Consider the following 54932-nt stretch of genomic DNA (forward strand, 5'->3'; position numbering starts at 1 on the left):
CGCCTCGCCGGCCTGGCCAAGCAGCCACAGAATGGCGCGACCGGAAATGTCGAGCAGGAAGACCAGGGGCGCCGAAACGGTGGCAAGGATGGTCATCGCCGGCGCGGCGCGGACCGCGACCCGCTCCGGGTCCTTCAGCGCGATCTGCTTTGGCACGAGCTCGCCGACGATCAGCGACGCATAGGTGATGATGGCGACGACGATGCCAACCCCAACGGGGTCGGCAATATTCTCGCGGACGCCGGTCGAGGCAAGATACTGCGCCAACCGCTCGCCGAGCGTGGCGCCGGAAAAGGCGCCGGACAGCACGCCGACCAAGGTGATGCCGATCTGCACCGACGACAGGAACTTGCCGGGGTTGGAACCGAGCGCCAGCGCACGGCCGGCGCCCCTGACGTTGCGGTCGATCATCGCCTTGAGGCGGGCCGGCCGCGACGAGACGATGGCGAGCTCCGACATTGCCAGAAGGCCGTTCACCAGTATGAGGACGGCCACGACGGCGATTTCAACATAAAGCATGGGCGGTCAATAGCATTGCTGCAGCGCATTCGAAAATAGTCCGCCGCTGTTTTTGGAGCATGACATTTTTTCAAGCATGACGCCCGTTTCAGGCGGCATCCCAGGGCGGTGCCGAAAAATGGTCGACGAGCGCGTCGACGACGACCCTCACCTTCGGCGTCAGCGCGCGCGTCCGCCGACGGCCGGATGTCGATCATCGGCCTGCTCGGCGCGACGGAAATCAGCTTCCCGGTCGTGCCGTTCATGCGCAACCGCATCACCATGCAAGGCATTTCCATCGGCCACCGCCGCTCCTTCGAACGCATGAACCAGGCGATCGAGGCGCTCGGCATCAAGCCGGTCGTCGACAAGGTCTATGGCTTCGACGAGGTGCCGCAGGCGTTCGCACACCTGGAGAAAGGGCCGTTCGGCAAGATCGTCATCGCCATGACTTGAGTCTTGCAGCCACGGTCAGGGCAGCGTCCTCAACACGCCGATTACCGCCATGCCGTCGGTGAAATAGGGATCGCCGCCGCCATTCCTGCCGTCTTTCGTGGCGCCGATCCCCGGTATCTCGCTGGTCGAGACCAGCATGCCGGCAGCACTGAGGTCGCGGATCAGGAAGTCGCGCTCGGCGTCGATGTCCGGGCCGATGTGATGGGTGATGGCGCCGGTGTCGTGGCTGAGGCCGACGCCGCGATCGAAGCTGGCGGCGCCCAGCCAGAGCGGCCGGCCGTCGTCGCCGACGGTGTTCGTCTGCCAGAAGCGGACGTGGTGGCGCCGGTCGGCGCTGTCGCCGACGGGCTTTTCGAAGGCAAGGTCCTGGGCGCGGCCTTCGAACAGCAGGCGGCTCATCGGCGCGTCGGGATAGGGACGGGAGAACAGTACACTTTCGCCGATGTCGATCGCGGTCCGCAGCGTGACGGCATCGGCCGTGTCCCAGCCGGCGACGGCAAAGGCGTGGACCACTTCCTTCTCGGTGCCGACAAGGCCGACATTGATCGGGTCGCCCGGAATCCCCTGCGGCGTGTGCGTCACCATCTCGAAGCGCTGCGTGCGGAATCCGCGCTCGCGCCAGGTCCAGAATTCCGGCGCGGCGAGATAGGCGAATGCCAGATAGAAGGCGCAGAAAGCCGCCAGCCAGATCGCCGCGCGCCGTCTAAGGCTTCGCTCACTCACGAGAGACCGCTCCCGAACCTGTTCGCGGGCACTCTATGCCGCGTTCGGCGGATTGGGCAGTAGGCTGTGCGGCCGGTCAACGGCAGGCGCGGTAGCCGTTCCTGCGGTTCTTGACGTCGAAGTGGAAGTGGTTGCGGTGGTCGTAATTGTAGCCCGGGCCGAGCACCGTGTTGAAATACTGGCAGCCGTCGGCGCGCACATTGTTGAGGAAGCCGCGGGTGCGGAAGGCGAACAGGCCCGGCTTGCGCACGTCGATGTCGTCGCCGTTGTTGAGCTCGATGCTCATGACGTCGAGCGCGTTGCCCTTGCCGTGTTCCGACAGGACGCCCTCGCCGGCGATGTTGCGGCAGGAATAGCTCGACCCCTGGTGGATGGCCTTGACGCCGGAGAAATAGCGCCAGCGGGCGGCCGGCACGAGCTCGTTCCTGGTCCAGGCGGCAAAGGTGGCGGCCATGTTGCAGGTCAGCGTGGCGGCTGGCTTCATCTCGACGCTGCCGATGGCCGAGACCTTCACGGGGAAGTCGATGCCGCACTGGCCTTCGTGGATCGGCTGGACGTCCTGGTAAACGACGCCCATGCGTTTCAATTCATTGCGGCAGTCGATCTCGCTCGCCGGCATCTGCTCGGGCGATGACATCGGCTCATCCATGCGCGGATAGGCGGCTTGGGTCAAATACGGATCGGACGGGACGAGCCTCTGCATGCCGGAATATTGCGCCGCCTCGGGCACGGCGGCGGTCTGGCTGCCGACATCGACTGCCGGCTGCAGCGAGAAGACGTCGCCGGTCGTGCAGGCCGAGACCGCCGTGATCGCGAGCCCTGCTGTCAGTCTGACGGCTGCGGAGCGCGCACGAGTGTTCAGTCGCGCCAAGGCGAGGCTGGCGCCATATATTCGGGCCATCGAAAGGCATCCTGTCCCCGGATGGCACAAGTCTAGTCGGCAAGAGTAAAGGAAAGATCAGCGCCGGTATTCACGCCTGAGGCCGAATTGCGGCATCTGTCCGGCCACTATTGGCAGAAGGTCCCGCCATGCCGCCTCGGTTCGAGGTCGAGATGGAAGTGCAGCGCATGGTCGGCGTCGCTGCCCGGACCAAGCACGGTCTTGAACGGCCCGCAGGCCGCCTTGCGGATTATATTCAGGAACTTTCCATCCTTCTCGGGCGGGGCCGGTCCGACTTCGATCTTCTTGCCGTCCGACAAGGTAAAGGAAGCGATGTCGAGCGCATTGCCGAAGGCGTGTTCCGACAGCTTGCCGCCGCCGTGGCGCGGGCGGCAGACAAAGGCGGATGCCTGCGTGATCGATTTGAGATCGGCGCCGAATTCGGCCCTCACGGCCGGCCGGACGACATCGGCGGCAAAACGCGCTGCAGCCTCGGCCATCCGGCAGTTGAGCTCGGTTCCGGAATCGATGCCGATCGATTTCCCAAGCGTTTTCAGGACGATGGGGTAGGGGATCGAGCAGCCGATCACGGCATCGTGCTCGGCCTTGTGTTCCTCGAATTCGACGCCGAGCGCCTTCAGTCGGTCGCGGCAGGCAACTTCCTCAGCCGGCATCTTGTCGGCGGGCAGTTCAGCGGAACGCGGATCGGGGAGCACTTTCTCCTGGTTCGCCTGTGCGGGCTTTTCCGGCGGCTTTGGCGCGGTGGCGGGCGGTTCCGGCTCCAATTCGGGCGGCTTTTCCGGTGGCGTGGGGGCGACAGCGGGCGGCTTTCCCGCCGGTTCCGCCACGTCGGGTCTCAATGTCGGAATCGGCACCTGGGCCGGCGCCTCAGGTTCGATTTCGATATCGGTTGATGGCTCCGGGGTCGAAGGCTCTGGACGCCCCTGCCTTTCCTGACGAGGCTTTTCTTGATCGAAGCGTGCGGATGCGCCAGCGTCCTTTTGACCGGCAGCCTTTTGTTCTTCCTTCGTCGCGGCGTCGGTCCTTTGAGCTTCCGCGGGCCGTGGCTCCGGTATCGGAACTTCGGCGGGCAAGGTCGGCTGGTCCTGCGTTTGCTGTTGCGTCAGCTGCGGCGCGATATGCCGCTTGCCCCGCGATCTCACGCGGTGCTTGCTGCTCGGTCTCAGGGGCTGATCGGCCCGCTGCGTCAACGGCTGCTCCATGCGCGGTGTCAGCGGTTGCCTGTGGCGATGCCTGGCATCGGCCGGCGTGACCAGCAAGATGGCCGCCGCCAAGGGCAGCGCCAGTCTGCAAAATCCGGAAAAGCTCAGCGTTGCCATCGGCCGGAAACGGGCCCGGCACTGCAAGGTTGCCTTGGAGGCGGCGGCGTTGCGATCAAAATCCGTTACCGGCCCGTTACGCGCCGATCGCCTCGAGGCCTTCCTCCAGCCAGTCGGCGAGCTGCGGCAGTCCGAGCAGGTACTTTGCGGTGCGCTTGTTGGCGCGCTCGCGCGCAGCCGCTACCGCCTCGATCCATTCGGAAGCCTCGTAGTCGCCGCGGCCCACCCAGGCCAGCGCGACGAGCTCGGCCGCTTCATCGACGTTGAGGTCGTTGATCAGCTCGCGGAATTCCTCCTCGGTCAAGTCTTCCGAGGCTTCCTCGACAAGGCCGTCATGGTGGTGGCTGGCGTGCCTGTCGCCGTCGAATTCGACCTCGTGCTCGGCGCCGTCGTCGTAATCCTCGTTGACGGCGGCGCTCAGCGCCTTGGCCTTCAGAATGAACAGGCGCACCGTATCCGGGTCGATGGAAAGATCCCATTCCTTCTCGAGGCGCTGCTGCACTGGCCTTTCTCCTCGTGGTGCGCTCGACTGATGATAGCTGATTTGCGGCCCGCGTCACATCCGTTCGCAAACAGCTGAACCGCTTGGACTTTTAAAATAGTTCGGCCGCCACCGGCTTTTCGGGATGAAACCGCATCAAGGCGGCGTTATTCTGCCATTGTCACGCTCAAGGAGGCACCGATGCGCAGACGATTGCTTGTACAGGTCTTGGCTGTTGCCGTTAGCCTGCCGCTGTTCGCGGCGCCTGCATTCACGGCCGGCGAAGGTGGTGGTAGCGGTCAAACCACTACCCAGTGCAAGAAGGGCGAGGTCTGGGATAAGAAGAAAAGCAAATGCGTAAAGCCGCAATACGGCATGCTGGATGACGACAGCATCTACGAGGCCGGCCACGATCTGGCGATGGCCGGGCGCTATGACGAGGCGATCTCGGTGCTGACTTTAGCCGCCAACAAGCAGGATCCGCGCATCCTCAACTATCTGGGCTATTCGCACCGCCATTCCGGCCGCGTCACGGTCGGCCTCGGCTATTACGAGGAAGCGCTGCGCATCGACCCAAACTACACGCTTGTGCGCGAATATCTCGGCGAGGCGCACCTACAGATCGGCGATCTTGCCGGCGCCCAGCAACAGCTGATGGAGATCGAGAAGCGGACCGGCAAAGGCTCGCGCGAGTATGGCATGCTGTCCGAGCAGATCGATCATTTCCTGAGAAGCTGATCCTCTCCAAAGCTTTCGAACCGGCTGCGCGCAATCGCAGCCGGTTTTTTGCTGCCCGGTCGCCGCATCTACAGCCGGACGGCCTCGCGAAAGCGGTGATGAATTAGTCAAACTTCATTTTTGGACGTGAAAATCGCGCGAAGATCGCTATATTCGGGGAAATTGTGGTGAAACGGTTCCGTTAGCCCGAGGCTGCCGGACCGTTTTCTTTTTGTACCCAACGACAAGGCTATCCCCGAAAAGCGGGGGTGGCGGCAGGAAAGGTCAGGCAAATGATCAAGGTCCCGATGACAGGCGAGGGGTTCGCGTCATTGAAGGAAGAACTGCGCTGGCGCCAGCAGGAAGAGCGTCCGCGTATCATCGAGGCGATCTCCGAAGCGCGCTCGCATGGCGACCTTTCCGAAAATGCCGAGTACCACGCGGCGAAAGAGTCGCAGAGCCACAATGAGGGCCGTATCAACGAACTCGAGGACCTGATCGCGCGGGCCGAGGTCATCGACGTCACGAAGCTCAGCGGCGACAAGGTGAAGTTCGGCGCCACCGTCGTGCTGGTCGACGAGGATACCGAGGAAAAGAAGACCTATCAGATCGTCGGCGACCAGGAAGCGGACGTGAAGTCCGGCCGCATCTCGATCTCCTCGCCGATCGCGCGCGCCCTGATCGGCAAGGAAGTCGGCGACGCCATCGAGGTCAACGCTCCGGGCGGCGCCCGCGGCTACGAGATCGTCCAGGTGCAGTTCATTTAAGGCCTAGTCTAGGTTGGCGCTTCCGATCTTAGCGCTAGCAGCCGCTCCGCCTCCGCCATTACCTCGGCCGGCGTCACCTTGCCGCCGGCCGGCGCCAGCAGCGTCGACGAGAACGGCCCGCGCGGGCCGGTCAGGCCCGGTTCCGTCGCCAGGAAGATGGCGACGGTCGGCAGGCCGAAGGCGCTGGCGAGATGGCTGAGGCCGGTGTCGGCGCCGATCACCAGCGTCGACCGGCCAAGGATCGCGGCGATCTCTGCGAGCGGCGATCTGGGGATCAGCACCGTTTTCGGCACTGCGCCGGCGATCGCCTCGGCGGCACGCTTTTCCGCTTCGTTCGACCAGGTTGCTACTGGCGTGAACCGCCTGGCAACCAGTAGGCGCGCTGTCTCGATCCAGTCTCCGACCGGCCATTTCTTGTCTTCCCGGCTGGTGCCGTGCAGCAGGAAGGCGAGCCTGCCTTTGGGAACGGCAAGGTTGCCTGCTGGCGCTACAATCCCGGAACCTAGGCGCGAAAGGTCCGGCTGATAACCCAAGGCCAGGCCGAACAGCCGGCGTGTGCGCTCGATGGCGTGCAGGTCGCGCGGCACTGCGTATTTGCGCTGATAAAACAGCGTCGCCGAGGGCTCGCGGGCGCTGGAACGGTCGAAACCGGCGATCGGCGCGCCGGCCTGCCTGGCGACCACGGCCGATTTCAACAGCCCCTGGGCGTCGATGACCAGATCATAGTGGCCGCCTCGCAAGGCGTGGCGCAGGCCTGCCATCTCGCGCCACGTGCCGCCATCGAACGGTTGCTTGCGCCAGCGGCGGATCGCCACCTTGTGGATGGACTTTATCGCCGGATGCAAGGCGACAATGCCGGCAAACGCCTCTTCCACGCACCAGTCGAAGCTTATGTCCGGGCGATTGCGGAGCGCATCCTCGACTGCCGGGAAGGTATGGATGACATCACCCATCGACGATGTCTTGACGATCAGCACCTTCATGCGGCTGCTGGAACCTCGAGCAGCCGGTCTGCCGCGGCCGCGACCCGCGCGACGTCGAGCGTCTTCAGGCAGTTGAGATGGCCGAGCGGGCATACCTTCTTATGGCAGGGCGAGCAGGAGAGATGCAGCCAGATCAGCTCCGAGCGATCGGTCAGCGGCGGCGTGTTTTCGGGCGAGGTCGAGCCGTAGACGGCGACGATCGGCGTGCCGACGGCGGCCGCGACATGCATCAGACCGCTGTCGTTCGAGACGGCAAGCTTCGCCGCGGCGATCAGGTCGATGGCATCCTCGAGCTTCGTCCTGCCGGCAAGGTCGACGGCGCCCGGCGCGAGCCTTGCGATCTCGCCGGTGACTTCGGCGTCGTTCTTCGAGCCGAGCAGGGCGACGCCCAGGCCCTTTGCCATCATTTGGCGGGCAAGCTCGGCATAGTGTTCGCTCGGCCAGCGTTTTGCCGGGCCGAACTCGGCGCCCGGCATCAGGGCGACGAACCGCTTCGCGTCGAGCCCGAACCGTGCCAGCAAATCGGCCTGGTTGGCCGTATCGACGGTAAGCTTCGGCGCGCGGAACGTGCCGCCGCGCGCCAGGCCGAAATAAGCGCGCGCCGTGCGTCGCTTCACAGCGTCGGGCAGCGGAACGATGTCGGTCAGCAAGCCGTAGCGCATTTCCCGCAGATTGCCGACGCGGCGCGGAATGCGGGCAAAGAACGGGATCAGCGCCGATTTCCAGCTTCCCGGCAGCACATAGGCCATGTCGTAGCGGCCGCGCAGCAGGCGGCCGAAGCGCCTGCGGCTGCGGAATTCGAGCGCTCCGGGCATCAGCGGGAAATCGATCTGGCAGTGTATTTCGGGCATGCGCTTGACCAGGGGCGCTGCCCATCCCGGCGCCAGCACGTCGATGGCGGCGTTCGGATGCTTTTCCTTCAGCGCCGCGAACAGGCACTGCGCCATGACCATGTCGCCCACCCAGCGTGGGCCGATCACGAGGATCGTTGGGCTTTCAGCCATTGGACATAGTCTCTGACGCCGGTTTCGACAGTGCGGAATTGCCCATTGTAGCCGGCTGCACGCAAGCGGGACATATCGGCTTGCGTAAAACTCTGATAGCTGCCCTTGAGGTGGTCGGGGAAGGGGATGAACTCGATCTCGCCCTTGCCGAGTGTGTCGATCACCGTTTCGGCAATGGCGCGGAACGGCTGGGCGCGGCCGGTGCCGCAGTTGAAGATGCCGCTCGAGCCGCGCTTCCACAGCCACAGATTGACGTCGGCGACATCGCCGACATGGATGAAGTCGCGGCTCTGCTCGCCTGGACCGAACCCGCCATAGGCGCCGAACAGCTTCAGGTTCTGGCCTTGCTCGACCTGGTTGAACAGATGGAAGGCGACCGAGGCCATGGCACCCTTATGCGCCTCGCGCGGCCCGTAGACGTTGAAGTAGCGCAGGCCGGCGACCTGCGAATGGTCGGTATCGAAGACGTTGCGGCGCACATAGTCGTCGAACAGCTTCTTCGAATAGGCGTAGACGTTGAGCGGCCGCTCGAATTCCGGCTCCTCGCGGAACTCGCTGCCGCCGCCATAGACCGAGGCCGAGGAGGCATAGAGGAAAGGCACGCGCAGCGCCAGGCAGGCGTGCAGCAGGCGCTTCGAATAGGCATAGTTCACGTCCATCATGAACTTGCCGTCCCATTCGGTGGTGGTCGAGCAGGCGCCCTGGTGGAAGACGGCCTCGACGCGGCCGAGCCCGCCGTCCTCGAGCCGGGCCAGGAATTCGTCCTTGTCGAGATAGTCGGCGATCCGAAGGTCGGCCAGGTTGGCGATCTTGTGGCCGTCGGTGAGATCGTCGACGACCAAGATGTCGTCATGGCCCTCGGCATTGAGCGAGGCGACGATGTTGGAGCCGATCATGCCGGCGCCGCCCGTGACGATGATCATGAAGGCCTCTGTTTGCGTTGCCGATTCCGGCCCTTATAGGGGAGGCAGACAGGAGTGTCGATAAAGCTCGCCGTCACGGACCCGTCGGCTACGACGAATGTAGGGATGGATCGGCGGAACGACTTGCGAGATAAGCTCTGCCGCGCGCCGAACGGTACTTCTTCTGTCGAGGCAAGCCATGGTGCCTTTGAGCGGCGTGGCAAGCGCCGTCGGTCATGCGTCTTTTGCCCTTGGTAGCCATGACATCCGATCTAAAGCCCGGCCTTCGCCATCTTCAAGCACTGCGGGTCGACGGGTCCCTGACGGTCCCGGCCATGACACCGGCCTTTGCAGGTTTCAGCAACATGCCACCGGTCTTCGCCACCGCATTCATGGTCGGCTTCATCGAATGGGTATGCATCGAGGCGCTGCGTCCGTTCCTTGGCAGCCACGAGAGAACCGTCGGCACCCATGTCGACGTCAGCCATGTCGCCGCCACGCCCGTCGGCATGACAGTCACCGCCGATGTCGAGCTTGTCGCCGTGGAGGGGCGAAAGCTGCGCTTCAAGGTGTCGTGCAGCGACGAGAACGGACTGATTGGGGAAGGTTTCCACGAGCGCGCGATCATCGACCATGAAAAGTTCATGGCGCGCGTTCTGGCCAAATCAGGGCAAACCGGCTCCTCGCCACAGTGAGGCCGCAAAGCTTCCGCTTCAGTCGGCTCTCGCTATGCGGCGTATCGTAAGGGACCAGGATGCCGTCGACCGAACTGCTTATCGCCTTCTTCGTCACCACGGCGATCTTCGCCTATATCCCCGGACCGGCCATGCTCTATGCCGCGGCGCAGACCATGGCGCGCGGGCGTTGGTCGGGACTTACGGCGGCGCTCGGCATTCATCTCGGCGGCTATGTGCATGTCTTCGCAGCCGCGACCGGACTGTCCGTATTGTTCCACGCCGTGCCGCCGCTTTACATGGCGGTCAAACTCATTGGAGCGCTCTACCTGATCTGGCTCGGCGTCTCGATGTTCCGAAAGCGGGCGGACGGCGATACGGCTTTGCCCAGCATAGAGCGGAAGTCGGCCCGTCGGGCCTTTCTCGAGAGCATCACCGTGGAGGTGCTCAATCCCAAGACGGCGATCTTCTTCATGGCGTTCCTGCCGCAATTCATTGATGCCTCGGCGGCGTTCCCGATCTGGCTGCAGTTCGTCATCCTTGGAACCATCGTCAATCTGATGTTCTCCTCAGCCGACATAGCGTGCGTCTTCTTGGCCGGAGCGCTGATTGCGCGACTGCGCCGCTCGGGCCGCGCGCAACGCTTGATGCAGCGCGCGGGCGGGGCAGTGCTCGTTGGGCTCGGCGTCCATGTCGCCCTGCAGAAGGCCTGATTCTCCTGTCGACCATGGCGCGACCCGCTGGAGGCCTGCCGTTGCGCTGGCCGCAATTGCGGTATATCGGCATCGCGACGAACGATGGGCGCCGGACTTCCGGCGCCGCAACCGTGATCAAACCAGCCATTTCGGGCGCGCGCCACTAAGATGATCAAGCACCATCTGCCTTCCCCGGAACCCTTGCATCGCACCATCGCCCGCTTCGGCGAGGTCACCGTGCTGGTGGTCGGCGACTTCATCCTCGACCGCTTCGTCAGCGGCGTCATCGAGCGGATCTCGCCGGAAGCGCCCATCCCGGTGCTGCACGGCCGGGGCGAGATGCTGGCCATGGGCGGGGCCGGCAATGTCGTATCCAACATCGTCTCGCTAGGCGGCGCCGCTATTCCCGTGTCCGTGATCGGCGCCGACAAGGCCGGCGACAACCTCATGCGCATGCTCGGCGATCTCGGCGTCGATACCGACGGCATGGCGCAGCGGCAAGGCCGCATGACCTCGTCCAAGAGCCGCTTCAGCGCGCTCAACCAGCAGGTGCTGCGGTTCGACGAGGAGGAGATCAAGCCGCTGGCTCGCAGCGAGCGGGCTGCGCTCGTCGAGCACTTCCAGGCAGCGCTCGCGCGCGCCGACATCGTCATCCTCTCCGACTACGGCAAGGGCATCCTGCTCGACGGCGTGGCGGCCGAACTGATCGCGATCTGCCGCGATGCCGGGAAGCCGGTGCTGGTCGACCCGAAGGCCCGCGACTATGCGCGCTATGCCGGGGCGACGGCGGTGACGCCAAACCGCCAGGAGCTCGGCGAGGCGGTCGGGCGCGCAGTGTTCGGCGACGACGAGATCGTGGCCGCGGCACGCCACCTGATCGCGGCGCATGAGTTCGAGTTCATCGTTGCCACGCGCAGCGAAAAGGGCATGAGCGTGGTCACCGCGGAGGATGCCCGTCATATTTCCACGCAAGCGCGCGAGGTGTTCGACGTCTCTGGCGCCGGCGACACGGTCATCGCCACCTTCGCGCTTTCGCTCGGCGCCGGCGCCGACCGCGTGCAGGCCGCTACAATCGCCAACGCCGCCGGCGGCGTCGTGGTGGGAAAACGCGGCACGGCGCGGCTGAGCGTCGAGGAACTCTCCGGCGCGCTGTTCCGCTCGCATGGACCGGTCGCCCACCAGGACGCCGTTCTCGACGCCAACGCGGCAGCCAGGATGGTTGCGGCGTGGAAGGAGGAGGGGCTGTCGGTGGGGTTCACCAACGGCTGCTTCGATATCCTGCATGCCGGCCATGTCAGCCTTCTGCATGCCGCGCGCAGCCAGTGCGACCGGCTGGTGCTCGGCCTCAACAGCGATGCCTCGGTGCGCCGGCTTAAAGGGCCGGGACGTCCGGTCAACGACCAGCATGACCGTGCCTGTGTGCTCGCCGCCCTTGCCTCGGTCGACGCCGTCGTCGTCTTCGAGGAGGACACGCCGCTCAAGCTGATCGAGGCGCTCAAGCCCGACATCCTGGTCAAGGGCGCGGACTACACGATCGAGACCGTGGTCGGCGCCGACGTGGTGCAGAAGGCGGGCGGGCGTGTGGTGCTGATCGACCTCGTCGCCGGCAAGAGCACGACCAACACCATCGGCAAGCTGCGCGCCGGCGGCACGAATTGAGGATTTCATGTCCGAACTGAACGACTATCTGGTCCGCTCCGCGGCGGCGATCACGGCGATGGTCGAGCGCGACCTCACCGGCGCGATGGAACGCGCGGTGAGCACTGTTGTGACGGCGCTGTCGCAGGGCAAGGCGCTGCTGATCTGCGGCAACGGCGGCTCGGCCAGCGATGCCATCCACATCGCCGGCGAACTGGTCGGCCGCTTCCTCAAGGAGCGCAAGGCCTACAACGTGATTGCGCTGCCGGCCAATGCGGCGGTGCTGACCGCCTGGGGCAACGACTACGGCTTCGACACGGTCTTCTCGCGCCAGGTCGAGGCGCATGGATCGGAAGGCGCTGTGCTGCTCGCCATCTCCACCAGCGGCAATTCGCCGAGCATCCTTGCCGCCGCCGAGCAGGCGCGGGCGATGGACATGACGGTGATCAGCCTCACCGGCGATACCGGCGGCAAGCTTGCGCCGCTCACCGACATCCTGCTCAACGTGCCGTCGACCTCGACGCCGATCATCCAGCAGGGGCATCTGTGCCTCTACCATTATCTGTGCGAGGCGGTCGAAGCGCGTCTCAGCAATGGCTGACGGCGCTGCCTATCCACTTGTCGAGCCCGGTCTGTGGGTCGAGCGGATCGGGACCACTAGCTTCCCGACCGGTCTGCCGGCGCTCTTTCTCGACCGCGACGGCACCATCAATGTCGATACCGACTATCCCAGCGATCCGTCCGATATTGTGCTCAGGCCGCAGATGCTGCCGGTCATCAAGGCAGCCAATCTGGCCGGGCTGCCGGTCGTCGTGGTGACCAACCAGTCCGGCATCGCGCGCGGCTATTTCGGCTGGGATGCGTTTGTCCGGGTAAACCGGCGCGTGCTCGATCTTCTGGCCGAACAGGACGCCTTCGTCGACATGGTGCTGGCCTGCGGCTACCACGAGGCGGGCAACGGCCCGCTGGGCATTGTCGACCATCCGACGCGCAAGCCTAATCCCGGCATGCTGCTAAGGGCCGGCGGTGAGCTTGGTCTGGACTTGAAGCGATCGCTGATCGTCGGCGACAAGCCTGCCGATATGCAAGCGGGGCGGCGAGCCGGCTTGACGAGGGGCTGGCTGGTCGACGGTGAGGCCAGCGAGGAACCAGGATTCGACGTTCTGCCACTGCGGGACAGCGGCGACCTGGATGGATTGCTGTGGGCTATCGACGCGCTCAGGTAGAGACTGAGTTAGCTGACCACTTCCGGACCCGCTCCGCCCACCGACCATACTTTGCGCTTTTTGCGGAAAAACTGCGGAGATGAGACATCGTTCAGGCAAGAAATTTCAGACCTATTCCCTCAATAAATGCGGGGAAAGGCAATCTCCATGTTCACCCAATCTTACTCAGAATACCCTACGATTTTGCCGCCAGACTTCGCAGTTTCGCTCATATTCGTCGTCAACATAATTGCAATTGCCGCAGCGTTTTTCACTTCAATAAAAATGTCTCATTTCAAATGGTTGCCGCATGTCGTCACATTCGTCTCGCTCGCTTGTTCACCTGTTTTGGCAGGCATTTTAGCGTTGCCGTACGTGCCCCCTGATGAGAGCCCTGGCCCTGGCGACGGTTTTGTTCTTTTGTCGGTTGTCGGAGAAGTAGCAGCGTGTCTATTTGGATATGTCTTGGTCGGCGTCGTGCTTGCATTTCGATCAGGTAGAAGACGCTGACTCGGCCGGGCTGCCACGCAAGCGGATCAAGCGTTAAAAGCCACCAGCCCCTCGTCCTTGACGCGGCGGATGGTCAGCGCAGTGCGCACCGTATCGACATTCGGCGCCGAAGCGAGTTCCTCGATGACGAAGGTCTGGAAGGTGCCGAGGTCGCTCGCCACGCAATGCAGCAGGAAATCGGACTCGCCCGAGACCATCCAGGCGTCGCGCACGATCGGCCAGCCGCGCGTGCGCTCGGCGAAGGTCTTCAGCTCGGCGTCGGCCTGATGATGCAGGCCGATCAGGCAGAAGGCGACGACGTCCATGCCGAGCGCCGGCGCGTTGAGCAGCGCGCGGTAGCCGCGGATGATGCCGGCCTCTTCCAGCCGCCTGACGCGGCGCAGGCAAGGCGGCGCCGAGATGCCAACCCGGCTCGACAGTTCGACATTGGTCATGCGCCCGTCATTCTGGAGTTCGCGCAGGATCTTCCAGTCGATGGCGTCGAGGTCGGCTTTGAGCGGCATGGCGGTCTCGGCTTTGCGCAAGAATCTTTCGCAATTTTGTAATTTGGTTTCGTGTGGGAGGCCATCCCTTTGCGATGATTTTCTGCTTCCGGGCAGCGATATGGCCGGCTATGCGTGCGACGAAGCTTTCCGGGGACTAAAGCCAACTTGCCTTGCTGGCTTGGCGGGCAGCACTTACATTACCGGCGACAAACCACGGCCTCGAGCCGCAGGGGACTTTTTCATGAACACCAAACACGCGCCCGTTCTCATCATCGGCTCCGGACCGGCCGGCTATACGGCGGCGATCTATGCCGCCCGCGCCATGCTGAAGCCGATGCTTGTCGCCGGCCTGCAGCAGGGCGGTCAGCTAATGATCACCACCGACGTCGAAAACTATCCAGGCTTTGCCGATCCGATCCAGGGTCCCTGGCTGATGGAGCAGATGCTCAAGCAGGCCGAGCATGTCGGCACCGACATCGTCAACGACATCATCACCGAGGTCGACCTCAATGTGCGGCCGTTCCGCGCCACCGGCGATTCCGGCACCGTCTACACGGCAGACGCGCTGATCATTGCTACCGGCGCGCAAGCCAAGTGGCTGGGCATCCCATCGGAGCAGACCTTCATGGGCTTCGGCGTCTCGGCCTGCGCCACTTGCGACGGCTTCTTCTATCGCGGCAAGGACGTCGCGGTGGTCGGCGGCGGCAATTCGGCGGTCGAAGAGGCCCTCTATCTCGCCAACCTTGCCAAGAGCGTCACCGTCATTCACCGGCGCGGCGATTTTCGCGCCGAGCGCATCCTGCGCGAGCGACTGTTCCAGAAGGACAATGTCCGCGTCATCTGGGACACGGTCGTCGACGAGATCACCGGGCAGCCTGGCAAGGCGCCGCTGCCGCCTTCGGTCGAGGGTCTGAAGCTGCGCAATGTGGCGACCGGAGAAGTGTCGCGGCTGAAGGTCGATGGCGTCTTCGTGGCCATCGGCCACGCGCCGGCGGTCGAGCTCTTCGTTGGCAAGCTCAAGCAGAAGCCGAACGGCTATCTGTGGACGGCGCCCGATTCGACCCGCACCGACGTTCCCGGCGTGTTTGCCGCCGGCGACGTCACCGATGACGTCTACCGGCAGGCGGTGACGGCAGCCGGACTCGGTTGCATGGCCGCGCTCGAGGCGGAGAAATATCTGGCGGGGATCGAGGTCCATCGCGAAGCGGCGGAATAATCGATCGGCTGAAAAAGCCGTTTAAAAGCCTGATTTTTCATTCAGACGCCAAAGGCAACACGAGGGGAATCATGGCGCTGGACTGGGACAAGCTACGCGTGTTTCACGCTGCGGCGGAGGCTGGGTCGTTCACCCATGCCGCCGAGACATTGCATCTGTCGCAATCGGCGATTTCGCGGCAGGTCAGCGCGCTGGAACACGATGTCGGCGTGGCGCTGTTTCATCGCCACGCGCGCGGCCTCGTGCTGACCGAGCAGGGCGAGATGCTGTTCCGCACGGCGCATGACGTGCTGATGAAGTTGGAGACGATCAAGTCGCGGCTGACCGAGACCAAGGATCGCCCCTCCGGCGTGCTAAGGGTGACGACCACGGTGGGCCTGGGCGCCGGTTGGCTGACCGAGCGCGTGCAGGAATTCATCGAGCTCTATCCCGAGATCAGCCTTCAGCTCATCCTCGCCAACGAGGAGCTCGACCTGACCATGCGCCAGGCCGACTGCGCCATTCGCCTCAGGCAACCGCAGCAGCCGGATCTCATCCAGCGCCGGCTGTTCACCGTGCACTTCCATCTCTACGCGTCGCCTTCCTATGTGGCGAAGTTCGGCAAGCCGGCCTCGATCGCCGAGCTCAGGAACCACCGGATCGTCACCTTCGGCGTGCCGGTGCCCTCGCATCTGTCGGAGCTGAACTGGCTGGAGACGGTCGGCGATTTCGAGGGCGGGCAACGGGTGCCGACGCTGCAGATCAACGACATCCTGTCGATCAAGCGCGCGGTCCAGGGCGGCGCCGGCATCGCCATGCTGCCCGACTACGTGATCAACAAGGAGTCGAACCTGGTCCAGCTGCTGCCCGAGACCGAGGTGCCGTCCTTCGACACCTATTTCGCCTATCCCGACGCGATGAAGAACCAGGCGAAACTGCACGTCTTCCGTGACTTCATCATCGCCAAGGCCCGTAGCTGGTCCTACTAGATATTCAAGTGATGCCGACCTGCGGTACTCACGTACTGAGGTACGCTCCGCTCCGGCCTTCGCCGGCCGAAGCCCTCATAAGTGTCTCCGCCTATGAAGGCTACGGCCGGCGTAGGCCGGTTCCCCGAACCTACCGTTCTCGACTCGGCCTGACCTGAATCTCGGCGGACCCTGGGTGCGGGTCATCCACGCCAAGGCGTGATGCGCGGCAGCCAGCCGGGAACGGCGCGGCGGTAGGTTTCGTATTCAGCGCCATAGCGGCGGGCGAGCGTCGGCTCTTCGTAGGCTTTGACGAAGGAGATCATCGCCGCCGCGGCGATCAGGCCGTAGACCAGCACCGCCCAGCTCGAAAAGATGAGCACCTGGCCGAGGATGATCGACAGCACCGCCACATACATGGGGTTGCGCACATGGCGATAGATGCCGCCGACAACGAGCTTCTCGGTCGGCGCGACGGGGGCCGGCGTGCCCAGGCCCTCAAGCGCGAAGCGCGCGAAGGAATGAAGCAGGACCGCCGAGGCGCCGACGACGAGGATCCAGCCGGCCGGCACAAAACCCGGCACGGCGGATTGCGGCAGGCGATAGCGGTCGGTCAGCAACCAGGGGAGCAACCCGGCGACGACGCCGGGGGCGGCGACAAAGAACACAGCGCTGCCGGCAATTGCCGAAAAAATTCGCATCAGGCTCTCTTGCCGCAAAAATAAACGCGACCTGGCCGAGTTCGCATCATTTTGAATTTAGCGTATTTCGGGAGCGGAATCTGACCCGGTTTGCACGTCAGCGATCGATTTCGGTCTGGAACGGCCCAGGATTCGTCGATTTTTTCTGGTCCTATCGGTCTTCCGAAAGGGTTAGACCACAGCCTGCGTCTTTTTGCATGCGTGTGTTGCAAAATAGATGCTTGTTTCTTGGGCATGATGAGCACATATATAGTTCATCTCCAGGGCGCGTTCTCCTCCCATTAGCGCCCTCGAGTGTTCCCCTCTGGAGGTTAGCCCTAATCGGCACTTCCAATCAAACTCAGCCGGATCTTTATTGATCCGGCTTTTTTGTTGCGCCGAGGTCACGCCGAGACCGGAAATGCGTGCGCGAGAGCCACGTAACAGTGACATGTAACATCAGGTAACATGTCGCGGACGCACTCTATCGATTAAGCAGATCATAGGACGCGGTTGGTCCGTTCGGGAGATGGGGGCATCACTCGGACAGGCCGGGCTCAGGCAGCTACCGCGTCCGAACCATTTCCCGATGCGGCGGACCTGCCGTACCTCCCAGGAGACGGTCCGCAATACAGAAACGGCGTCCGGATCATCCGGACGCCGTTTTCGCGTCTTTTTAGTTCGTTTTCACCGTTTCAGGGAAACGGCGAAACGCCCTATCTCCTTGTTTTTACGCAATTCCGCACGGAAAACCGCTCGCACTTTTCCTGGAATTGCTCTAAAGCGCGTCGCACCGAAATGTATTCAGGCGATGCGCATTAGATCCGTGTCTTGATACATGTCGTTCTCCCAAAAACGCTGCGCACTTTTGGGCGACATGCATTAGCAAGATCGGTCAGGCAGCCTTGCCGTTGGCGTTCATCGCCTCGTCGGCCAGACGGCCGGTCAGCTCGGCCATATGGTCGAAGGCGGCCTTGTAGCTGGCGACGCCTGCCGTCGCAGAGCGCAGCTCGATGATCAGGTCGCCGATCTCGGCCTGGGGCATGGTCGCCTCGACCACGTCCCAGCCCGGCCAGCCGGGCCGTGCGTCATAGCCGAGGATCTGGCCGCGCCGCTGCGGGATCAAAGCGATGATCTTCGATGTCGCATCCGAAGGCGTGACGATCTCGACCTTCATGATCGGCTCCAGCAGCACTGGCGAGCAGGCCGCCATGCCCTCCTTCATCGCCAGCTTCGCCGCCATCTGGAAGGCCATGTCGGAAGAGTCGACCGCATGGTAGGAGCCGTCCGACAGGTTGACGGCGACATCGACGACAGGGAAGCCGAGCGGACCGTTCTTCAGATAGTCGCGAATGCCCGTCTCCACCGACTGGATGTAGGTCTTGGGCACGACGCCACCGGTGATGGTGTCGGTGAACTGGAAGCCCGAGCCGCGCGGCAGCGGCTTGATCTCGATCACCACGTCGCCGAACTGGCCGTGGCCGCCGGACTGTTTCTTGTGGCGGCCGCGCTGCTGCGCGGATTTGCGGATCGTTTCGCGATAGGGCACCGCCGGCGAATGGCCTTCGATCGGGATCTGGTTCTTGCCCTCCAGGCGCTCGCGCACCACGCGCAGGTGCATTTCGCCATGCCCCGACAGCACAGTCTCCGCGGAGTCCTGGTTGTGGTGCAGGCTGAGCGAGGGGTCTTCCTCGGCAAGCCTCTGGATCGCCGCCGACATCTTGACCTCGTCCTTGCGCTCCTTGGGGCGCAGCGCGAAGGCGAATACCGGCTGCGGCGCCTCCAGCGCAAGCAGCGGGCTGATGCCGCCCTTCGCCGAACTCAGCGTCTGGCCGGTCCTGACATTGTCGAGCTTGCCGAGCGCGACGGTGTCGCCGGCCTTGGCCGACGCCAGCTTCAACTGGTCCTTGCCAAGCATCTTGTAGATGCCGGAGACCTTCGCCGTGTCGCCATTGGAGAGGAAGAGCTCGGCCGCATCGGCCAACTGCCCGGAAAGCACGCGCGACACCGACAGCTTGCCGCCATGCGCGGTGTGGATGGTCTTCATCACCTGCACAACAGTCTGGCTGCCATCCGGCGCGCCCAGGCGCTTGCGGGTCGCCTCGACGTCCGGCGCGTCATGGCGGATCGTCTTAAGCAGCCGCAGCACGCCATTGCCCTTCTCGGCGGTGCCGATCAGCACCGGCGTCACTGTGCCGGCGCGGAGGTCGGCGGCAAGGTCGTCGAAGATAGCGTCCTTCGGCGGCTCGATCTCCTCGAGCAGCTGTTCCATCAGCTGGTCATCATGGTCGGCGAGCGTCTCCAGCATCGAGAAGCGGGCCTCGAGCTCGCGCGCCTTGTCGTCGTCCGGAATCTCGGCGACCTGGCTTTCGGCATATTCGCGGTAGACATAGGCGCGCTCCAGCGCGAGATCGATCGAGCCGATGACGACGCCATCCTTGCGCAGCGGGATCTGGCGCAGCAGCAGCGGCGCCGAGCTTGCCGGCTGCAGCATCTTGAGCGTCTCGCGCACGCCGGCGATCGCCTTGTCCACCTTGTTGAGGAACAGGATGCGCGGCACGCCGAGATCGTCGAGCCTGCGCATGATGAGCTGGAGCGCAGGTATCTTCTTTTCGTCCGCTTCGGCGACGACGACTGCGACATCGCAGGCTGCAAGCACCGGCTCGGCCTCGAAGGCAAATTCGATGGAACCGGGGCAGTCGACGAAGGTGAACTGCTCGCCCATGAACTCCGTTGTGGCGAAGGTCGCCTCGACGCTCATGGCGTGGGCACGGGCTTCTGGCGAATGATCGGAAACAGTGTTGCCCGATGAGACGGGATTCTGGCGGGGGATTGCGCCCGTGCGGGCCAGGATTGCTTCGAGAAGTGTCGTCTTACCGCTTGCGAAGGGACCGACTATGGCAATGCATTTCGGTCCCGTGCGTCGTCCTCCGGCGCGAGTACCCATGGCTGACCTCCACTCAGGCGTTTCCCGAGAGAGCGATCAGCAAAAGTGGAAACCGGTTTTGCGTCCGATCGCACTCTCTAGAAGAGCGGCGGCCGGCCTGTTCGGCCGTCGCGGGCGGGGTTGTTGCTCACCACCTGCCCAAGGCCATCGTCACACGGGTTCGCGGGGAGGGCAAGAAAAATAGGAAGTGCGCCGGCTTTGGTTTGTCGGGCGTCCGGTTTGTCAGGCGCCCGGCTTATCAGCCGCTGAGCGCCAGCGGCTTGCTGTCGGCCGCGCAAAGGGCGCTCGTCTTGTCGCGCGGCGCCGGCTTGCCGAAGAAATAGCCCTGGAAGCGGCTGCAGCCGGCAGTGCGGGCGAGAGTGAACTCCTCCGCCGTTTCGACGCCCTCGGCGACGATGGTGATGTCCTGGATGCGCGCGATCTGAGCGAGCGCGGAGACAAAGATCTGCGCCACCTGATCGTGGGCGAGGCTGCGGATATAGGAGCGGTCGATCTTGACGCTGTCGATGGGCAAGGTCTTCAGATAGTTGAAGCCGCAGTGACCGGTGCCGAAGTCGTCGAGCGCGATGTGGAAGCCGAGCCCGCGCAAGGCCTCCAGGCGCCTGAGGATCTCAGGCGTCGCGGCGGTCGCAACCGTCTCGGTGATCTCGATGATGAACGAGGATGCCGACCGGCTGGTCTCGCGCAGAATGCGCTCGCACATCGTCACGATCTCGTCGCGTTTCAACTGCTCGCCCGAGACGTTGATCGAGATGCGCCGCCCTGGAAAGTGATCGATGTCGGCGCAGGCGCGCTTGAAAACCCACTCGCCGATCATGTCGATCAGGGTCGAACGCTCGGCGATCGGGATGAATTCGGCGGGCGAGATCAGGCCGCGGACTGGATGGCGCCAGCGGATCAAGCCCTCGAGCGCGTCGACGGAGCCTTCGGCGCCGACGATCGGCTGATAGTGGAGCTCCAGCTCGCCAAGATAGACGGCGGCGCGCAGCTCGCGTTCCACGAGGCGGCGATAGCGCTTGTCCGACAGCATCTCCTCGTCGAATACGGTGACACGGCCCCGGCCCGCCGCCTTGCTTTCGTATAGCGCGAGGTCGGCAAGCAACATCAACTCGGTCGGGTTCGAGGCGTGCAGCGGCGCAAGCGCAACCCCCAGCGAGATCGACAGCGGAATGATCTTGCCTTCATGCCGCTTTCCGGCCCGCATCGCGTCGAGCAGCCGGCGCACATCCTTGTTGAGCGCGGCCGCGTCGCCATGCGAAACAATGACGCCGAACTCGTCGCCGCCCAGCCGTCCGACAATGCTGTCGGCAAAGATGCGTCCCGCCTCCTTGACCAGATAGGCGAGGGCAAGGTCGCCGAACTGGTGGCCGAAGGTGTCGTTGAGCTGTTTGAAATGATCGAGGTCGATCAACACAAGGCTCGCTTGCCGCCGGTTGCGCAAGCTGCCGAGCCTGTCGCTCAGCGCTTCGAGGAAATAACGCCGCGTCATGGCGCCGGTCATGGCGTCGATGCTGAGAAAGCGATGCTTCTCGGCTTCAGCGTCCGCCGCCGATTGCAGGCGCTGGACGATGCTGGAGCGCATATACATCAGCACCAGGAGCGCCAGGCTGGTCGATGTCGCGGCCAGTGCGAGGGCCGTGGCGCGGGAGCCATTGCCGGTCAGGCCAAAGGCGGCAATCGCGGTGGCGGCGATGCTCGCCACAAGCAGCGCCTGGATGCCGCGGTAAATCCTGCCGCTATGATCCTTGATTGTCGCCAAGATGCTCATGTCCGCGCCCCCACAGCACGGGCCATGGCTAGAGCCCAGCCGTTAAAAAGACATTGAGCACGGCCACTGCCTCGCTCCATTCGCTGGCGCTCGGCTCGGTGCCGCATTTCATGGTTAAAAAGCAACGATTTATGACAGTATTCTAAATAGCTGACAAAATGACTTGAGGCAGCGCAAGGCATGTTTCGATGTCGTCGCCGTCGGCGGTCCGGGAGGCCGGTTGCACTGGCCCCGTTGCCAGTTGAAACTACATCGTGAGATGCCGCGCTTCGCGGAGGTTCGTCAACGATTGAGGATTGCTACCATGAAGATCATTGCGTGCGGCAGCGTGCCGACGGTCATCGCGCCGGAGACGTATTTTACCGGCAAGGTGCTGCAGACGCCGATCATCGAGAAGGAGGCGCCGGCGCGGCTGAGGGCGACGCTGGTCAGCTTCGAACCGGGCGCCCGCACCCATTGGCACACGCACCCGCTCGGCCAGACGCTCTACGTCACCTCGGGCGCCGGGCTTGCGCAGACATGGGGCGGGCCGATCGAGATGATCAGGGCGGGCGACGTCATCTCCTTCGCGCCTGGCGAGAAGCACTGGCACGGCGCCGGGCCGAAAACCGCCATGACGCATGTCGCCATGCAGGAGGCGCTGGACGGCGTCCACGCCGAGTGGCTGGAAGAGGTCTCGAACGAGCAATATGGCGAGTGATCTTGCCAACGAAAAACCCGGCGCGAAGCCGGGTTTTCTTACTCGGTCCACTGAACCTGCGTTCAGGTCAGCGACGCGGTGAAGCGCTGGATGCGAGTGCAGGCTTCCTCCAGCAGCGTTTCCGACGTGGCGTATGAGATGCGGAAGTTCGGGCCGAGGCCGAAGGCCGAGCCGAACACCACGGCGACGCCCTCGGCATCGAGAAGCTCCGAGCAGAACGCCTCGTCGCTGTCGATGACCTTGCCGGCCTTGGTCTTCTTGCCGATCAGCTCAGCGCAGGACGGATAGACATAGAAGGCGCCTTCCGGCGACGGGCAAGAGATGCCGCGCGCCTGGTTGAGCATCGAGACGACAAGATCGCGCCGGCCCTGGAAGATCGCCTTGTTCTTCGCGATGAAGTCCTGCGGGCCGTTGAGCGCCTCGACGGAAGCCCACTGCGCGATGGTGCAGGCGCCCGAAGTCTGCTGGCCCTGGATCATGTCCATCGCCTTGATCAGCGGCACCGGGCCGGCAGCGTAGCCGATGCGCCAGCCGGTCATGGCATAGGCTTTCGACACGCCGTTCATGGTCAGCGTGCGCTCGTAGAGGCTCGGCTCGACCTCGGCGATGGTCTTGAAGACGAAGTCGCCATAGGTCAGGTGCTCGTACATGTCGTCCGTCAATGTCCAGACATGCGGGTGCTTGAGCAGCACGTCGGCCAGAGCGCGAAGCTCGGCTTCGGTGTAGGCGGCGCCGGACGGGTTGGACGGCGAGTTCATCAGCAGCCATTTCGTCTTCGGCGTGATCGCCTTTTCCAGCACCTCGGCGGTCAGCTTGAAGCCGTTGTCGATCGAGGTGTCGGCGAAGACGGACGTGCCGCCGCAGATCGCCACCATTTCCGGGTAGCTCACCCAATAGGGGCGCGGGATGATGACCTCGTCGCCGGGGTTCAGCGTCGCCATGAAGGCGTTGAACAGGATCTGCTTGCCGCCGGTGCCGACGATGGTCTGCTCCGGCCGGTAGTCGAGATTGTTCTCGCGCTTGAACTTTTTCGCGATCGCCTCGCGCAGCGGCGCGATGCCGGAAACCGGCGGATACTTGGTCTCGCCGCGGCGGATCGCTTCGATCGCCGCATTCTTGATGTTGTCGGGCGTGTCGAAATCCGGTTCGCCTGCGCCGAGGCCGATGACGTCACGGCCGGCATTTTTCAGCTCGCGCGCTTTCTGCGTCACCGCGATGGTCGCGGAAGGCTTCACGCGGGAAAGGGCGTCGGCAAGAAAGGCCATGACAGAGCGTCTCCAAAAGAATGGGGCGGCCAGGAGCGGCCGCGGCGCCTCTCATGTCGCATGATCGGCCCAAGCGCAAGCACTGTCGGGTGATCCAGAGGTCAAGGTGGCGTGAGCGGCAACTATAAATTCATCAACGACCGGTAAACCCTTGGCTGGCAGGATCGCAGATTGAATTCCGCTTACTCTGCGGAGCGAGGGACCTTTGTCGCGCAGCATCGGGCTCGCCCACATCATCCGTCATGATGACGGCACCTCCTCCGGTGTCTGGGGCATTTATACGCTGCAGAGCGCTTTCCAGCCGATCTTCGCCTTCAACGAAGGCAAGCTTTCGGTCGTCGCCTTCGAGGGGCTGATCCGGCCGTTCCGCGACGGCGAGCCGCAGTCGCCGATGAGCTTCTTCGGCACCTGCCCGGCGGGCGACCGGCTGCATATCGAGGCGCTGACCAGGACGCTGCATCTGCTCAACGCCGGCGCATGCCTGCCGGAAGAGGCATCCGTTTTCGTCAATTTCGATCCGTCGGTGTTCACCGACCGCGCCATTGTCGACAAGGCGCTGCGCGACATGCGCCTCGTGCTGCACGAGGCCGGCATCGACCCGCGCCGCATCGTGTGCGAGGTCACGGAGCAGAAATCGGCTTCGCAGGAGACGCTCTACAGCTTCGTCGAGGCGCTGCGCGCCAACGGATTCCGCATCGCCGTCGACGACTACGGCTCCGATGAATCCGACATCAACCGCATCAAGGAATTGCGGCCGGACATCATCAAGTTCGACGCCCATTGGATCACGCAACTCATGGAGTCCGGAGCCGGATTCGCGCTGCTGACCGCGATGGTGAAGAGCTTCGAAAGCCGGGGCATCCGCACGGTTTTCGAAGGCATCGAGGAAGGCTGGCAGCTCGATCTCGCCGAGAAATCCGGAGCCTCGATGGTGCAAGGCTATGTGCTCGCCCGGCCGGAATTGGCGCCGACGAGTTTTCGCGTTTTCGGCGGGAGCATGCTGGCGCCCGCGGCTGAAGAGAGCAAAGCCACGGCAGCCACAAATCCCGCTTCCGTGCGGCCGTCGCGGCCGGCGAAGGCGTTCGGGCGCAAGGTGACGCCATGACCGCGCGGCCGGACAGGCGGCGTGATGTCGCCGAGGCGATCTTCGCCGACGAGATCGGCCTTCAGTTCGGCGTCTATGGCGAGTTCCGGCTGTGGAGCGCCTATCAGCCGATCTTCGCGCCGCAGGGCAGGACGCTCAAGGCTGTCGCCGTCGAAGCCTTGATCGAGCCGCGCCGCGTCGCAACGCCGGTTGCGCCCCAGGTCTTCTTCGACAGCGTCGCGGCGCCGGACCGGCTGTTCGTCGAGACGATGTGTAGGAGGCTGCATCTCGGCAACTACCGCAACATCGGCGTCGACGGGCTTACGCTATTCTTCAACTACGACCCGATGATCAACGATCACCTCGGGCGGGCACTGGCCGAGATTCGCCTCATGACCAGGCATCTCGTCGATTTCGGCCTCTCGCCCGCCATGCTGGTCTGCGAGATCACCGAGCAGGCAGCCGATGAGCATGTGCTCGCCTGCCTGGTGCGCGAGATGAGGCGTGACGGCATCCAGATCGCCATCGACGATTTCGGCACCGGACATTCGACCGAAGCGCGCATCGGCCTGCTTTCGCCCGACATCGTCAAGATCGACGGCGGCTGGTTCGCCGAGTTCTGCCGCCATGCCGCCGCCGAACGGTTCTTCCGGCCGCTGGTCTCGATGCTGCACGACCGCGGCGCCAAGGTGCTGGTCGAGGGCATCGAGCAGGCCACGCATCTGCGCGTCGCGCTCGACGGCGGCGTCGACCTCCTGCAAGGGTTCCACCTTGCCCGCCCCGCGCTCGCCGGAACGATCTTCAACGAGCCGCTTTCGATCGATGCGCTGCTCGGCATGGACAACAAGGTGGTGCCTTTGCATCAGCGCCGCTGATGGTTGCGCCAAAACAAATCACTGGATGAGCCTTGCTCGGGTGCGCTAGAGCCCGTCGATCGTCGCGCGAGGTGAGGGCCATGATACTTTACGACATGATCGACAGCGGCAATTGCTACAAGCCGCGGCTATTGATGGCAAAGCTCGGCATTCCCTTCAGCCGCGTCGGGGTCAGCTCGCATACCGGCGAGACGCGCAAGGCCGACTACGTCGCCAAGAACCCGAACGCGATGGTGCCGCTGCTCGAGCTCGACGACGGCCGGCGCATCGCGGAATCCAACGCCATCCTGCTCTATCTCGCCGAAGGCACGCGCTTCCTACCGGCGGACAAATACGAGCGGGCGCTGGCCTACCAGTGGCTGTTCTTCGAGCAATACAGCCACGAGCCCTATATCGCGGTGCGCAAGGCGCTGCTCACCTTTCCGGAGAGGGCCAAGGACGCGACCCCGGAGCGACTGGCGCAGACGCTGGAACGCGGCAACAAGGCGCTCGGCGTCATGAACAAGCACCTGGAGCAGAACGCCTTCTTCGCCGGCAGCGCCTACAGCGTCGCGGACATCGCGCTCTATGCCTACACGCACACCGCCGAGAAGGGCGGCTTCCAGCTCGACGCCTATCCGGCCGTGGTGGAATGGCTGAAGCGGGTGGAGGCGGATAAGGGGCACGTGCCGATCGGGTGGCAGCCCTGAGCAGGTCTCACGGGTGCAACAACTAAAGAGGTCGAAGCTTTCCGGCCCAAATTTCAGCTAACGCCTGCTCGGCAAGCTTATCCAGCCGGCCGGCCTTGGCGTCGGCTTCGATCTGCTTATCCCATAAGTCGGCTTGAAGCGCCTCGAACCAGGCGGCAAACGCCTTGAATTCCGCTGGATCAAGATCGGTAACGAGTGCTTGGATTTGCTCGGGCTTGGTCATGTGGCGACTCTAACATGCGTGGGAGAGCACTGCCAAAGATAGGCAACAAAAAAGGCGGGCAATGCCCGCCTTCCTGTGCCGGTAGCCTGATCGGGAGCGTCGGGGCCGGGCCGGCAGCAATCCGCTGCTTCGACTTGTCGGGTCCTTCCGCTCCGGCGCGCTTATCGCGCGACCGTCAGTACATCCGTGACTTGCCGCGCGCCCCAGGCTCTCGCCCCAGTGCGCGCCTTTGCTTGCTCGCATTTTTGCGACGCCAAGCGATAACGCCCGGCTGCAAAATGCTTAAGCCAAATCAGGCTGCCTTGCTCAGAGATCCAGCAGCGGACTTGCCGGTGCGGCGGTCCTGCTCGATCTCGAAGTTGATCTTCTGGCCTTCGATGAGGCTGGTCATGCCAGCGCGCTCGACGGCGGAGATGTGGACGAAAACGTCCGCGCCGCCATTGTCAGGCTGGATGAAGCCGTAGCCCTTGGTGGCGTTGAACCACTTGACCGTACCAGTTGCCATGTAAAATGCCCTTCACATTTGCTTCGTTTGACCGGACCAAAGCCCGGCCGGTGGTATCGAAATTTTGGAGACGTCAGCAAACGCGAAGATCGCGAGGCCCGATCGATCGGCCAAATTCAATGCGTCGGATATAGTATGGTTCGCGGACGAAAACAAGATGGAGTTGCCGATGCGCGCGGCGACCGCGCTTAAGGCGCGACCCAATCGCATGGAAGTTTTGCGGCCATGCGTGCGTTGTGGTGAAAAAGAGATGCTCGCTGTTCCCGGAGAGGATCATGAAGAGAATTCTGCTTGCCGCCTGCCTGATGCTGATGGCCGCCGAGGCGCAGGCTGTATCGCGCTACGACCCCACACGCATGAGCTGCGATCGCGTGCAGGCGACAATCGCCAGGCAGGGCGCCGTCATCCTGCGCTACCAGTCGAGCCGCGTGCCGGGACTGCCGCTCTATGATCGCTATGTGCGCGACGAGCGCTTCTGCAACATGGGCGAGGTGAGGTCGAGGGCCTACGTGCCCAGTGCCGACAGCAGGTCCTGCCCCGTCTATGTCTGCAAGCGGCCGGACTTCGAGCGGCATTTCCGGCGCCGCCTCTTCCCGCAAGACTAGAACATCCGCGTTCGGCGAGCTTGTCAGAAACCGAATGAAGCCTGCGCGGCCGGCGGCGGGCCGACGCGCACGCCTTCCATGGCGAGCATCTTCTCCTTGGTCGCCGAGCCGCCAGGCGCGGAGAAGCCGCCAATCTTGCCGCCCGCGGCAAGGATGCGGTGGCACGGGATGACCAGCGGCACCGGATTGGCGCCGAGGGCGGCACCGGTTTCGCGCGCGAGCCCGGAATGGCCGGCCCGCTTGGCCAGCTCGCCGTAGGTGGTGGTCTCACCGAAGCCGAGCTTGCGCGCGGCGTCGTAGATGGCGAGGCGAAAATCGTCGACGCCGTCGAGATCGACCGGCACGCCGGAGAAATCGATATCCTCTCCGGCCGCATAGGCCTTGATCGACGCGATCAATTCGACCACCCATTGCGGCTGCCCGGTGGCGCTCGAGACACCGCCATGACGGAACAGCCGGCGCTCGACCGCTTCGCGGCTGCGTTCAGGCAGGCAGAGCCGGATCAGGCCCTTTTCGCTCCAGGCAATGCCCATGAAGCCGATCACTGTTTCTAACACTGCGTGGCCGGCCGTGATCGGTGATGCGTTTTCCATGATGGGCTCCTTTTCGCAAATCGCGAAAAACAGGTACATCTCCAGTACAGATAGGGAACAATATTCCAGTTTGCATCGAGTCCCGCCACCCGAAACCTGCATACCGGCCCCGATTGCCCGGTTGGAATCGCTGGTGTAAGGACTTTTTAACAACCGACAATCGGACCTGCAGGGCTTGGCAGCGAAAATCATCCTTACCGCGATCGGCGCGCTCGTTGCCGCTGCCGGCCTCAGCGGCTGTACTTCGACCTCGCAGATGAAGGCCACGCCCGCGCTTGCAGCGGCTTCGACGCCGGCCGTCGAGGACGACACGCCGACCGTCGCGCTGCCCGAAACAGTGGCCGTGCTGCCGGAGCCTTCCGGCCTCGCGCAGGTGCAGACGGCGGCTTTGACCGGCAATGCCGCAGCGTTGGTGACGCCTGGAGCGACGACGGCTGGCGCGCCATTGCCGCCGCCCGCGCAGCCGGGTGCCGCATTTCCGCCGCCGGCACAGCCCGCCGCGTTCGCCGGATCGACGCCTGTCGCCGGCCAGTTTCCGCCGCCGCCGGTGCTGATGGCCGGCGCGTCGCCGACCGGCCCCGCTTCGCTCAAGCAGGCCGCCGTTTACAAGACTGCCGGCGTTGCCATGCCGGTCACCGGCCAGTCGGCGAAAGTGGCTCCCATGCCGGGCGTTGAGCAGGTCGCCTATGTGGTGCCGCAGAACCCGGCGCTGCTTGCGCAACCGGCCCAGCCCGAACAGCATGCCACGGGCCCGCGCGCCGAGATCGAGCGGCTGATCGAGAAATATTCGGCGATCTACGAAGTGCCGGTCGATCTGGTGCGCCATGTCGTCAACCGCGAAAGCACCTTCAACCCGAAAGCCTATAATCACGGCCACTGGGGTCTGATGCAGATCAAGCACGCGACGGCGCGCGGCATGGGCTATGACGGGCCGGCGAGCGGGCTGTTCGACGCCGAGACCAATCTCAAATACGCGGTCAAATATCTGCGCGGCGCCTGGCTGGTCTCGGGCGGCAACGCCAAGCGCGCCGACACGCTCTACCAGACCGGCTATTATTACGACGCCAAGCGCAAGGGTCTGCTCGAGCAGACGGGCCTCGGCGTCGACCGCCGCCGCCTCCAGCCAGGCGCCTGAGCATCGGGCCCGGCTCTGCCTGGAAGCGTAGCAGTTTCGGGGCCGCGACATGCATGAGAAAAGTGGTCCTCGACCGCCAGGCCCCAACGACATCCGCCTTCGCAAGCTTCTCGACGCCACCCTGACCGCGCCGGATTGGCCGGAGGGGTTCGTCATGCGTTTATTCGAGCACAGGGATGCGCAGGCCCTGCATGCGCTGCTGGACGAGGCGTTCGACGATGGCGCCGAAGGCGCGTTCGACGAATGGTGGGAGCATATCTCGGGCGATGCCGAGTTCGATCCGGATCTGTGCTTCCTCGTCATCGACGGCAAGGGGCTGCTGACAGGCGCCGCGCTTTGCTGGACGTCCGGCTTCGTCAAGGATCTCGCCGTTCATCCGGACTCCCGGCGGCGCGGCATCGGCGAGGCGCTGATGCGGCACGTTTTCCTGAGCTTCCGCTACAGGGGCGCCGCCCATGTCGACCTCAAGACCAACACGGTCAGGAATACTGCCGCCTTCAGGCTCTACGAGCGGCTCGGCATGGTTCCGGTCGCCTGGGAAGGATAGCGTTCGCTGCGGCGGCACGACCGAATGCGCGTCCGCATTGTGAACCGCTTCACACAGGCTGACGTTAGGACATGCTAATGCGTCGTGGTGCCGGGCGGCCGATCGGCGGATCGACGCTGGCAAGGCGTCGGAGGAGGCTGTGCCGGCATGCGTCAGCCACTCCAAGGCGGGCTCCGGGGCGGCGGGTTTCGGAGCTCGCCCGCTTTGGTTTGAACGCCGCCCATTCCTCCAGCCAGATCTCAATCTTCCGCGTCCGTTCAGGGACCGGGACGCTGCTGATTTATGCGGAATGGCTCATATTGGAACCCAAAGCGGCGCTCCGCATTCAAGTGCTGGGTGGGCATCTGATCGACGCGCGCAGTCTCCGTCGCCGGCTCCAAAGGGAGGTCCACCGCCGTGAAGCTTTTTCATGCACTCTTGGCGCTGGCAGTCGGCGCGATGTTCGCGGTGGTTCCAGCCCGCGCGGTCGACCTGTCGATCGTGTCGGGCGACACCGGCAACGGCATCAAGGTGCTGCGCGAGATACTCGACCAGTATGAGAAGAAGAGCGGCAACAAGGTCAACATCGTCGTCATGCCGCCGTCGACGACCGACCAGTTCGGCCAGTACAAATTGTGGCTCGCCGCCGGAAACACCGACATCGACGTCTATCAGACCGATGTGATCTGGGCGCCGCAGCTCGCCAGCCAGCTCGTCGACCTGACCGCGGCGACCAAGGATATCGTGGCCAAGCACTTCCCCTCGATCATCCAGTCGCAGACGGTCGACGGCAAGCTGGTGGCGATGCCGATCTTCACCGACGCGCCGGCGCTCTATTACCGCAAGGACCTGCTCGACAAGTACGGCGCCAAGGTGCCGACCACCTGGAAGGAACTGGCCGATACCGCCAAGCTGGTCATGGACAAGGAACGGGCCGCCGGCAACAAGGACATGTGGGGCCTCGTTTTCCAGGGCAACGCCTATGAAGGGCTGACCTGCGACGCGCTGGAATGGGTGATGTCGAATGGCGGCGGCCAGATCATCGAGCCGGACGGCACCATCTCCATCAACAATCCAAAGGCGGCGGCGGCGCTCGACATGGTCAAGGGCTGGATCGGCACCATCGCACCGCCGGGCGTGCTCGCCTATCAGGAGGAGGAATCGCGCGGCGTCTGGCAGACCGGCAATGCGGTCTTCATGCGCAACTGGCCCTATGCCTATGCGCTGGGCAACGGCGCCGACGCGCCGATCAAGGGCAAGTTCGACGTCGCGCCGCTGCCGGCGGGCGAAGGCGCGCGCCCTGTCGCAACGCTCGGCGGCTGGAATCTCGCGGTCTCCAAATATTCCAAGAATCCGGACGCGGCGATCGACATGGTCAAGTTCATCGCTTCGCCCGAGATGCAGAAGTATAGGACGCTGAGAACCTCCAACCTGCCGACCATCCAGGCGCTCTATGACGATGCCGACATCGCCAGGGAGCAGCCGATCATCCCGCGCTGGAAAGAAGTGTTCCTCAACGCGGCGCCGCGGCCCTCGGCGGCGGTGAAGATCAAGTACAACGAGGCGTCGAGCCAGTTCTGGACCGCCGTGCACAAGACCTTGTCAGGCGAAGGCAGCGCCGCCGACAACCTCGCCGATCTCGAAGTGACACTGACCAAGCTGAAGGGCAGCGGCTGGTGAGCGCGGAGCCTGCGGGGGCAGGCTACGGCGTTCGTGCCAGCAGGGCAGGCACCGGCGGGTCCGTGCTGACGAAGCCGGACCCGCCGGGAGCGGCCGCTGCCGAGCGCCCGTCCTCGCGGCTGATGGCGCAGCGTGTGCGCTCGGCCTGGCTGTTCCTCACGCCGATGCTGCTGGTGCTGGCCGCGGTTGCCGGCTGGCCGCTGATCCGCACCGTCTATTTCAGCTTCACCGACGCCTCGCTATCGGACCTCGACGCCCGCCAGTGGGTCGGCTTCGCCAATTATTTCTCGATGCTGTCGATGCCGAGCGGCCGGACGCTCTATGACGGGCTGCTCGTCGACCCGGTGTGGTGGCGCGCCGTGTGGAACACGGTGCGCTTCACGGCGGTCTCGGTGATCTGCGAGACCGTCCTCGGCACGATCGTCGCGCTGGTGCTCAACGCCGAGTTCCCGGGCCGCGGCATCGTCAGGGCGGCGATCCTCATTCCCTGGGCGATCCCGACTATCGTCTCGGCCAAGATGTGGCAGTGGATGCTCAACGACCAGTTCGGCATCATCAATGTCGTGCTCATCAATCTCGGCCTGATCCATGCCAAGATCGCCTGGACCGCCAGCGCCGACACGGCGATGGTCGCGGTGCTGATCGTCGACATCTGGAAGACGACGCCGTTCATGGCGCTGCTGGTCCTCGCGGCGCTGCAGATGCTGCCGCGCGAGATCATCGAGGTGGCAAGGCTCGACGGCGCCAATCCGTGGCAGATCTTCTGGCGGGTGACCCTGCCGCTGATCCGCCCGGCGGTGATGGTGGCGGTGATCTTCCGCGCCCTCGACGCGCTGCGCATCTTCGACCTGATCTATGTGCTGACGCCCAACAATGTGCAGACCAAGTCGATGTCGGTGTTCGCGCGCGAGAACCTGTTCGAGTTCGACAAGTTCGCCTACGGCTCGGCCGCCTCGACGCTGCTCTTCCTGATCCTTGCGCTGCTCACCATTTCCTACATCCGCCTCGCCCGGATAAGCCTGGACGGAGGCCGCTGATGCCAATGCTGAAGCGCGCGGCCTTCTACCTGCTGGTGGCGGCAATCGTCTTCATCGCCGTCTTCCCGTTCTACTACGCCATCGTCACCAGCCTGAAATCGGGAACGGAGCTCTTCGAGGCGGCTCTCTGGCCGCATACGATCAGGCTCGCCAACTACCGCAACGTGCTCACCGAAGGCACCTTCCTGCGCAACCTTATGAACTCGCTGGTCGTCTCGGGCGCCGTCGTGCTGATCTCGCTGCTGCTCGGCGTCACCGCCGCTTATTCGCTGGCGCGCATCCGCTTTCGCGGCCGCTCGGCGCTGATGCTCGCCATCCTGTCGGTGTCGATGTTCCCGCAGGTGGCGGTGCTGGCCGGCCTGTTCGAGATGATCCGCTGGGCCGGCCTCTACAATTCGCTGATCGCGCTGATCTTCTCCTACATGATCTTCACCCTGCCGTTCACCGTCTGGGTGCTCACAACCTTCGTGCGCGACCTGCCGGTCGAGATCGAGGAAGCGGCGATCCTCGACGGCGCGACGCCCTGGATCATCATCAGCCAAGTCTTCCTGCCGCTGATGTGGCCGGCGCTGGCGACGACGGGGATGCTCGCCTTCATCGGCGCGTGGAACGAGTTCCTGTTCGCGCTGACCTTCACCTCCAACAATGCGCAGCGCACCGTGCCGGTGGCGATCGCGCTGCTGTCCGGCAGCTCGCAGTTCGAGATTCCCTGGGGCAACATCATGGCCGCATCGGTCATCGTCACCGTGCCGCTGGTGGTGCTGGTGCTGATCTTCCAGCGCAAGATCGTTTCCGGCCTCACCGCCGGCGGCGTCAAGGGCTAGGCGCGGACACCGACGCAACCGCGGTGACCCGCATCGCGTTGGAATTGGCAGAGGGGCTGTACCGGATCGGAGATTTCAGATGAAAACGCTTCTGACCCTGGCCGCCGTCGCCCTGCTTGCCGGCGCGCCGGCCGCTTTTGCCCAGTCGGACGACACGGATGCGGTCGGCCCGATGGTGACCGAGAACAAGGTCGACACGCAGACCTTCGTCGCCACCGTGCCCAACGCCAACGAATTCGAAATCCAGTCGAGCAGGCTGGCCGAGGAGAAATCAGCGTCGGCCGATGTGAAGGCCTTCGCCAGGCAGATGATAGAGGACCACACCAAGGCCGGCGAAGACTTCAAGGCGGCGCTCAGCCAGGGCCAGACGACCGCCTCGATCAAGCCCGCCGGCCCTGCGCTGCAACCCGAGGAGCAGCATTTGCTCGGCGAATTGAAGAACGCCAGCGGCAAGGAGTTCGACCAGAAATACATCCGGATGCAACTGGACGCGCACAAGGACGCCGTCGCCCTGTTCAGCACCTATGCGAAGTCGGGCGACGACCCGGCGATGAAGGAATTCGCCAAGAAGACGCTGCCCACGCTGAAGATGCACGAGAAGCATGTGAAGGAACTGGCGGTGGCGCATCAGGGGTGAGGTCTTGATTGCGGGGAACGCAAATTCGCTCGTTCGGCGCATGCCGAGGTCTAGTTCGTCGTCATTCTATGGCAGAGCAAGGAGCGAAGCGACGCGCGCAGACCATAGAATCCATTCCGTGACGTTGAGGCGTTTCTACGATCCAGAATTCTGCTCCGTTGCACCCTTTGCGCGAGGTTACGGAATGGATCCTCGGGTCTACGCGTCCGCTTCGCTCCCGCTCCGCCCGTGGATGACGACGTTCGAGTTGCTTCGGCTGATTTTCAAGGGCCCGACCCTGGTAAACTGTCACCACCAAACGCCGGCGCCGCCCCTCATTGCCCTGCCGGGCATTTCTCCCCGTATAGTGACGGGGAGAAAGACGCTCTCGCCGATGCTTTCGCCAATCACCAGCGTTGCAGAATGGCGCCGGCGTCGCGGCCAGCTCCTTCTCCCCGTTCCACGGGGAGAAGGAGCCGGCAGGCAGATGAGGGGCGGCGCCGACATTTGAGGGGAAGTTCAAACAGTTGCGCAGGCCGCTTGCAGGCCGGAACATCGGCACAATCAAAGGATCATCCATGCCCAAGATCGACCTGTCCGCCGTGCCCATCCGCAAGGGCTCGGGCCACCCTCCACCCTTCGACCTCCCTTGCGCCGAACGCACCCGCCGCCGCCTAGCCGATGCCGGCGGCCTGCAGGATTTCGGCGTCAACTTGATGACGCTGCCGCCCGGCGGTTGGTCGAGCCAGCGCCACTGGCACAGCCATGAAGACGAGCTCGTCTATGTGCTGGAGGGCGAGCTGACGCTGGTCGAGGACGGCGGCGAGACTCTGCTCAAGGCAGGCGATAGTGCTGCCTTCGCCAAGGACAGCGGCAACGGCCACCACATGATCCACCGGTCGTCAGTGACGGCGCGCTACCTGGAAATCGGCTCGCGCAACCCGGACGATCTCATCACATGCTCCGACATCGACATGATGAGCCCGAGTTCGGATGGAAGGTTTCTGCACAAGGATGGGATGCCGTATTCGGGGCAGGGGTGAGGATGCGTACAGAAGGCGAGACCAGACAATTTTCGAGTCGGCGTAATTTCCACTTGTCTTTGAAGTAAAGTCGTCTTCAAATCCCCCAGGGATAGGGAGGGCGATTCATGAATAAGCGGCCTAAAAAATTCGTCGACCAAATTACGTCGAATATCGATAACCCGCGAAGTTACCAGAGATACTTTTCGACTACGCTGTTTCTAACCTTGGCGATGTTCGTTGCCGCTATGGCGCTGCCTCAGCTCGCCATTGCGGGATGCGCCGATATCCCTATGGCAGTGGTCGGTCCCATGACCGGCGATTGGGCGTACGACGGTGAGGAGATGCGGCGGGGCGCTCAGCTTGCGGTAGACGACATCAATGCCAAAGGCGGAGTACGCGGATGCAAGATAGCACTCACCGTCCTTGACGATAAGTATACACCGGCCACCGCGATTACTCTTGCAAAGAAATTGGCAAAAGACGGAGTTCGCTTTGTCATTGGCCACTTTAATTCAGGTAACTCTGTTCCCGCCGCGATGATCTATGCCAAGAACAACACTTTAATGATCAGTCCCGCATCGATAAATCCCGGCCTTACCGAATTCAATTTTTGGAATGTTCTCCGGACTGCAGGACGCGACGATGTTCAAGGGACGTTTGCCGGCGAATATATGGCCGATCATTTTCCGGCACAGAATCTTGCCATCGTTAGCGATGGTACGCCCTATGGTGACGGACTAGCGAACAAAGCAAGGAAAGCGTTGCGCGCAAAAGGCCATCCTGAAACCCTGGCCAAAAAGATCAAATATGGTCAAGGTGATTTCTCTGACCTTATCAACAAAATCAAATTGATGAAGGTCGATGTTCTTTTCTTTGCTGGGCTTGCTGACGATTTTGGCTCGATAATTCGCCAAACTAAGGAAGCTGGGTTAAAGGTCCAGTTTATCTCCGGAGATGGAGCTCTAGTCCACGATTTGCCAGGGAAAGCAGGACCCGCATTGGAAGGTGTCCTCATCGCGTTTTCGCTTGATGACCGCAGCAATCCCTCCGCGGCGGACGTGGTCGCGCGCTTTCGGTCTCAAGGATTTGAGCCGGCAGACTATACGCTGAAGTCCTATGCAGCGGTCCAAGTGGCGGCCGAGGGTATCGAAATGGCAGGGAGTCAAGCGCCAAGGGCTGTTGCCGCCTCGATAAAGTCCGGTCAGCCAATTCCGACCGTGTTGGGGAAGCTGACCTTCGATGCCAGGGGAGACCGGATTCAGCCTGACGTGACGATGTATGTCTGGAAGAAGCGGGCAGACGGCACGCTCAAGATGGATTTCCAGTCCCCATAGTCTAAGCGAAATACTCCTGTAGCGGCCGCACCTCCAAATTCCCCGCCCTCAACGCTGCAATCGCCTCGGCCACCGCCGCCGCGCCCGACAGCGTCGTGTAATACGGCACCTTCTGCATCAGCGTTGCCCGGCGCAGCGACTTCGAGTCCGACACCGCCTTCTGGCCGTCGGTGGTGTTGAAGACGATCTGGACCTGGCGGTTGCGGATGGCGTCCTCGATGTGAGGGCGGCCTTCGAGCACCTTGTTGATCTTTTCCGCCGTCACACCGTTCTCGGCGAGGAAGCGGGCGGTGCCGGAGGTGGCGAGGACCTTGAAGCCCTGGTCGGCGAGGCGTTTTACCGCCGGCAGGATGCCCTTCTTGTCCTCGTCGCGGACCGAGACGAACAGCGTGCCCGCGCGGGGAAGATCGACACCCGCGCCCAGCTGGCTCTTGGCGAAGGCCAGAGCGAAATCGCGGTCGAGGCCCATCACCTCGCCGGTCGAGCGCATTTCCGGCCCGAGCAGGATGTCGACGCCGGGGAAGCGGGCGAAGGGGAAGACGGCTTCCTTGACCGCGATGTGGCCGGGATTGCGCGGGTCGGGCATGGCGCCGTAATGAGCGAAGGCGTTCTCCAGCGTCTCGCCGGCCATGATGCGCGCGGCGATCTTGGCGATGGGACGACCGATGGTCTTGGCGACGAAGGGCACGGTGCGCGAGGCGCGGGGGTTGACCTCCAGCACGTAGACCGTGCCGTCCTTGATGGCGTATTGCACGTTCATCAGGCCGCCGACATTGAGCGCGCGGGCCAAGCTTGCTGTCTGGCGCTCCAGCTCGTCGACGAGGTTGGATGGCAGCGAATGCACCGGCAGCGAGCAGGCGCTATCGCCCGAATGGATGCCGGCCTCCTCGATATGCTCCAGGATGCCGGAGACGAAGGTCTCCTTGCCGTCGCAGAGGCAGTCGACGTCGACCTCGGTGGCGCCGGTGAGATAGGTGTCGAACAGAAGCGGGTTCTTGCCGAGCAGCGTGTTGATCTGGCCGGTCTTGTCGGCCGGGTATTTCTGCTTGATGTCTTCCGGCACAAGGCCGGGCACGGTGTCAAGCAGATAGGTCTGCAGCATGCCTTCGTTGTAGATGATCTGCATGGCGCGGCCGCCGAGCACGTAGGACGGGCGCACCACCAGCGGGAAGCCGAGCTCGGCGGCGACGAGGCGCGCCTGCTCGACCGAATAGGCGATGCCGTTCTTCGGCTGGGTGAGGCCGAGCTTGTGCAACAGCTTCTGGAAGCGGTCGCGGTCCTCGGCGAGATCGATCATGTCGGGCGAGGTGCCGAGGATCGGGATGCCGGCCTTCTCCAGCGCGTCCGCCAGCTTCAGCGGCGTCTGGCCGCCGAACTGGACGATGACGCCGACAAGCTCGCCGGAGGCCTGCTCGGCGCGCAGGATCTCCAGCACGTCCTCTGCCGTCAGCGGATCGAAATAGAGGCGGTCGGAGGTGTCGTAGTCGGTCGAGACGGTCTCCGGGTTGCAGTTGACCATGATCGCCTCGAAGCCGGCGTCGCGCAGCGCGAAGGCCGCGTGGCAGCAGCAATAGTCGAACTCGATGCCCTGGCCGATGCGGTTGGGGCCGCCGCCGAGGATGACGACCTTTTTCCGCGCTGATACCCGCGCCTCGTTGGCGGGCTCGCCGACGAACGGCGTCTCATAGGTCGAGTACATATAAGCGGTGGGCGAGGCGAACTCGGCGGCACAGGTGTCGATGCGCTTGTAGACCGGATGAACGTCGAGCTTTTCGCGCGCGTTCTGAACGTGCTCGGCGTCGGTCTTGGTCAGCGAGGCGAGGCGGGCATCGGAGAAACCCATCGCCTTCAGCATGCGCAGATTGGCGGCGTCCTCAGGCAAGCCATGCTCGCGGATGCGCTCCTCCATGGCGATGATGCCGCCGATCTGCTCGAGGAACCACGGGTCGATCTTGCACATGGCGTGCACGTCCTCGAGCGAGGTGCCCATGCGGATAGCCTGCGCCACCATGCGCAGCCGGTCGGGCGTCGGCGTGCCGAGCGCGGCGCGGATGGCGTTGCGATCGTCGACGTGATTGGCGGCGGCAGGCCCGTGGCCGATGCCGGGGATCTCGATCTCGTCCAGGCCGGTGAGGCCGGTTTCCAGTCCACGCAAAGCCTTCTGCAGCGATTCCTGGAAGCTGCGGCCGATGGCCATCACTTCGCCCACCGACTTCATGGCGGTGGTCAGCACCGGCTCGGCGCCGGGGAATTTCTCGAAGGCAAAGCGCGGGATCTTCGTCACCACGTAATCGATCGACGGCTCGAAGGAGGCCGGCGTCGCGCCGCCGGTGATGTCGTTCTCCAGCTCGTCCAGCGTGTAGCCGACGGCGAGCTTCGCGGCGACCTTGGCGATCGGGAAGCCGGTGGCCTTCGAGGCAAGCGCCGACGAGCGTGAGACGCGCGGGTTCATCTCGATCACCACCAGGCGGCCGTCGGCCGGGTTGACAGCGAACTGCACGTTGGAGCCGCCGGTCTCGACGCCGATCTCGCGCAGCACCGCGATCGAGGCGTTGCGCATCATCTGATATTCCTTGTCGGTCAAGGTCAGCGCCGGCGCGACGGTGATGCTATCGCCGGTGTGCACGCCCATCGGGTCGAGGTTCTCGATCGAGCAGATGATGATGCAGTTGTCCGCCTTGTCGCGGACGACCTCCATCTCATACTCCTTCCAGCCGAGCACGCTTTCCTCGATCAGCACCTCGGTGGTCGGCGAGGCGTCGAGGCCGGACTGGACGATGTCGTAGAATTCGGCGCGGTTGTAGGCGATGCCGCCGCCGGTGCCGCCCATGGTGAAGGAGGGCCGGATGATGGCCGGCAGGCCGACATGGTCGAGCGCCTGGGCGGCGACCGCCATGGCATGACTGATGTAGCGCTGCTTGCGGTCGCCTTCGCCGAGGTTCCAGCGCGTCTCCAGCGCATCGAGCGCGGCGTCGAGGTTCTCGGGGTGTTCCGCCTTCAGCGCGGCGCGCTCGGCCTCGTGGATCTTGCGGTCGGCGTCCTTGACCTCGGTGGCGTTAGCCAGCATCGAGCGCGGCGTCTCCAGGCCGATCTTGCTCATCGCCTGGCGGAACAGCGCACGGTCCTCGGCCTTGTCGATGGCGTGAGCGTCGGCGCCGATCATCTCGACATTGTAGCGGTCGAGCACGCCCATGCGGCGCAGCGACAGCGCCGTGTTCAGCGCCGTCTGGCCGCCCATGGTGGGGAGCAGCGCATCGGGGCGCTCCTTGGCGATGATCTTGGCCACCACTTCGGGCGTGATCGGCTCGATATAGGTGGCGTCGGCCAGCTCCGGGTCGGTCATGATGGTGGCCGGATTGGAGTTGACCAGGATGACGCGGAAACCCTCTTCCTTCAGCGCCTTGCAGGCCTGGGTGCCGGAATAGTCGAACTCGCATGCCTGGCCGATGACGATGGGGCCGGCCCCGATGATCAGGATCGACTTGATGTCGGTGCGTCTTGGCATTGGCGATTGGTTCCGTTCGGCGAGCGGCTTGCACGAAAAACCGGGCGGGGAGGACCCGGCCGGTTGTGCTTGCGATTCTGGTATCAGGCTAGGAGGGCCTTATAGGGAAGAGTTTTGGCGGATGTAACCCCGAAAATGAGGGGATAGGGCAGTGGGGGAGTAGGGCAGTAAGGGAATAAGGGAGTAGGCGAAAGTTCGATCGTGCGCAAACCTATTCCCCTATTCCCTTACTCCCTGACGCCTACTCCCCTAACGCCAGCGCGTCGGTGATCTCGAACCGCTCGGAAGTGCCGACGCGGATCATGTTCAGGCTGCCCTCGCGGGTGAAGCGGAACTCGTCGGGCGAGTCCGAGCCGGCCGGCTTGCCGTCGCGGAAGATGATGACGCGCGTGCCGCCGTCCGGCCAGGTCACGGTCACGGCGCTGTCGCCACCCTCGTGCGCGACGCTCATTTCGCAACGGGTCATCGGCTGGCCGACATGGCGCGCGCAGGGAATGCCGCCCTCGGCATCGGGGGTGTCGAATGCAGCCGTTGCCGAGGCCGCGAAGGCGAGGCCATAGGCATCCTGCATGGCGGTCACGCTGATATCGGCGGCGGATGGCGGCTCGGCCGGCTCGGCGCCGCCCAGGCGCGCCGCGATGTCCGGCGGTTCTTCGAAGGGCGCGTCGGCGTCCCGGGGCAGGCTGGCGTCGGTCGCCGGCGCGGCGGCATCTTCCGGCGCCGGCGCCGGATTGTTGGGGCTGAGATAGCGGGCGGGCACCCAACCGATGATGTGCGCGCCCTGCGTATCCTCGACCTTGCACCAGGGGTAGTTGTCGACGTCCTTGCAGCCGTAATTCTTCACGGCCGCGCCGTTCGGCAGGCGCGCCGCGATCTTGCCGCTCGGCGAAGCGGTAGCGCGGATGTTGAGGAGATCGTCCGGCGCCAGGCCGCCGATGATCGAAATGATCGTGCCCGGCGCTTCCTCGGCCAAGGCCGGCACGGCGGCCGTGAGCAAAGGAGCGGCGATCAGCAATGTCGATCGGAGCGCAACTTTGCGCCTCATTCTCAATCCTTCATAAAACCGGTCCGCAGCGCGTGCGCCCATTCCGGCCGGCCCGCTTGTTCGGCCTGCTTTGCGGCGGCTTCATGGTCGTAGTCGACGGCGATCGCCTCGAAGCGATCGGGACGGTAAGCCGCATCCAGTTCGACGATGCCATAGCGCGCATACGGGCTGCCCTGCTCGGAGACATGCGCGGGCGGCGTATCGTCGAAATAGGCAGGGCAGCCGACGCTACCGGGGTTGAAGACGACCGGGCCGCCCGGAATGCGGATGAGCTCGCTGCGATGGCTGTGGCCGCACAGCGCTATACGGCAGGCCGGGCCGAGCGACTTCAGCCGCCGCTCGATCGCGGCGAGCGGCGCGCGCACCAGCTGGCCCTCGACGATCGCATCGGCGAGGTACTTTTCGTCATGGTCGGGCCTGGCGTGGAAGGTGACGACACCGGGCGCGATCTCGAGCGTGAGCGGCAAGGCGAACAGGGCTTCGCGCTGCGCGGCGGTCAGCCGCTCCTGCGCATAGCGGTCGGAAGGCCACATTTTCTCGTCGGCCGGGTCCTCGGCGACACGGCGGTCGTGGTTGCCGCGCACCGTCGGCAGGCCGAGCGCTTCCAGCCGTTCCATCGTTTCGCGCGGCCACAGAGGCCCGGAGACCAAATCGCCGAGATTGACGATGAGGTCGGCGCCGCCGCGCCGCTCGAGATCGTCGAGCACGGCGTCCAGTGCGAGCACGTTGCCGTGGATGTCGGCGAGAACGGCAATCCGCATCAGGCCTCGATTTCGCTGTCGACGGTGCCGACCATCGGCAGCGCCTTGTCCTCGCCGGCGGCCGCAATCACGCTGTCGAGCAGGCCGGGGAAGCGCTTGTCGAGGTCGTCGCGGCGCAGCGTGATCAGCCGGCTGGTGCCGGCCGCCTCGGTGCGGGTCACGCCTGCCTCGCGCAGCTTGGCGAGGTGGTAGCTGAGGTTGGTCTTGGAGGCGAGGTCGAGGAACTTGCCGCAGTTCATCGGCACGCCTTCCTTGCTGGCGAGGAAGCGCACGATGGCCAGCCTGGTCGGGTCGCCGAGCACGGCGAGCACGATCGGCAGGCTGATCTGATCGGCGGTTGGATGGGGCAGGGTCATGGGCCAGAATTAAGCACAAACGGGACCAACTTCAACGCGTCTCCTCCTGTTGGCGGTTTACACAGCTTCTCGATCTTTGCCCTGTCCTGACACAGGGCTGTCAGCAGGGTTCAGCTATTTTTGCTTTGCTGCGTTGACATCATGACCCTTCATGTCCAATTGTTCAATAACTTTTGAACTAAGGACACGTGACCCATGGACAAGCGGATCTTCTGGCTTGCGCTCGGATCGTTTGCGATCTCGACCGAGGGCTTCGTCATCTCCAGCCTTCTTCCCGATATCGCTGCCGATGCCGGCATCTCCGTTCCGCTCGCCGGCTCGCTGATCACCGCCTTCGCGCTTGCCTACGCAATCGGGGCGCCGGTGCTCGCGACGCTGACCGGCGAGTGGGACCGGCGGCGCGTCATCCTGTGGACGCTGGTCTTCTTCGTCATCGGCAATCTGGTCGCGGCGGTAAGCTCGTCCTTCGAATTGCTGCTGATCGCGCGCATCGTGATGGCGCTCTCGTCCGGCCTGTTCGCGGCGACCGCGCAAGGAACGGCGGTGGCGCTGGTCGATGATCATCACCGGGCGCGCGCCATCGCCGTCGTCGTCGGCGGCACCACGGTGGCGGTGGCGGTCGGCGCGCCAGTCGGCGCGCTGGTGGCGGCGATCGCCGGCTGGCGCGGCACATTCTTCGCCATCGCCGGCCTCGGCGCGCTTGCCGGCGCGATCCTGTGGTGGCGGCTGCCGCGCGGCATCGTCGGCACCAGGCTGCCGCTGAAACGCCGGCTGGCGGCGGCGGTCCGTCCCGGCGTGTTGCCGATCCTGGTCACGACCGTGCTGGCGCTCGTCGGCGCCTTCACCGTCTTCGCCTTCATTGCGCCTTTGGCGATCGAGGGCGGCGGTCTCAGCCCGCTTGCGCTGCCAGGCATGCTGCTTGCCTTTGGCGTCGGCGCCGTCATCGGCAACATCGCCGGTGGCCAGGCGGCCGACCGTTTCGGCGCGACGCGCACCGTCGCCTGGTCGCTGGCGCTCTCGGCTGCGATGCTGATCACCTTCTCGCTGATCCCGACCTTCCTGCCGCAATCGATCGCCGGGCCGGCGCTGATAGGCATGATGGTGCCGTGGGGCATCGTCGGCTGGGCGTTCCCGCCGGCACAGGCGAGCCGCATCATCAAGATAGCCCCCGACGCCGCTCCCATCGTGCTCTCGCTCAATGCCTCGGCGCTCTATTTCGGCGTCGCGCTCGGCGCTGTGGTCGGCGGTGCCGTGCTGCGCCTCGGCGCCCCCGCCGATCTCGGCGTGATCGCCGCCATGTTCCCGATCGTGGGGCTGGGTGTCGTGCTGGCCGGGCGGATGCTGGGCCGCCCGGTCGCCATGCCGGCCGAATAGAGTTGCCGCAGACTTGAACGGCGGCCGCTTCTTCAGATGGAAGGAGCGGCCGCCGTCATTTCCAAATCCAGCGCGGCCACCGCGTCCAGCGCCGCGCGCAGTTTCGCGGCCTGCTCAGCGCCCACCTTATCCTCGAATTGCCGCTGGGCGGCGCTCCACAGCTTGACCGCCTCGTCGAGCTTAACCTCTCCCTGCGGCGTCAGCCGCACGCGCTTGATGCGGCGATCGTCCTTGTCGGCAAAAGTCTCGACATAGCCGTCGCGGATCAGCGGCTTCAGCGTGTGGCCGAGCGCCGACAGGTCCATGATCAGCGCTTCGGCGATGGCGCCCATCGCCGGCTCGCTGCTGACATGGATCTGGTAGAGCAGGCCGAACTGCGTGCCCTTGAGCCCCGAAGGCGCCAGCGCGTCATCATAGAAGCGGCCGAGCCTGCGCGCGGCGCGCCGCAAGGTGGCGTTGTTGCAACGGCTGAATCCAAGGTGCTGAGCTTCGGTCATATTCACTCCTTGCCGGCGAAACGTGCGCCACCCTGCCGCAGAAATAGTTTTCGCCGACGCCGTTGACAAGATAGTGGCATATACCTACTTCAAGAAAGTGGCATATGCCACTAATTGAAATTGGACAGGCGCGGCAGCTAGATGTGTCGCCGACGCCTGGCAAGTGCGGACAGGACGAAAAGGAACAAGGACTATGAGCACGAAGGACAACAAGGGCACGGCCGTCATCACCGGCGCCTCCTCGGGCATCGGCGCGGTCTATGCCGACCGGCTGGCCGGGCAGGGCTACGATCTGGTGCTGGTGGCGCGGCGCGCCGACCGGCTGCAGGAAGTGGCGGACAAGCTCGCCTATGCCTATGGCCGCAAGGTCAAGACGATCGTCGCCGATCTCTCCATCGACGCCGATCTGCGTCGGGTCGAGCAGGCGGTTGTGACGGACGAGAGCGTGACACTGCTGATCAACAATGCCGGCATGGGCGGCATCGAGACGGTGGCCGACGCCGACGCAGACGCTGCCGAACAGATGATCAAGGTCAATGTCGTTGCCTTGACGCGGCTGACCCGCGCGGTGCTGCCGGGGCTGCTGGCGCGTAACCGCGGCGCCATCATCAACATCGCCTCGGTGGTCGCCTATGGCATCGCCGTCGGCGGCATCTACAGCGGCACCAAGGCCTATGTGGTCAACTTCACCGAAGCGCTGCAGAAGGAGGTCGCCGGCACCAAGGTGAGGGCGCAAGTCGTTCTGCCCGGGCCGATCCGCACCGAGTTCTGGGACGTCTCCGGGATCAGTCTCGACAGGATCAACCAGGACTGGATCATGAGCGCCGATGACCTGGTCGACGCGGCGCTTGCCGGGTTCGCCCAGGGCGAGACCGTCACCGCGCCCGGCTTGGCCGATCCGGCCGGGCTGGAGGCCTATCTCGGCGCGCGGGACCAGTTCTACGGCAGCCTTTTCGCCGGCAAGCCGGCGGCGCGCTACGCGGTATAGTTCTCCGCCTTTCTCAGGCTGGCCGCCACATCTGCAGGATCGAGGCGGCCAGCAGCAGGCCAAGCACGATGTTGAGCGCGCGCCACTGCCGCTCGGTCCTGAGCAGCCGCGCAAGCAGCGTGCCGGCCACGCACCACAGCGACAGAGAGAATGCCGCCGCAAGGCCGAACACGGCGCCGAGCAGCAGCGCCAGCTGCAAGGGACTGTCGGCGAGCGCCGCGAAGGATGCGGCGGCGCCCAGTCCCATCGCCCAGCCTTTCGGGTTCACCCACTGGATGCCGGCGCCGCCGAGGAAGCTGTTGGGGCTGGCCATGCTCACGTCGAGATTGGGCGGACCGCTGCGGCCGATCCTGATCGCAAGCCAGATCAGATAGAGCGAGCCGGCGATCTTCATGGCGAGCTGCAGGGAAGGGACGGCGGCCAGCAGCCCGGCAAGCCCGGCCGCGCCCGCCGCGGCCACCGAGGCCAGTCCCGCGGCGCTGCCGGCCATCAGCGGCACGGAGCGGCGAAAGCCGAACTGCGCGCCGGACGCCGTCGACAGCGTCGTGGCGATGCCGGGCGTCGAAGTCGAGATCAGCGCGAACAGCACGAGGGGGATAATGGCTTCGGACATCCAGGCTTTCCGGTCGAAGGAACCGGCATGCTAGGCGCTTTAGGACATCAGTAAATGCAATGTTTGATATAGCTAGCATTAGCATCTATAATGGAGAGATGATCCGCGATCTCGATACCACGCTCCTGCGCACCTTCGTCACGGCAGCCGACAAGGCGAGCATGACGGGTGCTGCCAATGCCCTCAATCTGACCCAAGGCGCCGTCAGCCAGCAGATCAAGCGGCTGGAGGAGGTGCTGGGCCAGACACTGTTCGGGCGCGACCGGCGCGGCTTGAAGCTGACGCGTTCCGGCGAACGGCTGCTCGACAAGGGGAGGCGCTTTCTGCAGCTCAATGACGAGATCCTGGCGGAGATAAGCGGCAAGGCGGTTGCCGGCCGGGTGCGCATCGGCGTGCCTTACGACCTCGTCGGCACATTGCTGCAACCCGTGCTCAAGACTTACGCCGAAGCCCACCCGCAGGTGGAGATATCGCTGGTCTGCGCCTCCTCGCCGGAACTTGCGGCGGCACTGGCGGCAGGGACGATCGATCTTGCCGTCATCGAGGAGCGGTCCGGTCCGACGGCAGGCGAATGCCTGCTGGTCGACCGCCTGGTCTGGGTCGGGGCGAGAGGCGGCTCAGCGCGCCTGAAGCGGCCGCTGCCGGTGTCGATGGTTGCGGACAGCTGCGCCTTCCGCCCGGCGGTGCTGGCAGCGCTCGGCGCGCATGGGCTCGACTGGCGCACCGTGTTCGAGAACGGCAATATCGACGCCACGACAGCAACGGTGCGCGCGGATCTTGCGGTGACCACCTGGCTCGCCTCGACGGTTCCGGCCGATCTCGACATCCTGTCCGATGCCGGCCTTCCGGCCCTGCCGAATTTTTCCGTCAACCTGCATCTGCCGAAGCATGCCATCGCGCCGGCGGCAGAGGCGTTCGCGGCGCATATCCGCAAAGGGCTGGCGCGCCATCGCCAGGCGGCGTGAGCAACACTTTCTTTCCTCGCCCCCACGAATGTGGGGGAGAGGTGGCTCGACGAAGCCGAGACGGAGAGGGGACTGGCGCATTGGTGGCCAAGTTCCAATAGAGGCCTCAGCCCTACGAAGCCCCCGCTCCGGCCGCTTCGCGGCCACCTCTCCCCCGCTTTGGCGGGGCGAGGAAACGAGCCTCGGTGCTACTTCCAGTTCTTGCGCCGCTCGAGCTCGGCCTCCGAAGGCTGCTCCGTTGCAAAAGACCCGGTCTTGATCTCGCCGCCACGCTCATAGGTCGCCATGACGACGCCGGTGCTGGTGGCCTGCGACCTGACAAGCTTGAAGGCGGCCGGCATCGCATCATCGCCGAACAGCCGCTTGCCCTTGCCCAGCAGCAGCGGGAAGGTCATCAGCCGGATCTCGTCGATCAGCCCGTTGGCGAGCAGGGTCTGGATCAGATTGCCAGACCCCTGGATGAGCAGGTCAGGTCCGTCTTCCTGTTTGAGTTCCCTAAGTCTTGCAACGACGTCCGGCCCGAGCGACTGGGTGTTCTGCCAAGTGAGCGAATCCGGACGATGCGTCGCCACATACTTGGTCGCAGGGTTGAAGGCATCCGCGATCGGATCCTTCTGATACGGCCAGTATGCGGCGAAGATGTCGTAGGTTCTGCGGCCAAGCAGCAGGGCGAAGGGTTTGGAGAACAGTTCATCCAAACCCGCACCCGCCACCTCGTCAAAGTAATGGAAGGTCCAGCCTCCGAACTTGAAGCCGCCGACCGGATCCTCTTCCGGTCCGCCGGGCGCCTGCATGACGCCGTCGAGGCTGACGAAGGTGGCGGCTATGATTTTTCGCATGGTCTTCTCCTTTCCGCTGCGCACTTTCCTGGAATTGGTCAAAGGACGAATGACGAGCCTCCATTTCGACAGCCGCCGGCAAGGTTTTCAGCGTTTGCCGCCGCGAATGATGCGCGACGAGAACCAGACATCGCCGAACACGGCGGTGGCGGTGCGGTCGGGTGCTTTGTCTTCGCTCAGCCAGATCGAGCGCGTGCGGGCGGCGCGCTCGCGGGTGGGCACTTTTGCCTCGGGGCCGGCGACGGAAGCGCCGACGCACGGGATGAACCACGAGCCCATGAAGGGCTGGCAGGCGAAACCCGCCTGCATGCGGGTGACCAGCACCGCGAGGCCAATGCGGTCCGCCGGCCGCCAGGGGAAGATCAGGCGGCCGCCGGGTCTGAGCGCTTTCAACCATGCCGCGGGAGGGGCAACGACCGCGGCATTGACATAGATGACATCGGACGGCGGCACCGGGCTGGCGACGGCGTCGCCGGGAACGACCTCGACATTGCCATAGGCTGCGAGGTTGATCCTGGCTTGCCGGGCGAGGTCGGCTTCAATCTCGAAGGCGGTGACGCTGCCGCCGGGCTCGACCAGCTTCGCCAGCAGCGCCGTGTAGTAGCCGGTGCCGGCGCCGATATGAGTGACGGCCTCGCCGGGCTTCGGTCCCACCTTGCCGATCCACATGGCGTGCAGAACCGGCTCGCCGTTGTTGATGCCCTTGTCGGCATCGAGCACCACCAGCACGTTCTGATAGATGTAGCTCGGATCGGCGGTCGGCGTCTTGAACCCGCCGTCGCCGGCAAAGACGGTCCACGGCCCAGGCCCGAGAAAGGCCTCGCGCGGCACCGAGGTGAACACCTCCTCGATGCGCGGATCGGCTGACCGCGCATGCGCGGCCATCAGCTTGGCGTAGAATTTTCGGGCGTCGTCCGATCCGGTCATGCTTCCAGAAGATAGCGCGGCCGGCCCGGATGTCGCGGCCTGATCTCAGCCGGCGAAAGTGTCGAAGAGCAGCTTGAAGTTGAGCACCAGGATGATGGCCACGACCACCCAGGCGAGCGCGGCGACGCCACGCGGGATGGCGAAATTGCCCATCTTCTTCTTGTCCGACACGAACTGCACCAGCGGCACCACGGCGAAGGGCAACTGCATCGACAGGATCACCTGGCTGAAGACCAGAAGCTGGGCGGTGCCCTTTTCGCCGTAGAGCGCGGTGACGATCACGACGGGGACGATGGCGATACCGCGCGTCAGCAGGCGACGGGCCCATTGCGGGATGCGCAGGCGCAGGAAGCCTTCCATCACGATCTGGCCGGCGAGCGTCGCGGTGACCGTCGAGTTGAGACCGGAGGCGAGCAGCGCAATCGCGAACAGGATCGAGGCGATGCTCAGGCCCAGGAGCGGCGACAGCAATTCAAATGCTTGGCCGATCTCGGCGACATCCTGGTGCCCGGTGCCGTGGAAGGCCACGGCAGCGACGATCAGGATGGAGGCGTTGACAAACAGTGCCAGGATCAGCGCGATGGTCGAATCCGTCGTCGCCCACTTGATGGCGTCGCGCTTGCCCGCATCGGTACGCTGATAGGCGCGGGTCTGCACGATCGAGGAATGCAGGTAAAGATTATGCGGCATGACGGTGGCGCCGATGATGCCGATGGCGATGTAGAGCATCGTCGGGTTGGTGACGATCTGCGACGACGGCACGAACATCGAGTGCAGGATCGTGCCGGCCGGCGGCGCGGCGACGAAGATCTGGATGGCGAAGCAGCCGAAGATGATGATCAGCAGCGCGACCACGAAAGCTTCGAGGTAGCGGAAGCCCTTGTTCATGAGCAGCAGCACAAGGAAGGCGTCGAGCGCGGTGAGCACGGCACCGCCGATAAGCGGAATGCCGAACAAGAGCTGCAGCGCGATCGCCGTGCCGATCACCTCGGCGAGGTCGCAGGCGATGATCGCCAGCTCGCAGGCGATCCAGAGCAGGAAATTAACCGGACGCGGATAGTAGGCGCGGCAGGCCTGCGCGAGGTCGCGGCCGGTGGCGATGCCGAGACGCGCGGCCAGCGCCTGCAAAAGGATCGCCATCAGGTTCGACAGCATGATGACGAAAAGCAGCGTGTAGCCAAACTGCGCGCCGCCGGCAAGGTCGGTCGCCCAGTTGCCCGGGTCCATATAGCCGACCGACACCATGTAGCCCGGGCCCATGAAGGCGAACAGCCGGCGGAACCAGGCGCCGGTCCGGGGCACCGCGATCGTGGCGTTGACCTCACGCAGGCTCGGCTGCTCGCCCGCATCGGCCCGGGCAAATTGCCACGAGGAACTGGATACGGCGGCTGCTTCGGCGTCGGACATGAAGGATTCCGCGGAAATGGATGACTACGCCCCTATCTATGCCATGGCTCAACATTATGCAATAGGCTATATTTCATTGTTTGTGCTTTTGTCCGATCGTGCCGAGGGCCGGTTGCACGTGAGCGGGAATGCAAATAAACGGCCGCACCACCAGGGTTCGTGTTATGAATGCGATCCCGATTCAGCCTTCGGCCAGCCAAGAAGGAGCGCATATTGGCGCTGAGGAACAGACCGGTTCGACGTGAAGAGCCGCTTCCCGATGCCGAAATCCATTCGGAAGGGTTCCGGCACACGCGCGAAGCGCGCCGCGGTGCGCTCGTCGAGGACTATGTCGAGCTGATCGCCGACCTGATCGAGGACGGCAACGAGGCGCGTCAGGTCGATATTGCGGCCAGGCTTGGCGTCGCGCAACCCACCGTGGCCAAGATGCTGACCAGGCTGTGCGCCGACGGGCTGGTCTCAAGAAAGCCCTATCGCGGGGTGTTCCTGACCGAAGCCGGCCGCAAGGTGGCGGAGGAGAGCCGCATCCGCCACCAGACGGTGGAAGCCTTCCTGCGCTCGCTGGGCGTCAGCGCCGAGACGGCGCGCATCGACGCCGAGGGCATCGAGCACCATGTCAGCGCCGAGACGCTGGAGGCGTTTCGGCGGGCGATGATAACCCGCTAAGCCAACGCGGCTCCCTTCGAGTGACCCTGGAACCGCCACGCATCCAGTGCGTTCGTTTCCCAGGTCCGCAATCCTTGGCGGGCCCAGGGAGGAGCAAGCGATGGGCGTGGAACAGGCACCGACCAAAAAGGGCAAGGAATCAGCGAAGGGCTTGAGGCAGGCCTCGGCGCGAGACGAACGCAAGACCGAGGCCGAAACCGGACGTCCGCTGAAGAAGGGCGCCGCCCGTTTCGAAGAACGCTCCAAGAGTTCAGACGGCAAAAGCGCGGGCTCGAAACAGAAGAGCTGAAATTCCCGGCCCGTCTGGGGTCTAACGCGGTCGCAAAGTCGCGCCGTGCTGCCCTTTTGGGCTCGTATTTCGGTTGAAAAATGCTGTGACTTGACCTGACATTGGGATAATTGTTTGTGGAGGGGCGGTCGCGAGCCGGGCCTTCCAGATATTCGCAGCACGAGGAATTGTCATGCTTTGGAGAGGCCGTCGTCAGAGCGACAACATCGAAGACCAGCGCGGCGATAGCGGCGGCGGATTCGGCGGCGGCAGCCCAGGCCAGTTCCGGGTTCCGATCGGCGGGCGCGCCGGCGGCGGCGGCAGCATCATCTTCGTCATCCTGGTCGTTCTCGCCGGATGGTATTTCGGCTTCGATCCGTCGCAGATTCTGGGTGACGGCGGTGGTGGCCAGATCACCGAAGACGGCAGTTCGCCGGATGGCGGCGCCCCGGCTTCCGACGAGATGAAGCAGTTCGTGGCGACGGTGCTCGCCGAAACCGAGGAAACCTGGACCGGCATCTTCAAATCCGAAGGCCTAACCTATGAGGACCCCAAGCTGGTGCTGTTCAGCAGCCAGATTCGTTCGGCGTGCGGATTTGCTTCCTCGGCGGCCGGGCCGTTCTATTGCCCGGGCGACCACAAGGTCTATCTCGACATGACCTTCTTCCAGCAACTCGACCAGCAATTCGGCGCTTCGGGTGAATTCGCACGCGCCTATGTGATCGCGCATGAGGTTGGCCACCACGTGCAGAACCTCACTGGCATCATGTCGAAGTTCAACCAGATGCGGCAAGGCATGGGCGAGGCGGAGGCCAATCAGATGTCGGTGCGGGTCGAGCTCCAGGCCGACTGTTTCGCGGGTGTCTGGGCCCACTACACGGCGCAGAAGGGCATATTGGAGCAGGGCGACATGGAAAGCGCGCTCAACGCGGCCAAGCAGATCGGCGACGATACGCTGCAGAAGAAGATGCAGGGCTATGTCGTCCCGGAAAGCTTCAACCACGGCACGTCGGCGCAGCGGCAGACCTGGCTGGCGCGCGGCTACAAGAGCGGCAAGCTTTCGGACTGCGATACTTTCAACAACCCGGTCTGAGGCGGCGGCGTAGCGCTGCCGTCTTTCCGCATCGTTGCCAGCAACTGATGTCAGGATGAGACAGTTGCAGCCGTTCGCTTATTGTTCCGGGCGACAAGCTCGCCTATAAAGTGCATCCCGTCCTTGCCCCTGGGCGGCCGAGGAGCTTGACACCATCATGATCGACCCCAAGACCGCCAAGCGGGGCCTTGCGCTCGTTTTCACGACGCTTTTGCTCGACGTCATCGGCTTCGGCATCATCATGCCGGTGCTGCCGGCCTATCTGCAGGAACTGACCGGCGTCGGCGTCAGCGAGGCGGCGATCGAGGGCGGCTGGCTGTTCTTCGTCTATGCGGCGATGCAGTTCTTCTTCGCGCCGATCATCGGCGGCTTGAGCGACCGCTTCGGCCGGCGGCCGATCCTGCTCGCCTCGGTGCTCACCTTTTCGATCGACAACCTGATCTGCGCCATCGCCTGGTCCTACCCGATGCTGTTCATCGGCCGTGTGCTCGCCGGCATTTCCGGCGCCAGCTATTCGACGACATCGGCCTTCATCGCCGACGTATCGAACGACGAGAACCGGGCCAAGAATTTCGGCCTGCTCGGCATCGCATTCGGCGTCGGCTTCGTCATCGGGCCGGTGCTCGGCGGGCTGCTCGGCACGTTCGGACCGCGCGTGCCGTTCTATTTCGCCGCGGGACTCGCCTTCGTGAATTTCCTCATCGCAATGTTCCTGCTGCCGGAGACGCTCGACCAGCAGCACCGCCGCCGCTTCGAATGGAAGCGCGCCAATCCGGTCGGCACGCTCATCCAGATGCGCAGCTATCCCGGCATCGGCTGGATCGGGCTCGTCTTCTTCCTGATGACGCTCGGCCACATGATGTATCCGGCGGTGTGGTCCTTCGTCTCGAACTACCGCTACGGCTGGAACGAACAGCAGATCGGCTTCTCGCTCGGCGCCTTCGGCCTGTGCGGCGCGATCGTCATGGCGACGGTGCTGCCGCGTGTCATCCCTAAACTCGGAGAGTGGAAGACGGCGGCGATCGGCCTAACCTTCACCGCGCTCAGCGCCTTCGGCTATGCGTTCGCGACGCAGGGCTGGATGATCTACGCGGTGATCGTCGCCGGTTGCCTGGAAGCGCTTGCCGATCCGCCGCTGAGAAGCCTCGCGGCCGCCAAGGTGCCGCCTTCGGCGCAGGGCGAGCTGCAGGGTGCGATGACCTCGATCTTCTCGATCACCTCGATCGTCACGCCGCTGCTCTATACCGCGATCTTTTCCTGGTTCACCGGTGCGCGCGCGCCGGTTGCGTTCGGCGGCGCGCCTTATGTACTCGGCGCGGTTTTCCTCACGCTGGCAGTGGTCGTCTTCGTGACCAAGGTGGCAAAGCCTACGCCGAAGGAAGTCGAGCGCATGCACGCGCAGGAGGCCGTGACCGACGCTGCTTGAGCCGCGTCGCCCTGGTCAGGCGCGCTCGGCCAGCGCCGGTTCTCCGCGCCGTTCGCGGATGAGGTTGACGAAGCGGCGGAAGAGATAGTGCGAATCCTGCGGGCCGGGCGAGGCCTCGGGATGGTGCTGGACCGAGAACACCGGCCGGCCGGTCAGCGCAATGCCGCAATTCGAGCCGTCGAACAGCGAGACATGCGTTTCTTCGACGCCTTCAGGCAGCGAGTCGGCATCGACCGCGAAACCATGGTTCATCGAGACGATCTCGACCTTGCCGGTCGTGTGGTCCTTCACCGGATGGTTGGCGCCGTGATGCCCCTGGTGCATCTTGTCGGTCCTGCCGCCGAGCGCCAGCGCCAGCATCTGGTGGCCGAGGCAGATGCCGAATACCGGGATGTCGGTCTTCAGGAGATCCTGGATCACCGGCACGGCATATTCGCCGGTCGCCTCCGGGTCGCCCGGACCGTTGGAGAGGAAGATGCCGTCCGGCTGCATGGCCAGGATCTCTTCCGCGCCGGTCTTGGCCGGAACGACGGTGACCTTGGCGCCGAGACCGGCGAGCAGGCGCAGGATGTTGCGCTTGACGCCATAGTCGATCGCCACGACGTGCAGCGACGCCGCGCCCTGCTCGCCAAACCCTTTGTTCCAGGCCCAGGGCGTCTCGCGCCAGACCGAAGACTGGCCTGACGTGACCTCCTTGGCGAGGTCGAGACCGATCAGGCCCGACCAGGCGGCGGCGCGGCGCTTCAGGTCGTCGAGGTCGAAGACGCCATCGGGCGCGTGGGCAATGACGGCGTTGGGCATGCCTTTCTCGCGGATCAGCACGGTGAGAGCGCGCGTGTCGATTCCCGAAAGCGCGACGATCCCGCGCTTCTTCAGCCACTGATCGAGATGACCGGCTGCCCGGTAGTTGGACGGGTCGGTGACATTGGCCTTGAAGATGGCTCCGACGGCGCCTGCGCGCGCTGTAGGGCTGAGGTCTTCGATATCCTCGCTGTTGGTGCCGACATTGCCGATATGCGGGAAGGTGAAGGTGACGATCTGGCCGGCATAGGAGGGGTCGGTGAGGATCTCCTCGTAGCCGGTGAGCGCGGTGTTGAAGCAGACTTCGGCGACCGCCGATCCGGTGGCGCCGAGGCCACGGCCCTCGATCACCGTGCCGTCGGCGAGCACCAGAAGGGCAGTCGGCTTTTCGGTGGCCCAAGGGGCGGTGGTCGTCGCCATAGCGGCACTCCTGTCAGGCGCTTCAACCGGTCATCGGGACCGTTTGCGCGGCAAGACGCGCGAGCTGGATATTTTCAGCTCCGTTGCGTCAACTCATTGTCTCATGCAGGACCGAGTACATAGGCGAAGGCAGCGGAGCGGTCAATGAGGTGGCCGCCAGCCAGGTTCGGTTTGCTTTCGTCCAGCGATATCAGTGGCTTGCCGGGATTTGCCTTAGGTTGCCAGCAAAGCTATTGTCCGCCGCATTCGAAGGAGAAGCACGATGCGCGAGAAAATCGCCGAATCCATGAAGAGCGCGATGAAGGCGCAGGACAAGCACCGCCTGCCGACGCTCAGGCTGATCCAGGCCGCCATCCACGACCGCGACATCGCCAATCGCGGCGCGGGCAAGCCGGCGGCGAGCGAGGAGGAGATCCTGCAGATCCTCGCCAAGATGGTGAAGCAGCGAGAGGAATCGGCCAAGGCTTTCGAGGATGGCAAGCGGCCGGAACTGGCCGCGCAGGAACGCGGCGAGATGGAGATCATCCGCGAGTTCCTGCCGACGCAGCTCGGCGACGCGGAAATCATGACGGCGGCGCGCGAGGCGATCGCCGCGACAGGCGCGGCCAGCCAGAAGGACATGGGCAAGGTCATCGGCGCGCTCAAGCAGAAATATGCCGGCCAGATGGACTTCGCCAAGGCAAGCGCCATCGTCAAGGGCCTGCTGCAGTAGAGGACTGCAGCTGGCATTCTTGCCGCACCCGAAGCGA

The 54932-nt window shown here is 64.2% G+C and carries 58 protein-coding genes (1 of these 58 running past the window's edge); 32 read left to right on the forward strand and 26 right to left on the reverse strand.

Annotated features, from left to right (window positions below; translation table 11 throughout):
- Positions 1-519 carry the start of a hemolysin family protein gene (locus tag EN874_RS28265; protein WP_127428004.1) on the reverse strand. The gene continues 795 nt to the left of window position 1, outside the view, so only the first 519 of its 1314 coding nucleotides appear in the window; the start codon lies at positions 517-519; its stop codon lies beyond the left edge, outside the window.
- Positions 520-705: 186 nt separating this feature from the next.
- Here EN874_RS28265 and EN874_RS28270 point away from each other — a divergent pair, with 186 nt between their 5' ends.
- On the forward strand, positions 706-954 hold the full coding sequence (locus tag EN874_RS28270) for a zinc-binding dehydrogenase (RefSeq protein ID WP_245513734.1): 249 nt from the start codon (positions 706-708) through the stop codon (positions 952-954).
- 15 nt (positions 955-969) lie between these two features.
- Here the strand turns inward: EN874_RS28270 and EN874_RS28275 are convergent, their stop codons facing one another.
- The 4 genes from EN874_RS28275 to EN874_RS28290 all read right to left on the reverse strand — a co-directional run bounded on the left by EN874_RS28275 (position 970) and on the right by EN874_RS28290 (position 4399).
- Complete coding sequence (locus EN874_RS28275; protein WP_127428005.1) at positions 970-1677, reverse strand: LssY C-terminal domain-containing protein; 708 nt, start codon at positions 1675-1677, stop codon at positions 970-972.
- Positions 1678-1753: 76 nt separating this feature from the next.
- On the reverse strand, positions 1754-2578 hold the full coding sequence (locus EN874_RS28280) for an extensin family protein (protein WP_127428006.1): 825 nt from the start codon (positions 2576-2578) through the stop codon (positions 1754-1756).
- Between the two features lie 107 nt (positions 2579-2685).
- The gene (locus EN874_RS28285; protein WP_245513736.1) at positions 2686-3405 is read right to left on the reverse strand and encodes an extensin family protein; all 720 of its coding nucleotides are present in this window, start codon (positions 3403-3405) and stop codon (positions 2686-2688) included.
- 568 nt (positions 3406-3973) lie between these two features.
- A complete protein-coding gene (locus tag EN874_RS28290; RefSeq protein ID WP_126088088.1) occupies positions 3974-4399 on the reverse strand; it encodes a DUF3775 domain-containing protein in 426 nt (141 codons plus the stop codon).
- A gap of 180 nt (positions 4400-4579) precedes the next feature.
- Between EN874_RS28290 and EN874_RS28295 the strand changes: the two genes are divergently transcribed.
- Both EN874_RS28295 and greA read left to right on the forward strand, forming a co-directional pair.
- Positions 4580-5116: a tetratricopeptide repeat protein gene (locus EN874_RS28295; RefSeq protein WP_127428007.1), complete on the forward strand. Its 537-nt coding sequence runs from the start codon at positions 4580-4582 to the stop codon at positions 5114-5116.
- Positions 5117-5388: 272 nt separating this feature from the next.
- Complete coding sequence (greA, locus tag EN874_RS28300) at positions 5389-5862, forward strand: transcription elongation factor GreA (protein WP_040970906.1); 474 nt, start codon at positions 5389-5391, stop codon at positions 5860-5862.
- Between the two features lie 8 nt (positions 5863-5870).
- On the opposite strand, the gene waaC is transcribed toward greA, so the two are convergent.
- Genes waaC through rfaD form a run of 3 tightly spaced genes read right to left on the reverse strand, consistent with a single transcriptional unit; the run spans position 5871 to position 8772 of the window.
- Positions 5871-6845 carry a lipopolysaccharide heptosyltransferase I gene (gene waaC / locus EN874_RS28305; RefSeq protein ID WP_127428008.1) on the reverse strand — a complete coding sequence of 325 codons (975 nt, stop codon included), beginning with the start codon at positions 6843-6845 and terminating at the stop codon, positions 5871-5873.
- Positions 6842-7849, reverse strand: coding sequence for a lipopolysaccharide heptosyltransferase II (waaF, locus tag EN874_RS28310; protein WP_127428009.1), 1008 nt, complete (start codon positions 7847-7849; stop codon positions 6842-6844). Before waaF ends, waaC begins: the two co-directional genes overlap by 4 nt.
- Entirely contained in the window at positions 7822-8772 is a 951-nt protein-coding gene (gene rfaD / locus EN874_RS28315) for an ADP-glyceromanno-heptose 6-epimerase (RefSeq protein WP_127428010.1), read from the reverse strand. The genes waaF and rfaD overlap by 28 nt, the downstream gene beginning before the upstream one ends.
- Positions 8773-9116: 344 nt before the next feature.
- Here rfaD and EN874_RS28320 point away from each other — a divergent pair, with 344 nt between their 5' ends.
- From EN874_RS28320 to EN874_RS28345, 6 genes are all read left to right on the forward strand, one after another.
- Entirely contained in the window at positions 9117-9446 is a 330-nt protein-coding gene (locus EN874_RS28320) for a thioesterase family protein (RefSeq protein WP_210236011.1), read from the forward strand.
- A gap of 59 nt (positions 9447-9505) precedes the next feature.
- Positions 9506-10138 (forward strand): LysE family translocator, encoded by a 633-nt coding sequence (locus EN874_RS28325; RefSeq protein WP_127428012.1) that lies wholly within the window; start codon positions 9506-9508, stop codon positions 10136-10138.
- Positions 10139-10288: 150 nt separating this feature from the next.
- On the forward strand, positions 10289-11779 hold the full coding sequence (rfaE1, locus tag EN874_RS28330; protein WP_127428013.1) for a D-glycero-beta-D-manno-heptose-7-phosphate kinase: 1491 nt from the start codon (positions 10289-10291) through the stop codon (positions 11777-11779).
- A gap of 7 nt (positions 11780-11786) precedes the next feature.
- Positions 11787-12359 (forward strand): SIS domain-containing protein, encoded by a 573-nt coding sequence (locus tag EN874_RS28335; RefSeq protein ID WP_127428014.1) that lies wholly within the window; start codon positions 11787-11789, stop codon positions 12357-12359.
- On the forward strand, positions 12352-12984 hold the full coding sequence (locus EN874_RS28340) for an HAD family hydrolase (protein WP_127428015.1): 633 nt from the start codon (positions 12352-12354) through the stop codon (positions 12982-12984). The genes EN874_RS28335 and EN874_RS28340 overlap by 8 nt, the downstream gene beginning before the upstream one ends.
- Positions 12985-13131: 147 nt before the next feature.
- Complete coding sequence (locus EN874_RS28345) at positions 13132-13473, forward strand: hypothetical protein (protein WP_127428016.1); 342 nt, start codon at positions 13132-13134, stop codon at positions 13471-13473.
- A 26-nt stretch (positions 13474-13499) separates the two neighbouring features.
- On the opposite strand, the gene EN874_RS28350 is transcribed toward EN874_RS28345, so the two are convergent.
- Positions 13500-13976, reverse strand: a complete 477-nt coding sequence (locus EN874_RS28350; RefSeq protein ID WP_127428017.1) for an Lrp/AsnC family transcriptional regulator — start codon at positions 13974-13976, stop codon at positions 13500-13502.
- Positions 13977-14199: 223 nt separating this feature from the next.
- On the opposite strand from EN874_RS28350, the gene trxB reads away from it, so the two are divergent.
- Positions 14200-15174: a thioredoxin-disulfide reductase gene (gene trxB / locus EN874_RS28355; RefSeq protein WP_127428018.1), complete on the forward strand. Its 975-nt coding sequence runs from the start codon at positions 14200-14202 to the stop codon at positions 15172-15174.
- A 71-nt stretch (positions 15175-15245) separates the two neighbouring features.
- Positions 15246-16142 carry a LysR family transcriptional regulator gene (locus EN874_RS28360; protein ID WP_127428019.1) on the forward strand — a complete coding sequence of 299 codons (897 nt, stop codon included), beginning with the start codon at positions 15246-15248 and terminating at the stop codon, positions 16140-16142.
- Between the two features lie 182 nt (positions 16143-16324).
- Here the strand turns inward: EN874_RS28360 and EN874_RS28365 are convergent, their stop codons facing one another.
- The 3 genes from EN874_RS28365 to EN874_RS28375 form a co-directional block, all read right to left on the reverse strand.
- Complete coding sequence (locus EN874_RS28365) at positions 16325-16822, reverse strand: isoprenylcysteine carboxylmethyltransferase family protein (protein WP_127428020.1); 498 nt, start codon at positions 16820-16822, stop codon at positions 16325-16327.
- Between the two features lie 874 nt (positions 16823-17696).
- Positions 17697-19748, reverse strand: coding sequence for an elongation factor G (locus EN874_RS28370; RefSeq protein ID WP_126088101.1), 2052 nt, complete (start codon positions 19746-19748; stop codon positions 17697-17699).
- A gap of 238 nt (positions 19749-19986) precedes the next feature.
- The gene (locus EN874_RS28375) at positions 19987-21516 is read right to left on the reverse strand and encodes an EAL domain-containing protein (RefSeq protein WP_127428021.1); all 1530 of its coding nucleotides are present in this window, start codon (positions 21514-21516) and stop codon (positions 19987-19989) included.
- Positions 21517-21820: 304 nt separating this feature from the next.
- Between EN874_RS28375 and EN874_RS28380 the strand changes: the two genes are divergently transcribed.
- Positions 21821-22216 carry a cupin domain-containing protein gene (locus EN874_RS28380; protein ID WP_127428022.1) on the forward strand — a complete coding sequence of 132 codons (396 nt, stop codon included), beginning with the start codon at positions 21821-21823 and terminating at the stop codon, positions 22214-22216.
- A gap of 62 nt (positions 22217-22278) precedes the next feature.
- On the opposite strand, the gene EN874_RS28385 is transcribed toward EN874_RS28380, so the two are convergent.
- Positions 22279-23481, reverse strand: a complete 1203-nt coding sequence (locus EN874_RS28385) for a pyridoxal phosphate-dependent aminotransferase (RefSeq protein ID WP_127428023.1) — start codon at positions 23479-23481, stop codon at positions 22279-22281.
- A 205-nt stretch (positions 23482-23686) separates the two neighbouring features.
- Here EN874_RS28385 and EN874_RS28390 point away from each other — a divergent pair, with 205 nt between their 5' ends.
- From EN874_RS28390 to EN874_RS28400, 3 genes are all read left to right on the forward strand, one after another.
- Positions 23687-24586 carry an EAL domain-containing protein gene (locus EN874_RS28390; protein WP_127428024.1) on the forward strand — a complete coding sequence of 300 codons (900 nt, stop codon included), beginning with the start codon at positions 23687-23689 and terminating at the stop codon, positions 24584-24586.
- Positions 24583-25440, forward strand: a complete 858-nt coding sequence (locus tag EN874_RS28395; RefSeq protein WP_127428025.1) for an EAL domain-containing protein — start codon at positions 24583-24585, stop codon at positions 25438-25440. Before EN874_RS28390 ends, EN874_RS28395 begins: the two co-directional genes overlap by 4 nt.
- A gap of 80 nt (positions 25441-25520) precedes the next feature.
- Positions 25521-26129, forward strand: a complete 609-nt coding sequence (locus tag EN874_RS28400; protein WP_127428026.1) for a glutathione S-transferase family protein — start codon at positions 25521-25523, stop codon at positions 26127-26129.
- Positions 26130-26151: 22 nt separating this feature from the next.
- Here the strand turns inward: EN874_RS28400 and EN874_RS28405 are convergent, their stop codons facing one another.
- Together EN874_RS28405 and EN874_RS28410 are read right to left on the reverse strand one after the other, a co-directional pair.
- Positions 26152-26352, reverse strand: a complete 201-nt coding sequence (locus tag EN874_RS28405; protein ID WP_127428027.1) for a hypothetical protein — start codon at positions 26350-26352, stop codon at positions 26152-26154.
- 292 nt (positions 26353-26644) lie between these two features.
- Positions 26645-26857, reverse strand: coding sequence for a cold-shock protein (locus EN874_RS28410; protein WP_126088109.1), 213 nt, complete (start codon positions 26855-26857; stop codon positions 26645-26647).
- Positions 26858-27132: 275 nt separating this feature from the next.
- On the opposite strand from EN874_RS28410, the gene EN874_RS28415 reads away from it, so the two are divergent.
- Positions 27133-27462 (forward strand): hypothetical protein, encoded by a 330-nt coding sequence (locus EN874_RS28415; RefSeq protein ID WP_127428028.1) that lies wholly within the window; start codon positions 27133-27135, stop codon positions 27460-27462.
- 23 nt (positions 27463-27485) lie between these two features.
- Here the strand turns inward: EN874_RS28415 and EN874_RS28420 are convergent, their stop codons facing one another.
- Positions 27486-28055: a methylated-DNA--[protein]-cysteine S-methyltransferase gene (locus EN874_RS28420; RefSeq protein ID WP_127428085.1), complete on the reverse strand. Its 570-nt coding sequence runs from the start codon at positions 28053-28055 to the stop codon at positions 27486-27488.
- 175 nt (positions 28056-28230) lie between these two features.
- Between EN874_RS28420 and EN874_RS28425 the strand changes: the two genes are divergently transcribed.
- From EN874_RS28425 to EN874_RS28465, 8 genes are all read left to right on the forward strand, one after another.
- On the forward strand, positions 28231-29190 hold the full coding sequence (locus EN874_RS28425) for a lytic transglycosylase domain-containing protein (protein WP_127428029.1): 960 nt from the start codon (positions 28231-28233) through the stop codon (positions 29188-29190).
- 49 nt (positions 29191-29239) lie between these two features.
- Positions 29240-29737, forward strand: coding sequence for a GNAT family N-acetyltransferase (locus EN874_RS28430; RefSeq protein WP_127428030.1), 498 nt, complete (start codon positions 29240-29242; stop codon positions 29735-29737).
- A 396-nt stretch (positions 29738-30133) separates the two neighbouring features.
- A complete protein-coding gene (locus tag EN874_RS28435) occupies positions 30134-31396 on the forward strand; it encodes an ABC transporter substrate-binding protein (RefSeq protein WP_245513738.1) in 1263 nt (420 codons plus the stop codon).
- A 122-nt stretch (positions 31397-31518) separates the two neighbouring features.
- A complete protein-coding gene (locus tag EN874_RS28440; protein WP_127428087.1) occupies positions 31519-32433 on the forward strand; it encodes a sugar ABC transporter permease in 915 nt (304 codons plus the stop codon).
- Positions 32433-33257: a carbohydrate ABC transporter permease gene (locus tag EN874_RS28445; RefSeq protein ID WP_127428031.1), complete on the forward strand. Its 825-nt coding sequence runs from the start codon at positions 32433-32435 to the stop codon at positions 33255-33257. Before EN874_RS28440 ends, EN874_RS28445 begins: the two co-directional genes overlap by 1 nt.
- A 79-nt stretch (positions 33258-33336) precedes the next feature.
- On the forward strand, positions 33337-33894 hold the full coding sequence (locus EN874_RS28450) for a DUF4142 domain-containing protein (RefSeq protein WP_127428032.1): 558 nt from the start codon (positions 33337-33339) through the stop codon (positions 33892-33894).
- Between the two features lie 557 nt (positions 33895-34451).
- On the forward strand, positions 34452-34916 hold the full coding sequence (locus EN874_RS28460) for a cupin domain-containing protein (protein WP_127428033.1): 465 nt from the start codon (positions 34452-34454) through the stop codon (positions 34914-34916).
- Between the two features lie 107 nt (positions 34917-35023).
- Positions 35024-36232, forward strand: a complete 1209-nt coding sequence (locus tag EN874_RS28465; RefSeq protein WP_127428034.1) for a branched-chain amino acid ABC transporter substrate-binding protein — start codon at positions 35024-35026, stop codon at positions 36230-36232.
- A gap of 1 nt (position 36233) precedes the next feature.
- Here the strand turns inward: EN874_RS28465 and carB are convergent, their stop codons facing one another.
- The 4 genes from carB to EN874_RS28485 all read right to left on the reverse strand — a co-directional run bounded on the left by carB (position 36234) and on the right by EN874_RS28485 (position 41899).
- Positions 36234-39737 carry a carbamoyl-phosphate synthase large subunit gene (carB, locus tag EN874_RS28470; protein WP_127428035.1) on the reverse strand — a complete coding sequence of 1168 codons (3504 nt, stop codon included), beginning with the start codon at positions 39735-39737 and terminating at the stop codon, positions 36234-36236.
- A gap of 241 nt (positions 39738-39978) precedes the next feature.
- Complete coding sequence (locus EN874_RS28475) at positions 39979-40782, reverse strand: SH3 domain-containing protein (RefSeq protein ID WP_127428036.1); 804 nt, start codon at positions 40780-40782, stop codon at positions 39979-39981.
- A 2-nt stretch (positions 40783-40784) separates the two neighbouring features.
- Positions 40785-41543, reverse strand: coding sequence for a metallophosphoesterase family protein (locus EN874_RS28480; protein ID WP_127428037.1), 759 nt, complete (start codon positions 41541-41543; stop codon positions 40785-40787).
- Positions 41543-41899 (reverse strand): helix-turn-helix transcriptional regulator, encoded by a 357-nt coding sequence (locus EN874_RS28485; protein WP_127428038.1) that lies wholly within the window; start codon positions 41897-41899, stop codon positions 41543-41545. Before EN874_RS28485 ends, EN874_RS28480 begins: the two co-directional genes overlap by 1 nt.
- Positions 41900-42094: 195 nt before the next feature.
- Between EN874_RS28485 and EN874_RS28490 the strand changes: the two genes are divergently transcribed.
- Complete coding sequence (locus EN874_RS28490) at positions 42095-43273, forward strand: MFS transporter (protein WP_127428039.1); 1179 nt, start codon at positions 42095-42097, stop codon at positions 43271-43273.
- Positions 43274-43305: 32 nt separating this feature from the next.
- Here EN874_RS28490 and EN874_RS28495 read toward each other — a convergent pair whose 3' ends face one another.
- Complete coding sequence (locus EN874_RS28495) at positions 43306-43770, reverse strand: MarR family winged helix-turn-helix transcriptional regulator (RefSeq protein WP_127428040.1); 465 nt, start codon at positions 43768-43770, stop codon at positions 43306-43308.
- Positions 43771-43963: 193 nt separating this feature from the next.
- Between EN874_RS28495 and EN874_RS28500 the strand changes: the two genes are divergently transcribed.
- On the forward strand, positions 43964-44758 hold the full coding sequence (locus EN874_RS28500; protein WP_127428041.1) for an SDR family oxidoreductase: 795 nt from the start codon (positions 43964-43966) through the stop codon (positions 44756-44758).
- Between the two features lie 13 nt (positions 44759-44771).
- Here EN874_RS28500 and EN874_RS28505 read toward each other — a convergent pair whose 3' ends face one another.
- The gene (locus EN874_RS28505) at positions 44772-45371 is read right to left on the reverse strand and encodes a LysE family translocator (protein WP_127428042.1); all 600 of its coding nucleotides are present in this window, start codon (positions 45369-45371) and stop codon (positions 44772-44774) included.
- A gap of 98 nt (positions 45372-45469) precedes the next feature.
- Here EN874_RS28505 and EN874_RS28510 point away from each other — a divergent pair, with 98 nt between their 5' ends.
- Entirely contained in the window at positions 45470-46336 is an 867-nt protein-coding gene (locus EN874_RS28510) for a LysR substrate-binding domain-containing protein (protein WP_127428043.1), read from the forward strand.
- A gap of 188 nt (positions 46337-46524) precedes the next feature.
- Here EN874_RS28510 and EN874_RS28515 read toward each other — a convergent pair whose 3' ends face one another.
- The 3 genes from EN874_RS28515 to EN874_RS28525 all read right to left on the reverse strand — a co-directional run bounded on the left by EN874_RS28515 (position 46525) and on the right by EN874_RS28525 (position 49509).
- On the reverse strand, positions 46525-47175 hold the full coding sequence (locus tag EN874_RS28515) for a dihydrofolate reductase family protein (protein ID WP_127428044.1): 651 nt from the start codon (positions 47173-47175) through the stop codon (positions 46525-46527).
- Positions 47176-47262: 87 nt separating this feature from the next.
- The gene (locus EN874_RS28520) at positions 47263-48102 is read right to left on the reverse strand and encodes a methyltransferase domain-containing protein (RefSeq protein WP_127428045.1); all 840 of its coding nucleotides are present in this window, start codon (positions 48100-48102) and stop codon (positions 47263-47265) included.
- A gap of 45 nt (positions 48103-48147) precedes the next feature.
- Positions 48148-49509, reverse strand: a complete 1362-nt coding sequence (locus tag EN874_RS28525) for an Nramp family divalent metal transporter (protein ID WP_127428046.1) — start codon at positions 49507-49509, stop codon at positions 48148-48150.
- Positions 49510-49722: 213 nt separating this feature from the next.
- Here EN874_RS28525 and mntR point away from each other — a divergent pair, with 213 nt between their 5' ends.
- The 4 genes from mntR to EN874_RS28545 all read left to right on the forward strand — a co-directional run bounded on the left by mntR (position 49723) and on the right by EN874_RS28545 (position 52962).
- Positions 49723-50175, forward strand: a complete 453-nt coding sequence (gene mntR / locus EN874_RS28530) for a manganese-binding transcriptional regulator MntR (RefSeq protein WP_168247650.1) — start codon at positions 49723-49725, stop codon at positions 50173-50175.
- Between the two features lie 100 nt (positions 50176-50275).
- Entirely contained in the window at positions 50276-50464 is a 189-nt protein-coding gene (locus tag EN874_RS28535) for a hypothetical protein (RefSeq protein ID WP_127428048.1), read from the forward strand.
- Between the two features lie 172 nt (positions 50465-50636).
- Positions 50637-51536, forward strand: coding sequence for a neutral zinc metallopeptidase (locus EN874_RS28540; protein ID WP_126088130.1), 900 nt, complete (start codon positions 50637-50639; stop codon positions 51534-51536).
- Between the two features lie 157 nt (positions 51537-51693).
- On the forward strand, positions 51694-52962 hold the full coding sequence (locus EN874_RS28545) for a TCR/Tet family MFS transporter (protein WP_127428049.1): 1269 nt from the start codon (positions 51694-51696) through the stop codon (positions 52960-52962).
- A 15-nt stretch (positions 52963-52977) separates the two neighbouring features.
- On the opposite strand, the gene carA is transcribed toward EN874_RS28545, so the two are convergent.
- Positions 52978-54183 (reverse strand): glutamine-hydrolyzing carbamoyl-phosphate synthase small subunit, encoded by a 1206-nt coding sequence (gene carA, locus EN874_RS28550; RefSeq protein WP_127428050.1) that lies wholly within the window; start codon positions 54181-54183, stop codon positions 52978-52980.
- A gap of 262 nt (positions 54184-54445) precedes the next feature.
- Between carA and EN874_RS28555 the strand changes: the two genes are divergently transcribed.
- Entirely contained in the window at positions 54446-54895 is a 450-nt protein-coding gene (locus tag EN874_RS28555; protein ID WP_127428051.1) for a GatB/YqeY domain-containing protein, read from the forward strand.
- Positions 54896-54932 lie beyond the last annotated feature (37 nt).

The sequence above is a fragment of the Mesorhizobium sp. M1D.F.Ca.ET.231.01.1.1 genome, assembly GCF_003999155.2.
GTDB lineage: Bacteria > Pseudomonadota > Alphaproteobacteria > Rhizobiales > Rhizobiaceae > Mesorhizobium.

Coding starts and splice junctions, on each gene's coding strand:
- waaC (WP_127428008.1), bottom strand. CDS start 6,845: ATGAAGGTGCTGATCGTCAAGACATCGTCGATGGGTGATGTCATCCAT.
- EN874_RS28350 (WP_127428017.1), bottom strand. CDS start 13,976: ATGCCGCTCAAAGCCGACCTCGACGCCATCGACTGGAAGATCCTGCGC.
- EN874_RS28450 (WP_127428032.1), top strand. CDS start 33,337: ATGAAAACGCTTCTGACCCTGGCCGCCGTCGCCCTGCTTGCCGGCGCG.
- EN874_RS28405 (WP_127428027.1), bottom strand. CDS start 26,352: ATGACCAAGCCCGAGCAAATCCAAGCACTCGTTACCGATCTTGATCCA.
- EN874_RS28535 (WP_127428048.1), top strand. CDS start 50,276: ATGGGCGTGGAACAGGCACCGACCAAAAAGGGCAAGGAATCAGCGAAG.
- greA (WP_040970906.1), top strand. CDS start 5,389: ATGATCAAGGTCCCGATGACAGGCGAGGGGTTCGCGTCATTGAAGGAA.
- EN874_RS28340 (WP_127428015.1), top strand. CDS start 12,352: ATGGCTGACGGCGCTGCCTATCCACTTGTCGAGCCCGGTCTGTGGGTC.
- EN874_RS28555 (WP_127428051.1), top strand. CDS start 54,446: ATGCGCGAGAAAATCGCCGAATCCATGAAGAGCGCGATGAAGGCGCAG.
- waaF (WP_127428009.1), bottom strand. CDS start 7,849: ATGGCTGAAAGCCCAACGATCCTCGTGATCGGCCCACGCTGGGTGGGC.
- EN874_RS28490 (WP_127428039.1), top strand. CDS start 42,095: ATGGACAAGCGGATCTTCTGGCTTGCGCTCGGATCGTTTGCGATCTCG.
- rfaD (WP_127428010.1), bottom strand. CDS start 8,772: ATGATCATCGTCACGGGCGGCGCCGGCATGATCGGCTCCAACATCGTC.
- EN874_RS28420 (WP_127428085.1), bottom strand. CDS start 28,055: ATGGAAAACGCATCACCGATCACGGCCGGCCACGCAGTGTTAGAAACA.
- EN874_RS28440 (WP_127428087.1), top strand. CDS start 31,519: ATGGCGCAGCGTGTGCGCTCGGCCTGGCTGTTCCTCACGCCGATGCTG.
- EN874_RS28485 (WP_127428038.1), bottom strand. CDS start 41,899: ATGACCCTGCCCCATCCAACCGCCGATCAGATCAGCCTGCCGATCGTG.
- EN874_RS28510 (WP_127428043.1), top strand. CDS start 45,470: ATGATCCGCGATCTCGATACCACGCTCCTGCGCACCTTCGTCACGGCA.
- EN874_RS28410 (WP_126088109.1), bottom strand. CDS start 26,857: ATGGCAACTGGTACGGTCAAGTGGTTCAACGCCACCAAGGGCTACGGC.
- EN874_RS28520 (WP_127428045.1), bottom strand. CDS start 48,102: ATGACCGGATCGGACGACGCCCGAAAATTCTACGCCAAGCTGATGGCC.
- EN874_RS28400 (WP_127428026.1), top strand. CDS start 25,521: ATGATACTTTACGACATGATCGACAGCGGCAATTGCTACAAGCCGCGG.
- trxB (WP_127428018.1), top strand. CDS start 14,200: ATGAACACCAAACACGCGCCCGTTCTCATCATCGGCTCCGGACCGGCC.
- EN874_RS28375 (WP_127428021.1), bottom strand. CDS start 21,516: ATGAGCATCTTGGCGACAATCAAGGATCATAGCGGCAGGATTTACCGC.
- carB (WP_127428035.1), bottom strand. CDS start 39,737: ATGCCAAGACGCACCGACATCAAGTCGATCCTGATCATCGGGGCCGGC.
- EN874_RS28430 (WP_127428030.1), top strand. CDS start 29,240: ATGCATGAGAAAAGTGGTCCTCGACCGCCAGGCCCCAACGACATCCGC.
- carA (WP_127428050.1), bottom strand. CDS start 54,183: ATGGCGACGACCACCGCCCCTTGGGCCACCGAAAAGCCGACTGCCCTT.
- EN874_RS28415 (WP_127428028.1), top strand. CDS start 27,133: ATGAAGAGAATTCTGCTTGCCGCCTGCCTGATGCTGATGGCCGCCGAG.
- EN874_RS28495 (WP_127428040.1), bottom strand. CDS start 43,770: ATGACCGAAGCTCAGCACCTTGGATTCAGCCGTTGCAACAACGCCACC.
- EN874_RS28295 (WP_127428007.1), top strand. CDS start 4,580: ATGCGCAGACGATTGCTTGTACAGGTCTTGGCTGTTGCCGTTAGCCTG.
- EN874_RS28360 (WP_127428019.1), top strand. CDS start 15,246: ATGGCGCTGGACTGGGACAAGCTACGCGTGTTTCACGCTGCGGCGGAG.
- EN874_RS28325 (WP_127428012.1), top strand. CDS start 9,506: ATGCCGTCGACCGAACTGCTTATCGCCTTCTTCGTCACCACGGCGATC.
- EN874_RS28460 (WP_127428033.1), top strand. CDS start 34,452: ATGCCCAAGATCGACCTGTCCGCCGTGCCCATCCGCAAGGGCTCGGGC.
- EN874_RS28505 (WP_127428042.1), bottom strand. CDS start 45,371: ATGTCCGAAGCCATTATCCCCCTCGTGCTGTTCGCGCTGATCTCGACT.
- EN874_RS28370 (WP_126088101.1), bottom strand. CDS start 19,748: ATGGGTACTCGCGCCGGAGGACGACGCACGGGACCGAAATGCATTGCC.
- EN874_RS28525 (WP_127428046.1), bottom strand. CDS start 49,509: ATGTCCGACGCCGAAGCAGCCGCCGTATCCAGTTCCTCGTGGCAATTT.
- EN874_RS28465 (WP_127428034.1), top strand. CDS start 35,024: ATGAATAAGCGGCCTAAAAAATTCGTCGACCAAATTACGTCGAATATC.
- EN874_RS28545 (WP_127428049.1), top strand. CDS start 51,694: ATGATCGACCCCAAGACCGCCAAGCGGGGCCTTGCGCTCGTTTTCACG.
- EN874_RS28480 (WP_127428037.1), bottom strand. CDS start 41,543: ATGCGGATTGCCGTTCTCGCCGACATCCACGGCAACGTGCTCGCACTG.
- EN874_RS28395 (WP_127428025.1), top strand. CDS start 24,583: ATGACCGCGCGGCCGGACAGGCGGCGTGATGTCGCCGAGGCGATCTTC.
- EN874_RS28540 (WP_126088130.1), top strand. CDS start 50,637: ATGCTTTGGAGAGGCCGTCGTCAGAGCGACAACATCGAAGACCAGCGC.
- EN874_RS28385 (WP_127428023.1), bottom strand. CDS start 23,481: ATGGCCTTTCTTGCCGACGCCCTTTCCCGCGTGAAGCCTTCCGCGACC.
- EN874_RS28515 (WP_127428044.1), bottom strand. CDS start 47,175: ATGCGAAAAATCATAGCCGCCACCTTCGTCAGCCTCGACGGCGTCATG.
- EN874_RS28380 (WP_127428022.1), top strand. CDS start 21,821: ATGAAGATCATTGCGTGCGGCAGCGTGCCGACGGTCATCGCGCCGGAG.
- EN874_RS28270 (WP_245513734.1), top strand. CDS start 706: ATGTCGATCATCGGCCTGCTCGGCGCGACGGAAATCAGCTTCCCGGTC.
- EN874_RS28335 (WP_127428014.1), top strand. CDS start 11,787: ATGTCCGAACTGAACGACTATCTGGTCCGCTCCGCGGCGGCGATCACG.
- EN874_RS28475 (WP_127428036.1), bottom strand. CDS start 40,782: ATGAGGCGCAAAGTTGCGCTCCGATCGACATTGCTGATCGCCGCTCCT.
- EN874_RS28365 (WP_127428020.1), bottom strand. CDS start 16,822: ATGCGAATTTTTTCGGCAATTGCCGGCAGCGCTGTGTTCTTTGTCGCC.
- EN874_RS28280 (WP_127428006.1), bottom strand. CDS start 2,578: ATGGCCCGAATATATGGCGCCAGCCTCGCCTTGGCGCGACTGAACACT.
- EN874_RS28445 (WP_127428031.1), top strand. CDS start 32,433: ATGCCAATGCTGAAGCGCGCGGCCTTCTACCTGCTGGTGGCGGCAATC.
- EN874_RS28345 (WP_127428016.1), top strand. CDS start 13,132: ATGTTCACCCAATCTTACTCAGAATACCCTACGATTTTGCCGCCAGAC.
- EN874_RS28320 (WP_210236011.1), top strand. CDS start 9,117: ATGCCACCGGTCTTCGCCACCGCATTCATGGTCGGCTTCATCGAATGG.
- EN874_RS28500 (WP_127428041.1), top strand. CDS start 43,964: ATGAGCACGAAGGACAACAAGGGCACGGCCGTCATCACCGGCGCCTCC.
- rfaE1 (WP_127428013.1), top strand. CDS start 10,289: ATGATCAAGCACCATCTGCCTTCCCCGGAACCCTTGCATCGCACCATC.